65 protein-coding genes, 1 other RNA gene and 2 pseudogenes (1 of these 68 running past the window's edge) are annotated in these 55,037 nt (G+C 64.6%); 20 read left to right on the forward strand and 48 right to left on the reverse strand.

Going from position 1 to position 55,037, the window contains the following annotated elements; genetic code table 11:
- A pseudogene (locus tag LKE06_RS00005) lies at positions 1-756 on the forward strand (MFS transporter); the annotation flags it as partial.
- 43 nt (positions 757-799) lie between these two features.
- Here the strand turns inward: LKE06_RS00005 and LKE06_RS00010 are convergent.
- From LKE06_RS00010 to LKE06_RS00045, 8 genes are all read right to left on the reverse strand, one after another.
- The gene (locus tag LKE06_RS00010; RefSeq protein WP_227995998.1) at positions 800-1,189 is read right to left on the reverse strand and encodes an MmcQ/YjbR family DNA-binding protein; all 390 of its coding nucleotides are present in this window, start codon (positions 1,187-1,189) and stop codon (positions 800-802) included.
- Between the two features lie 27 nt (positions 1,190-1,216).
- The gene (locus tag LKE06_RS00015; protein ID WP_227996000.1) at positions 1,217-1,918 is read right to left on the reverse strand and encodes a DsbA family protein; all 702 of its coding nucleotides are present in this window, start codon (positions 1,916-1,918) and stop codon (positions 1,217-1,219) included.
- A gap of 91 nt (positions 1,919-2,009) precedes the next feature.
- Positions 2,010-3,371 (reverse strand): MFS transporter, encoded by a 1,362-nt coding sequence (locus LKE06_RS00020; protein ID WP_227996002.1) that lies wholly within the window; start codon positions 3,369-3,371, stop codon positions 2,010-2,012.
- Positions 3,364-5,004 (reverse strand): phosphoglucomutase (alpha-D-glucose-1,6-bisphosphate-dependent), encoded by a 1,641-nt coding sequence (pgm, locus tag LKE06_RS00025; RefSeq protein WP_227996004.1) that lies wholly within the window; start codon positions 5,002-5,004, stop codon positions 3,364-3,366. Before pgm ends, LKE06_RS00020 begins: the two co-directional genes overlap by 8 nt.
- 47 nt (positions 5,005-5,051) lie before the next feature.
- The gene (gene crcB / locus LKE06_RS00030; protein WP_227996006.1) at positions 5,052-5,414 is read right to left on the reverse strand and encodes a fluoride efflux transporter CrcB; all 363 of its coding nucleotides are present in this window, start codon (positions 5,412-5,414) and stop codon (positions 5,052-5,054) included.
- The gene (locus tag LKE06_RS00035; RefSeq protein ID WP_227996008.1) at positions 5,411-5,788 is read right to left on the reverse strand and encodes a DUF190 domain-containing protein; all 378 of its coding nucleotides are present in this window, start codon (positions 5,786-5,788) and stop codon (positions 5,411-5,413) included. The genes crcB (LKE06_RS00030) and LKE06_RS00035 overlap by 4 nt, the downstream gene beginning before the upstream one ends.
- A 25-nt stretch (positions 5,789-5,813) precedes the next feature.
- A complete protein-coding gene (crcB, locus tag LKE06_RS00040) occupies positions 5,814-6,239 on the reverse strand; it encodes a fluoride efflux transporter CrcB (protein ID WP_227996010.1) in 426 nt (141 codons plus the stop codon).
- A 206-nt stretch (positions 6,240-6,445) separates the two neighbouring features.
- The gene (locus LKE06_RS00045; RefSeq protein WP_227996012.1) at positions 6,446-7,945 is read right to left on the reverse strand and encodes an MFS transporter; all 1,500 of its coding nucleotides are present in this window, start codon (positions 7,943-7,945) and stop codon (positions 6,446-6,448) included.
- 112 nt (positions 7,946-8,057) lie between these two features.
- Between LKE06_RS00045 and LKE06_RS00050 the strand changes: the two genes are divergently transcribed.
- The gene (locus LKE06_RS00050; RefSeq protein WP_227996014.1) at positions 8,058-8,738 is read left to right on the forward strand and encodes a TetR/AcrR family transcriptional regulator; all 681 of its coding nucleotides are present in this window, start codon (positions 8,058-8,060) and stop codon (positions 8,736-8,738) included.
- Between the two features lie 56 nt (positions 8,739-8,794).
- Entirely contained in the window at positions 8,795-10,090 is a 1,296-nt protein-coding gene (locus LKE06_RS00055) for a D-arabinono-1,4-lactone oxidase (RefSeq protein WP_227996016.1), read from the forward strand.
- Positions 10,091-10,110: 20 nt separating this feature from the next.
- Here LKE06_RS00055 and LKE06_RS00060 read toward each other — a convergent pair whose 3' ends face one another.
- The 9 genes from LKE06_RS00060 to LKE06_RS00100 form a co-directional block, all read right to left on the reverse strand.
- The gene (locus LKE06_RS00060; RefSeq protein WP_227996018.1) at positions 10,111-10,704 is read right to left on the reverse strand and encodes an Asp23/Gls24 family envelope stress response protein; all 594 of its coding nucleotides are present in this window, start codon (positions 10,702-10,704) and stop codon (positions 10,111-10,113) included.
- Positions 10,701-11,267, reverse strand: coding sequence for a DUF6286 domain-containing protein (locus tag LKE06_RS00065; protein WP_227996020.1), 567 nt, complete (start codon positions 11,265-11,267; stop codon positions 10,701-10,703). Before LKE06_RS00065 ends, LKE06_RS00060 begins: the two co-directional genes overlap by 4 nt.
- Positions 11,264-11,593 (reverse strand): Asp23/Gls24 family envelope stress response protein, encoded by a 330-nt coding sequence (locus LKE06_RS00070; protein WP_227996021.1) that lies wholly within the window; start codon positions 11,591-11,593, stop codon positions 11,264-11,266. The genes LKE06_RS00065 and LKE06_RS00070 overlap by 4 nt, the downstream gene beginning before the upstream one ends.
- Entirely contained in the window at positions 11,590-11,778 is a 189-nt protein-coding gene (locus tag LKE06_RS00075) for a hypothetical protein (RefSeq protein WP_227996023.1), read from the reverse strand. Before LKE06_RS00075 ends, LKE06_RS00070 begins: the two co-directional genes overlap by 4 nt.
- A 28-nt stretch (positions 11,779-11,806) precedes the next feature.
- Positions 11,807-12,310, reverse strand: a complete 504-nt coding sequence (locus LKE06_RS00080; RefSeq protein ID WP_227996025.1) for an Asp23/Gls24 family envelope stress response protein — start codon at positions 12,308-12,310, stop codon at positions 11,807-11,809.
- A gap of 90 nt (positions 12,311-12,400) precedes the next feature.
- Positions 12,401-12,751 (reverse strand): hypothetical protein, encoded by a 351-nt coding sequence (locus tag LKE06_RS00085; RefSeq protein ID WP_227996027.1) that lies wholly within the window; start codon positions 12,749-12,751, stop codon positions 12,401-12,403.
- Positions 12,748-13,128, reverse strand: coding sequence for an Asp23/Gls24 family envelope stress response protein (locus tag LKE06_RS00090; protein ID WP_227996029.1), 381 nt, complete (start codon positions 13,126-13,128; stop codon positions 12,748-12,750). The genes LKE06_RS00085 and LKE06_RS00090 overlap by 4 nt, the downstream gene beginning before the upstream one ends.
- A complete protein-coding gene (locus LKE06_RS00095) occupies positions 13,125-13,721 on the reverse strand; it encodes an anti-sigma factor family protein (protein WP_227996031.1) in 597 nt (198 codons plus the stop codon). Before LKE06_RS00095 ends, LKE06_RS00090 begins: the two co-directional genes overlap by 4 nt.
- Positions 13,712-14,278 (reverse strand): RNA polymerase sigma factor, encoded by a 567-nt coding sequence (locus tag LKE06_RS00100; protein WP_227996033.1) that lies wholly within the window; start codon positions 14,276-14,278, stop codon positions 13,712-13,714. The genes LKE06_RS00095 and LKE06_RS00100 overlap by 10 nt, the downstream gene beginning before the upstream one ends.
- 209 nt (positions 14,279-14,487) lie before the next feature.
- On the opposite strand from LKE06_RS00100, the gene LKE06_RS00105 reads away from it, so the two are divergent.
- From LKE06_RS00105 to LKE06_RS00115, 3 genes are all read left to right on the forward strand, one after another.
- Positions 14,488-14,634, forward strand: coding sequence for a hypothetical protein (locus LKE06_RS00105; RefSeq protein WP_227996035.1), 147 nt, complete (start codon positions 14,488-14,490; stop codon positions 14,632-14,634).
- A gap of 300 nt (positions 14,635-14,934) precedes the next feature.
- A complete protein-coding gene (locus tag LKE06_RS00110; protein WP_227996037.1) occupies positions 14,935-15,348 on the forward strand; it encodes an arsenate reductase ArsC in 414 nt (137 codons plus the stop codon).
- Between the two features lie 67 nt (positions 15,349-15,415).
- Entirely contained in the window at positions 15,416-15,817 is a 402-nt protein-coding gene (locus LKE06_RS00115) for a VOC family protein (RefSeq protein ID WP_227996039.1), read from the forward strand.
- Here LKE06_RS00115 and LKE06_RS32845 read toward each other — a convergent pair.
- Complete coding sequence (locus LKE06_RS32845) at positions 15,807-16,520, reverse strand: helix-turn-helix domain-containing protein (RefSeq protein WP_227996041.1); 714 nt, start codon at positions 16,518-16,520, stop codon at positions 15,807-15,809. The two genes, LKE06_RS00115 and LKE06_RS32845, sit on opposite strands and share 11 nt — an antisense overlap.
- Before the next feature lie 77 nt (positions 16,521-16,597).
- The gene (locus tag LKE06_RS00125; RefSeq protein WP_227996043.1) at positions 16,598-17,104 is read right to left on the reverse strand and encodes a hypothetical protein; all 507 of its coding nucleotides are present in this window, start codon (positions 17,102-17,104) and stop codon (positions 16,598-16,600) included.
- Positions 17,105-17,381: 277 nt separating this feature from the next.
- On the opposite strand from LKE06_RS00125, the gene LKE06_RS00130 reads away from it, so the two are divergent.
- Together LKE06_RS00130 and LKE06_RS00135 are read left to right on the forward strand one after the other, a co-directional pair.
- Positions 17,382-18,149: a dienelactone hydrolase family protein gene (locus tag LKE06_RS00130; protein WP_227996045.1), complete on the forward strand. Its 768-nt coding sequence runs from the start codon at positions 17,382-17,384 to the stop codon at positions 18,147-18,149.
- The gene (locus LKE06_RS00135; RefSeq protein ID WP_227996046.1) at positions 18,140-19,099 is read left to right on the forward strand and encodes a threonine/serine dehydratase; all 960 of its coding nucleotides are present in this window, start codon (positions 18,140-18,142) and stop codon (positions 19,097-19,099) included. The genes LKE06_RS00130 and LKE06_RS00135 overlap by 10 nt, the downstream gene beginning before the upstream one ends.
- A 19-nt stretch (positions 19,100-19,118) precedes the next feature.
- Here LKE06_RS00135 and LKE06_RS00140 read toward each other — a convergent pair whose 3' ends face one another.
- The 4 genes from LKE06_RS00140 to LKE06_RS00155 all read right to left on the reverse strand — a co-directional run bounded on the left by LKE06_RS00140 (position 19,119) and on the right by LKE06_RS00155 (position 22,013).
- The gene (locus LKE06_RS00140) at positions 19,119-19,409 is read right to left on the reverse strand and encodes a hypothetical protein (protein WP_227999203.1); all 291 of its coding nucleotides are present in this window, start codon (positions 19,407-19,409) and stop codon (positions 19,119-19,121) included.
- Positions 19,410-19,582: 173 nt separating this feature from the next.
- Positions 19,583-20,488 (reverse strand): NADP-dependent oxidoreductase, encoded by a 906-nt coding sequence (locus LKE06_RS00145; RefSeq protein WP_227996048.1) that lies wholly within the window; start codon positions 20,486-20,488, stop codon positions 19,583-19,585.
- Between the two features lie 112 nt (positions 20,489-20,600).
- Positions 20,601-21,218 carry a dihydrofolate reductase family protein gene (locus LKE06_RS00150; protein ID WP_227996049.1) on the reverse strand — a complete coding sequence of 206 codons (618 nt, stop codon included), beginning with the start codon at positions 21,216-21,218 and terminating at the stop codon, positions 20,601-20,603.
- Between the two features lie 39 nt (positions 21,219-21,257).
- Positions 21,258-22,013, reverse strand: coding sequence for a COG4705 family protein (locus LKE06_RS00155; protein WP_227999204.1), 756 nt, complete (start codon positions 22,011-22,013; stop codon positions 21,258-21,260).
- Between the two features lie 189 nt (positions 22,014-22,202).
- On the opposite strand from LKE06_RS00155, the gene LKE06_RS00160 reads away from it, so the two are divergent.
- Positions 22,203-23,603 carry a sensor histidine kinase gene (locus tag LKE06_RS00160; RefSeq protein ID WP_227996051.1) on the forward strand — a complete coding sequence of 467 codons (1,401 nt, stop codon included), beginning with the start codon at positions 22,203-22,205 and terminating at the stop codon, positions 23,601-23,603.
- Here LKE06_RS00160 and LKE06_RS00165 read toward each other — a convergent pair.
- A complete protein-coding gene (locus LKE06_RS00165; protein ID WP_227996057.1) occupies positions 23,576-24,241 on the reverse strand; it encodes a response regulator transcription factor in 666 nt (221 codons plus the stop codon). The genes LKE06_RS00160 and LKE06_RS00165 overlap by 28 nt on opposite strands.
- A 74-nt stretch (positions 24,242-24,315) precedes the next feature.
- Between LKE06_RS00165 and LKE06_RS00170 the strand changes: the two genes are divergently transcribed.
- Positions 24,316-25,131, forward strand: a complete 816-nt coding sequence (locus LKE06_RS00170; protein WP_227996059.1) for a phosphatase PAP2 family protein — start codon at positions 24,316-24,318, stop codon at positions 25,129-25,131.
- A 186-nt stretch (positions 25,132-25,317) separates the two neighbouring features.
- A complete protein-coding gene (locus tag LKE06_RS00175) occupies positions 25,318-25,509 on the forward strand; it encodes a hypothetical protein (RefSeq protein ID WP_372477262.1) in 192 nt (63 codons plus the stop codon).
- On the opposite strand, the gene LKE06_RS00180 is transcribed toward LKE06_RS00175, so the two are convergent.
- Both LKE06_RS00180 and LKE06_RS00185 read right to left on the reverse strand, forming a co-directional pair.
- On the reverse strand, positions 25,506-26,414 hold the full coding sequence (locus LKE06_RS00180) for an EamA family transporter (protein WP_227996063.1): 909 nt from the start codon (positions 26,412-26,414) through the stop codon (positions 25,506-25,508). The genes LKE06_RS00175 and LKE06_RS00180 overlap by 4 nt on opposite strands.
- 21 nt (positions 26,415-26,435) lie before the next feature.
- Entirely contained in the window at positions 26,436-27,635 is a 1,200-nt protein-coding gene (locus tag LKE06_RS00185; protein ID WP_227996065.1) for a glycosyltransferase 87 family protein, read from the reverse strand.
- A 234-nt stretch (positions 27,636-27,869) separates the two neighbouring features.
- On the opposite strand from LKE06_RS00185, the gene LKE06_RS00190 reads away from it, so the two are divergent.
- Both LKE06_RS00190 and LKE06_RS00195 read left to right on the forward strand, forming a co-directional pair.
- Entirely contained in the window at positions 27,870-29,000 is a 1,131-nt protein-coding gene (locus tag LKE06_RS00190; RefSeq protein WP_227996067.1) for an AI-2E family transporter, read from the forward strand.
- A gap of 165 nt (positions 29,001-29,165) precedes the next feature.
- Positions 29,166-29,447 carry a hypothetical protein gene (locus tag LKE06_RS00195; RefSeq protein ID WP_227996069.1) on the forward strand — a complete coding sequence of 94 codons (282 nt, stop codon included), beginning with the start codon at positions 29,166-29,168 and terminating at the stop codon, positions 29,445-29,447.
- A gap of 217 nt (positions 29,448-29,664) precedes the next feature.
- Here LKE06_RS00195 and LKE06_RS00200 read toward each other — a convergent pair whose 3' ends face one another.
- The 6 genes from LKE06_RS00200 to LKE06_RS00225 form a co-directional block, all read right to left on the reverse strand.
- A complete protein-coding gene (locus LKE06_RS00200) occupies positions 29,665-31,500 on the reverse strand; it encodes a sugar-binding protein (protein ID WP_227996071.1) in 1,836 nt (611 codons plus the stop codon).
- A 152-nt stretch (positions 31,501-31,652) separates the two neighbouring features.
- Complete coding sequence (locus LKE06_RS00205; protein ID WP_227996073.1) at positions 31,653-32,624, reverse strand: antibiotic biosynthesis monooxygenase; 972 nt, start codon at positions 32,622-32,624, stop codon at positions 31,653-31,655.
- The gene (locus tag LKE06_RS00210; protein WP_227996075.1) at positions 32,599-35,349 is read right to left on the reverse strand and encodes a molybdopterin-dependent oxidoreductase; all 2,751 of its coding nucleotides are present in this window, start codon (positions 35,347-35,349) and stop codon (positions 32,599-32,601) included. The genes LKE06_RS00205 and LKE06_RS00210 overlap by 26 nt, the downstream gene beginning before the upstream one ends.
- Positions 35,346-36,173, reverse strand: coding sequence for an FAD binding domain-containing protein (locus LKE06_RS00215; protein WP_227996078.1), 828 nt, complete (start codon positions 36,171-36,173; stop codon positions 35,346-35,348). Before LKE06_RS00215 ends, LKE06_RS00210 begins: the two co-directional genes overlap by 4 nt.
- Positions 36,174-36,250: 77 nt before the next feature.
- A complete protein-coding gene (locus tag LKE06_RS00220; RefSeq protein WP_227996080.1) occupies positions 36,251-36,613 on the reverse strand; it encodes a cupin domain-containing protein in 363 nt (120 codons plus the stop codon).
- A gap of 414 nt (positions 36,614-37,027) precedes the next feature.
- Positions 37,028-37,417, reverse strand: a complete 390-nt coding sequence (locus LKE06_RS00225; protein ID WP_227996081.1) for a hypothetical protein — start codon at positions 37,415-37,417, stop codon at positions 37,028-37,030.
- A 273-nt stretch (positions 37,418-37,690) separates the two neighbouring features.
- Here LKE06_RS00225 and LKE06_RS00230 point away from each other — a divergent pair, with 273 nt between their 5' ends.
- Positions 37,691-37,912 carry a hypothetical protein gene (locus tag LKE06_RS00230; RefSeq protein ID WP_227996083.1) on the forward strand — a complete coding sequence of 74 codons (222 nt, stop codon included), beginning with the start codon at positions 37,691-37,693 and terminating at the stop codon, positions 37,910-37,912.
- A gap of 384 nt (positions 37,913-38,296) precedes the next feature.
- Here LKE06_RS00230 and gdhA read toward each other — a convergent pair whose 3' ends face one another.
- Positions 38,297-39,646 carry an NADP-specific glutamate dehydrogenase gene (gene gdhA / locus LKE06_RS00235; RefSeq protein WP_227996085.1) on the reverse strand — a complete coding sequence of 450 codons (1,350 nt, stop codon included), beginning with the start codon at positions 39,644-39,646 and terminating at the stop codon, positions 38,297-38,299.
- Positions 39,647-40,244: 598 nt separating this feature from the next.
- Here gdhA and LKE06_RS00240 point away from each other — a divergent pair.
- From LKE06_RS00240 to LKE06_RS00255, 4 genes are read left to right on the forward strand one after another with little or no spacing between them, the layout of a single operon-like run.
- The gene (locus LKE06_RS00240) at positions 40,245-40,583 is read left to right on the forward strand and encodes an ESX-1 secretion-associated protein (protein ID WP_227996086.1); all 339 of its coding nucleotides are present in this window, start codon (positions 40,245-40,247) and stop codon (positions 40,581-40,583) included.
- Positions 40,580-40,876 (forward strand): WXG100 family type VII secretion target, encoded by a 297-nt coding sequence (locus tag LKE06_RS00245; RefSeq protein WP_227996088.1) that lies wholly within the window; start codon positions 40,580-40,582, stop codon positions 40,874-40,876. Before LKE06_RS00240 ends, LKE06_RS00245 begins: the two co-directional genes overlap by 4 nt.
- Before the next feature lie 3 nt (positions 40,877-40,879).
- On the forward strand, positions 40,880-42,289 hold the full coding sequence (locus tag LKE06_RS00250; protein ID WP_227996090.1) for a hypothetical protein: 1,410 nt from the start codon (positions 40,880-40,882) through the stop codon (positions 42,287-42,289).
- A gap of 41 nt (positions 42,290-42,330) precedes the next feature.
- On the forward strand, positions 42,331-42,858 hold the full coding sequence (locus LKE06_RS00255) for a hypothetical protein (protein ID WP_227996092.1): 528 nt from the start codon (positions 42,331-42,333) through the stop codon (positions 42,856-42,858).
- Positions 42,859-43,105: 247 nt separating this feature from the next.
- Here the strand turns inward: LKE06_RS00255 and LKE06_RS00260 are convergent, their stop codons facing one another.
- Positions 43,106-43,261, reverse strand: coding sequence for a hypothetical protein (locus LKE06_RS00260; RefSeq protein WP_227996094.1), 156 nt, complete (start codon positions 43,259-43,261; stop codon positions 43,106-43,108).
- A gap of 185 nt (positions 43,262-43,446) precedes the next feature.
- Here LKE06_RS00260 and LKE06_RS00265 point away from each other — a divergent pair, with 185 nt between their 5' ends.
- Positions 43,447-44,178 carry an SDR family NAD(P)-dependent oxidoreductase gene (locus LKE06_RS00265; protein ID WP_227996096.1) on the forward strand — a complete coding sequence of 244 codons (732 nt, stop codon included), beginning with the start codon at positions 43,447-43,449 and terminating at the stop codon, positions 44,176-44,178.
- A 27-nt stretch (positions 44,179-44,205) separates the two neighbouring features.
- Here the strand turns inward: LKE06_RS00265 and LKE06_RS00270 are convergent.
- The 14 genes and pseudogenes from LKE06_RS00270 to LKE06_RS00330 form a co-directional block, all read right to left on the reverse strand.
- Positions 44,206-44,418: pseudogene (locus LKE06_RS00270) on the reverse strand (helix-turn-helix domain-containing protein); the annotation flags it as partial.
- Positions 44,403-44,786, reverse strand: a complete 384-nt coding sequence (locus tag LKE06_RS00275) for a DUF6879 family protein (RefSeq protein WP_227996098.1) — start codon at positions 44,784-44,786, stop codon at positions 44,403-44,405. The pseudogene LKE06_RS00270 and the gene LKE06_RS00275, both read right to left, overlap by 16 nt.
- Before the next feature lie 39 nt (positions 44,787-44,825).
- Positions 44,826-45,197, reverse strand: a transfer-messenger RNA (tmRNA) gene (gene ssrA / locus LKE06_RS00280).
- Between the two features lie 87 nt (positions 45,198-45,284).
- Entirely contained in the window at positions 45,285-46,148 is an 864-nt protein-coding gene (locus tag LKE06_RS00285) for a DMT family transporter (protein WP_227996100.1), read from the reverse strand.
- Positions 46,145-46,618 (reverse strand): SsrA-binding protein SmpB, encoded by a 474-nt coding sequence (gene smpB, locus LKE06_RS00290; RefSeq protein WP_227996102.1) that lies wholly within the window; start codon positions 46,616-46,618, stop codon positions 46,145-46,147. The genes LKE06_RS00285 and smpB overlap by 4 nt, the downstream gene beginning before the upstream one ends.
- Before the next feature lie 73 nt (positions 46,619-46,691).
- Positions 46,692-46,946, reverse strand: a complete 255-nt coding sequence (locus tag LKE06_RS00295; protein WP_227996104.1) for a WLR motif membrane protein — start codon at positions 46,944-46,946, stop codon at positions 46,692-46,694.
- 73 nt (positions 46,947-47,019) lie between these two features.
- Positions 47,020-48,102 (reverse strand): metallophosphoesterase, encoded by a 1,083-nt coding sequence (locus tag LKE06_RS00300; protein WP_227996106.1) that lies wholly within the window; start codon positions 48,100-48,102, stop codon positions 47,020-47,022.
- 151 nt (positions 48,103-48,253) lie between these two features.
- Positions 48,254-50,134 (reverse strand): DNA helicase RecQ, encoded by a 1,881-nt coding sequence (gene recQ / locus LKE06_RS00305; protein WP_372477263.1) that lies wholly within the window; start codon positions 50,132-50,134, stop codon positions 48,254-48,256.
- Positions 50,135-50,285: 151 nt separating this feature from the next.
- On the reverse strand, positions 50,286-51,191 hold the full coding sequence (gene ftsX / locus LKE06_RS00310) for a permease-like cell division protein FtsX (RefSeq protein ID WP_227996110.1): 906 nt from the start codon (positions 51,189-51,191) through the stop codon (positions 50,286-50,288).
- Positions 51,191-51,880, reverse strand: a complete 690-nt coding sequence (ftsE, locus tag LKE06_RS00315) for a cell division ATP-binding protein FtsE (protein WP_227996111.1) — start codon at positions 51,878-51,880, stop codon at positions 51,191-51,193. Before ftsE ends, ftsX begins: the two co-directional genes overlap by 1 nt.
- A 50-nt stretch (positions 51,881-51,930) precedes the next feature.
- The gene (locus LKE06_RS33500) at positions 51,931-52,059 is read right to left on the reverse strand and encodes an Rv3103c transmembrane domain-containing protein (RefSeq protein ID WP_504786958.1); all 129 of its coding nucleotides are present in this window, start codon (positions 52,057-52,059) and stop codon (positions 51,931-51,933) included.
- A 16-nt stretch (positions 52,060-52,075) separates the two neighbouring features.
- Positions 52,076-52,939: a mechanosensitive ion channel family protein gene (locus LKE06_RS00320; RefSeq protein WP_227996113.1), complete on the reverse strand. Its 864-nt coding sequence runs from the start codon at positions 52,937-52,939 to the stop codon at positions 52,076-52,078.
- Positions 52,940-54,055, reverse strand: a complete 1,116-nt coding sequence (gene prfB / locus LKE06_RS00325) for a peptide chain release factor 2 (protein ID WP_227996115.1) — start codon at positions 54,053-54,055, stop codon at positions 52,940-52,942.
- Between the two features lie 11 nt (positions 54,056-54,066).
- Positions 54,067-54,729, reverse strand: a complete 663-nt coding sequence (locus tag LKE06_RS00330; RefSeq protein WP_227996116.1) for a metal ABC transporter ATP-binding protein — start codon at positions 54,727-54,729, stop codon at positions 54,067-54,069.
- A 97-nt stretch (positions 54,730-54,826) separates the two neighbouring features.
- On the opposite strand from LKE06_RS00330, the gene aztB reads away from it, so the two are divergent.
- Positions 54,827-55,037: the 5' end (the start) of a zinc ABC transporter permease AztB gene (gene aztB / locus LKE06_RS00335; RefSeq protein ID WP_227996118.1), read on the forward strand. 617 nt of this gene lie beyond the right edge of the window; 211 of the gene's 828 nt are visible here — the first part of the coding sequence; it begins with the start codon at positions 54,827-54,829; its stop codon lies beyond the right edge, outside the window.

Consider the following 55,037-nt stretch of genomic DNA (forward strand, 5'->3'; position numbering starts at 1 on the left):
ACCCTGCGCGGTGTCGTAACCCTGGTGTTGTTCGGTTTGCTGCTGGTGGTCAATGCCGCCGGTCCGCTGGTCAATTACGGTCCCCGGTTGCAGGAAATCCAGCACGAATTCGGACCGCAACTGGCGACCATCCAACAGGTCGGCCCGGAAACCCTTGCGGCACTGAAAGCCGACCCCAACGACCCGGACACACAACTCACCGCATTGACGAAGCTCACCGGTGCGACGCCCGCCGAAATACAGACGACCATCGGACTCACTACGAAGTATCCGCAGGAGGTTGCGACCTTGCAGGCCATCGAGCCTGCCACCCTGGCCACACTCGCGGCCGATCCGGGCGACACGAATAACGGGCTCGCGGCGGTCGGGCAGGTGGCGAAGAAGTTCGGCATTCCGCCGGACCAGGCAATCGCCCGTTTGACCGCGGTCCAGCAGATACCGCCTGCCGATCTGGCGGTCGCCGCGAAGGTGGGACCCCAACTCACGCAGGCGACTTCGAAGCTACAGAGCGTCGGAACCATCCCCGCTGCGGATCAGTCCTACCTGGCCGAACACGCCACCGAGGTGCAGCGAGCTCAGGCCGATTCACCCGGCCAATGGAAGCTGTGGTGGTGGATCTGCCTGATCGCCCAGATCGCGTTCATACCGTTCGTCTTCCTGATGGCCGGGCATTGGAGCCCGAAGAAGGCGGCGGCTGCGGCCGCGGAGCATGACCGGCGAGTCGAGCGCGAGCTCGCCACGCTGCCAACCGATTAGGACGGGCCGGATCGGGCGGCGCCGTCGCCCGCCCGATCCGGCGTCAACTGCCGTTGTGGTAGACCTCGGCGAGACGTAGTGGGGCACAGGCCAACCAGCCGTCTTCGATCAGTTCATGCAGGACTTCTGGGGTGGTGGCGTCCAATTCGATGAGGACGGCGGCGTAGCCGTCGAAGTGCGGGATGGTGAATACGCCTGGGCGATCTTCGGCCAGGACAGCCTCTTTGTCGTTGAGGTCGGCCAGGCGGACCGCGATGATCGGTCCTTCGCGCGGTGGTATGTCACCGAATCGCTTGATGTCTGCCTTGCTGAACGGGCGTTCCCACGCAAAGGCTTTGCCTGCCACCGACCAGGTCCGATTGTCGTAGCGCAGGCCCTCGACGACCTCGGGTAGCCGTAAGGCATGCTTGGCCGCATCATCCAGGGTTGCCACACGTACGACGCTAGTCGATTCGAGAGCTCAGCGCGTCAGGTCGGCTACCCATTCCTCATTATTGACGTCGAGCTTCGACTGGCCGTCGAACGCCGAGGGCGTACTCGCACGACCATTGAGCAACTCATTCAGCCTGCCGAGAGCGACCTGAGCGTTCGCCCGGGCCGCATCGACCTTGGCGCCGCCGGAAATGCACTGCTGCACCTGCTCGGACGCGCCGGCTTCCCGCGCCACATCCGCGAGTTCGGCGTTGCTGAGATCAGCGCCGCCTTCGGTGGGCTGCTTGGTGGCGAACACCAGCTCATGGAATTTCGAGTACACCGGGCCCGAACCCGCTTCCGCCACGCATTCGTTCGCCGCGATGGCACGGGTGGAGTAGTCCTTGCTGGGCGACTTGGATTCCAGGAAGTTCACCAGGTGATAGCGAACGGCGAGCTTGCCCTCATCCTGCAACTGCGCGATCTCCTGACCGTGGATGCGCTCCATCGACCCGCATCCTGGGCACAACGGGTCCTCGTACACGTCGACCGTTTTCGCCGCGTCCGGGCGACCGACGAGGATCGCGCCGTCGGGCGCGAGCACCGCGACCACGGACGGATTGCGTACCGGCCCGTACCCGTCGTTGCGTGGTGCGGGCTCGCCTCGCCCCCATCGCATCGCCAGTATCACGATCACGGCGATGAGCACCACCGCCACGGCCCCGAGAGCGTAGGTGGTCTTGTTCGACATCGGCCGCGGAGTGTAGTTCGAACGCGATTGGCTCACCCGAGATACTCTGCCGCAACGCGCCGGGCCGAGTAGTGCCGGGTGCGGGCGGCGATCAGCGGACCCGGGCGTGCCCCGCGTCATCGGACGGACAATCACGGTCATCGGGGCCGCAGGACGTAGCAGCGCGATGCGCGAGCTGGTATTCGCCGTCGTCGCAAGGCGCGGCGCTCACCCCGCCGGTAGCGGTGGCTACTGCTCGGCGTCGCGATGGCTCCGGCATGAGCAGCCACACCAGTGCCGCGACGATGAGCAGCGCTCCGGTGACGGTGAAAGCGATTCCGTAGGAAACCCGTTGCGCCAGAGCACCTATCACAATCGGTCCGATGACCGTGCCGAGATCGGCAGCCATTTGGAAGCCGGCCAGTACCGGCCCGCCGCGCGCGTTCGGCCCGATGATGTCGGCGAGGGCCGCCTGTTGACTGGGGGTCAGCATCCCGGAGCCGACACCAGCCACCGCCGAGCCGACCAGCAGCCAGATCAGATTCGGTGCGAAGCCGAGCCCGATCGTGCCGACCGCGCAGACCAGCGATCCGACGATCAGGAACGGCCTGCGGCCCCAGCGGTCCGAGAGCCTGCCGGACGCGAACAGCACCGCGACATTTCCGGCCGCGAACACCGTCAGCGCGACACCCGCCATTCCCGGCGGCCGATGCAGCACCTCGACAACGAGCAACGGCACCAACGCCATTCGAACGCCGAAAACCGCCGCACCGTTGGCGAAATTCGACCACAGCACCGCACGGTATTCCAGTCGCGCCCAACCCTGCCGGAAGGTCATCACCCGTGCGGCACCGGTCGCTTCCGGCGCGGCCAGATGTGAATTGCGGAGGCTCAGATACACGGCGAAGGTGGCCGCGAGCAGCGCGATCATGTAGATGACGAACGGCGCACGCAATCCGAGCCCGGCCAGGACGCCACCGACCAGCGGCCCGCTCACCGAGCCGATCAGGAAGCTCGTCGACCACAGCCCCGACACTCGGCCACGCTGGGCGGGCGGCGACAATCGGATGACGAGCGCCAGCGAGGAAACGGTGAACATGGTCGATCCGATACCGCCGATCGAGCGCAGAACCAGCAGCTGCCAATAACTTTGGGCCAGCGCGCTCGCGCCCGTCGACACCGCGACGATCAGCAATCCGCTCAAATACACCGAACGCTCACCGAGCCGCTGCACCAGCCGCCCGCTCACCGGTGCGAACAGCAGCCGCATCAACGCGAACGTACTGATGATCGCCGAGGCCGCCGCCACACCGACGCCGAAACTGCGAGCGAATTGCGGCAATACCGGTGCGACCAGCCCGAAGCCGATGGCGATGACGAACGCGGCACCCACAAGCACCCAAATCTCGATGGGCAGCCGGAAGGATCGATCCGTGACGACGGGGCTATCGGATGCGATGGATCTACTACTCACCCGACAGCGCCTGCCCGACCATCTCCTCCGCGGCCGACTGCACCTGCGCCAGATGCTCGGCGCCGTGGAATGACTCCGCATAGATCTTGTATTTGTCCTCGGTCCCTGATGGACGTGCCGCGAACCAGGCGTTCTCGGTGGTTACCTTCAGCCCGCCGAGCGCGGCGCCATTGCCTCTTGCGCGGGTGAGCACAGCGGTAATGGGCTCGCCGCCGATCTCCTCGGTCTGGATCATGTCCGGCGTCAGCTTCGCCAGCCGCTCCTTTTGCGCGGTGGTGGCGGCGGCGTCGATCCGCGCGTAGGCCGGGCTGCCGTAGCGCCGTTCCAACTCCACATACCTGGCCGAGGGACTTTGTCCGGTGACCGCCGCGATCTCGGCGGCTAACAGTGCCAGCAGCAGGCCGTCCTTGTCGGTGGTCCACACTGTGCCGTCCATCCGCAGGAACGACGCGCCCGCACTCTCCTCACCGCCGAAAGCCAGGCTGCCACTGAATAATCCGGGCACGAACCATTTGAACCCGACCGGCACCTCATGCACGTCACGGCCGAGCACGCCGACCACCCGGTCGATCATCGACGACGTCACCACCGTCTTGCCGATCTTGGTCAGCGCGTCCCAGCCCATCCTGTTCGCGACCAGGTATTCGATGGCGACGGCGAGGAAATGGTTCGGGTTCATCAGGCCACCATCGGGGGTGACGATGCCGTGCCGGTCGGCGTCGGCGTCGTTGCCGGTGGAGATGTCGTAGTCGTCCTTGATCGCGATCAGCGACGCCATCGCATAGCGCGAGGACGGATCCATCCGGATCTTGCCGTCACTGTCGAGGGTCATGAACCGCCAGGTCGGATCGACGAACGGGTTGACGACCTCGAGCTCCAGGTCGTAACGCTGTCCGATCTCCTCCCAATAGTCGACGCTCGCACCGCCCATCGGGTCGGCACCGAGCCGAATGCCCGCACCACGAATAGCGTCCAGGTTCAATACATTCGGCAGGTCGGCGATGTAGTGGTCGAGATAGTCGTAGCGTTCGACGCTGGTCTCCAGCGCGTTGCGCAATGTGGTACGCCGGATGTCCGCCAGCCCGCCGCGTAGCAGTTCGTTGGCGCGCGCGGCGATGGCGTCGGTGGCGACGGTGTCGGCCGGCCCGCCGTGTGGCGGGTTGTATTTGAAGCCACCGTCGCGCGGCGGATTGTGCGACGGCGTCACCACGATTCCGTCGGCCTGATGCTTGGTGCCACCGCGATTGTGGCGCAGCACAGCGTGACTCAGTGCCGGCGTCGGGGTGTAGCGGTCACGGGCATCGATGATCGCGGTCACGTCGTTGGCGGCCAGCACCTCCAGGGCTGTGGTCCACGCGGGCTCGGACAGCGCGTGCGTATCCCTGGCCAGATACACCGGACCGGTGATGCCACGGGTGGCGCGATACTCGATGATCGCTTGCGTGATCGCGAGGATGTGGGCCTCGTTGAACGCGGTGTCCAGACTCGATCCCCGATGCCCGGAGGTACCGAAGGCCACCAGCTGGGCCGGATCCTGCGGATCCGGGATACGGCTGTAGTAAGCCGTCACCAGTTGTGCGATGTCCTCCAGGTCGGTGGGTCGCGCGGGGCGCCCGGCTCGATCATGGGCCATGCTCGGGGCTCCCTTCCGGATTGGCTGCGCCCGGCTCGTCATCAAAATCATGTCCACAACCAATGGGTCGCGGACGCAGCGGCGAAGACAGCGATCAGGCAGGCGATAACGCTGATTACGACGTTGCCGACGGCATAAGCGTAGGCGCCGTCGGCAACCAGCCTGATCGTCTCGTACCCGAAGGTGCTGAACGTGGTGAGCGCACCGCAGAAACCCGTTCCCGCAGCGGTAAGCAGCCAACTGTTCGCGCCCGCGCCGACCAGACCGCCGAGCAACGCCGAACCGACAATGTTAACGGTCAACGTCCCCACGGGCAGCAAAGATTCGAAACGTGCTGCGACAGCACGATCTACGAGGTATCGGGCGGGCGCCCCGAGCATCGCGCCGAGCGCGACGAGGACAACGTTCATCGACGCGCCTCCACACCCGACTGCCAGACCTCGACCTCCGACAGGACCACATTCACCGGGGCGAGCGCGTCGGCATTGTGTTCGACGAACTCGCGCAGGCGCGCGGACTCGTCGACGACCATCACCATCACGGGCAGGTGCTCGGCCAGATCCAGAATGCGACTGGTGTGGATACGCGAGGATGCGCCGTAGCCCTCGACTCCGCGCCACACACTGGCACCGGCCAGCCCCGCGTCGCGAGCCCGGCGCACGATCTCGTGGTAGAGGGGGCCGTGGCGCCATTTGTCGTCCTCGTCGAGCAAGACCGTCAATCGCCCCGCCGGCTTCCACTGTCCCGCCGTCGGACTCGCGCCTTCCGATGATGAATGACTCATCACATGGCCCCCTTCCGTCGTGTCGTCATGTCCGCCGTGCCGTTCCGGTCGCCCATCGCGCAACACTCATACCGAGCACGACCGCCAGCAGCGCCGCCACCACCGTGCCCCCCAGATAGCCGAGCGCGGCAACCGTGGCACCCGATTCGAGCAGTCTACGAATCTCGAGGCTATAGGTGGAGAAAGTGGTGAATCCGCCGAGCAGGCCGATACCGAGGAACGGGCGGAGCAGTCTGTGGGCTACCCATACATCGGTAATCAGAACCATCAAAATTCCGATCGCACAGCATCCCATGACGTTGATCGTGAACGTCGACCAGGGGACATGCCCCGGCCGCGGCGGCCACCACACGCCGAGGCCATAACGCAGCAGCGCGCCGATCATCCCGCCGACCGAGATCACCAGCAAAACCATGGGATCGATGGCCGGGGCCTGGGTCTGCTTCCCCATCTGCTGACCTCCTGCCGACCCGAATGCCACCAGCGCAATGCTATCGGTTCTCCCGCGCGGCGCGGTCGTCCGGGACAGCGCTGGGACCAACCGCACCGAACTCGCACGACAGGGCGGCGGGTCGGCGGCAGCAACCGTCTGGCAGCCGCCGGTACGGCACAACGCCCGCGCCGAAAGGACGCGGGCGTTGTGCCGTTCGAGATATCTCAGTGCGCGAGCACCGGTTCACCTTCCGCGGGTGCGGGCACCGTGTTCGGCATCAGCACCGCTATCAATGCGGCACCGGCGACGAAAATCGCGGTGGCCCACCAGAAGCTGGTCGTATAGCTCTCGACCGCGGCCTGTGCGACGGCCAGTGGGTCCGGCTGCCGGGTGGACAGGTAGTCGCTGGCGGCGGTCGCGGCGATAGTGCTCAGCAGAGCCGTGCCGATGGAACCGCCGACCTGCTGGCTGGTGTTGATCATCGCCGAGGCGACACCGGCGTCGTCATGGCCCACGCCTGCCGTCGCACCCTGGAAGGCGGTCGACATCGCACCACCGAGACCGAGGCCGAGCAGGATCAGTGCGGGCAGGATATGGGTGGCGTATCCGCTCCGCAGATCGAGCTGGGTCAGCCATGCCATGCCGACCGCCGCCACCAGGAACCCGGCGCTCACCGCGATCTTGGGCCCGATCCTGGGCAACAGCAGCGAGGGCACCATGGTCGAGGAAACGACCATGCCCGCGACCATCGGCAGGAAGGCCAGGCCCGTCTTGATCGGCGAGTACCCCATGCTCAACTGCATGTAGTAGGTCAGGAACAAGAAGATGGCGAACATTCCGATGCCCATGACGAACACGGTGAGGAACGACGCGCCCCTGGTCCGGTCCAGCACGATCCGCAGTGGGAGCAGCGGGTGCGCGACCCGGGTCTCCAGCACCACGAAGACCGCGAGCAACGCGGCGCCGCCGAACAGGAAGGCCAGGGTGGCCGGGTTGGTCCAACTCGTCGACTCGGCGTGGGAGAAGCCGTAGACGATGCCGAACAGTGCCGCCGTCACAACCACCGTGCCCGGGATATCGAGCTTGGGCCGTTCGGTGACGGTGTGCTTGGCAAGCAACAGCAGCGCGCCGACCAGCGCGACCGCCGCGAAGGCGAGGTTGACGAACATCACCCAGCGCCAGGACGCCCACTCGGTGAGCATGCCGCCCAGCAGCAGCCCGATGGCGCCGCCGGTACCGGCGACCGCACCGAATATTCCGAATGCCTTGGCCCGCTCCTTGGGTTCGGTGAAGGTGACCGTCAGCAGCGACAGCGCCGCCGGTGCCAGCAGCGCGCCGAACACGCCCTGCCCGATTCGAGCGGCGACGAGCATTTCGAAGCTGTTTGCCGCGCCACCGACGGCGGAGGCGCCCGCGAATCCGATCAGGCCGATGATGAAGGTATTACGGCGGCCGAAAAGGTCGCTGAGTCGCCCGCCGAGCAACAGTAGGCTGCCGAAGGCCAGCGCGTAGCCGGTAACCACCCACTGCCGGTCGCCGTCACTGAAGCCGAGATCTTGCTGCGCGGCGGGCAGTGCGATGTTCACTACAGTCGCGTCGAGCACCACCATCAGTTGAGCGACACCGAGGACGGCAAGGACCCACCAACGCAACGCGTGCGATCCCCGCTTGCGGCTATCTATTAATTCGGGGGCGGGTGCCCCACGGTCAGTTGCCGTAGTCATACTGTCCCCTTTGTATTAAGGCTTGATGCGGAGAACCCGCCTCCGCTTACGAAAAGAAGCTACCATGATAACGGAGGCAATGCCTCCGCTTAATCCCGATACTTGTTAGGATATGGGTGTGAATCACGCCACGGCCCTCTCTCCACCTCGGCGCCTGCGGGCGGACGCAGCACGCAATCAGCAACGAATCGTCGCCGCGGCACGCGAACTCTTCGCCGAACACGGTCTCGAAATCACCCTGGATGACGTCGCCGAACGCGCCGGTGTCGGTGTCGGTACCGTCTATCGACGCTTCGCCAATAAAAAAGAATTGATCGCCGAGGCCTTCGAGCAGAACATGACCGAGTTCGTCGAGGCCGCCGACGCCGCACAACGGCATCCAGACCCTTGGCAGGGACTCGTTCAGTTCTTCGAATACGCGTGCAGGCACCTGGCGACCAACCGCGGCTTCAGCGACGTGATGCTCGAGCTCGAGAACGATATGGAGCGTTTCGCCGCGATCCGCGATCGGCTCACGCCCATCGTGGCGGCCGTCATCAACCGCGCCCGCGCCGCGGGCACACTCGCACCCGACGTGCAGGGTACGGACTTCTTCGCCCTGATTCACATGGTCGACGGACTCGCTGAATTCTCCAGGCCGGTGAACCCGGACGCCTGGCAACGCTACATGGCGATAGCGCTCAATGGAGTACGCGCGGATTCCACGCCCCGTCAGCCGCTGACGGTTCCCCCGCTGACCGATGACGAGGTCGAACTCGCCAAGACCTATGCCTGCTCGGGCCGCAGAAGGTAACGCAAAAACCGGGACAAAGGTAGCGCTGGTCAGACACTTACCTTAATGTTGGACATATGACCAACTCGTGGGTGAACTGGGCCGGCGATCAACACTGCGCCCCGGCGACCATCGCCGCCCCGCGCAGCGCCGAGGAAGTGGCCGAAATCCTCGCCCGGTGCGGCGCGTCCGAGCAGACCGTGCGCGTGGCGGGCGCAGGGCATTCATTCACCGACACCGTGCTGACCGACGGCGTGCTCCTGAACCTGGCCGCCATGAATCGCGTCCTCGACGTCGACCGCACCACCGGACGCGTCCGGGTCGAAGCGGGCATCACCCTCAATGCGGCGAGCAACGCGCTGCACCCGCACGGGCTGGCGTTTCCCAACCTCGGCGACATCGACGTGCAGACCGTCGCGGGCGCCACCGCAACCGGCACCCATGGCACCGGTGCCACACTGCAAAACCTTTCGGCCGCACTGCATTCCATCGAACTGATGCTCGCCGACGGCAGCCGGGTGGAACTGAATGCCGAAACCGATCCGGACGGATGGCGTGCGGCACGGATCGGCCTCGGCGCACTCGGCATCGTCACCGCTGCCACCCTGCAACTGGTTCCGTCGTTCGTGCTCGAAGGCATCGAGCGACCGGTCGCGGTGGAAGACGTACTGGCCGACCTGGATTCGTATGTCGACGGCAACGAACACTTCGAGTTCTACATGTTCGCCCACAGCCCGCTGGCCATGACCAAACGCAACAACACCGCCGATCTACCGGAACAACCACGCGCGAAGGCCGTCGACTGGTTCGCCGATATCCTCATGTCCAACTACATGTTCGACGCGCTGTGCCGGGTCGGCAAACGACGGCCCGGCCTGGTGCCGTGGATCCATCGAGGCGCGGCCTACGCCGGCAGCTACCGCAGACAGGTGGACCGCTCCTACCGAGTGTTCGCCTCCCCCCGCCTGATTCGCTTCACCGAGATGGAATACGCCATCCCACGCGAACACTCGGTGGCCGCGATCCGCGAAATCAAGGAACTGTCCAAGCAGTTCGATACACCGATGCCGATCGAGGTGCGCTGGGTCGCCCCGGACGACGCCTTCCTCTCCCCCGCGGGCGGTCGCGACACCTGCTACATCGCGGTGCACCAATACCGCGGCATGGACTACGAACCGTATTTCCGTGCCTGCGAAGCGGTTTTCGACCGCTACAACGGCCGACCACACTGGGGTAAACGCCATTTCCAAACCGCCGAGACGCTGCGGCAGCGCTACCCGGATTGGGATCGTTTCGCCGAAGTCCGCCGCCGCTTCGACCCCAAGGGGCGATTCAGCAACGCATACCTGGACCGCGTGCTCGGTAGCGTCTGATCCTCAGGTGGGCGGTTCACTCAGTGGACGCGCGCGGTTTGTTGTTCTGCCGCCGGGCGCTTTTCGTCGGCGAATCGCAGCTCCATTGTCACCGGAATGACCTCAACTTCCAGCGCCTCCCGCAGCCGCGTAACCGCGTGGCCGAGAATGTGGCGGCGCAACTCCGGTAGGTCGGCATCCAACTCGGCCGTCACCACAAGATGCAGCTCGGGGGTCCAGCGGGCGCCTGCCAGCCAGGCCGACGCCGATCGCACGCCCTCGTAGCTTTCGATATCGACAACGACCGGCGCTGCCGCGGTCGAAGATTCGAGCAGGGTCGCCCCCGCCGACTTTTCGGTGGTGAGCTGCCAGGTCACCGTACGCGGCATCCGGAAAAGCTGGGCAATCAACCAGCGCAGACACAGTAGGCCGATCAGCACCGCGCAGGCCACCGCCGCCCACAGCACCCAGGTCGGCGGTGCGGCGGTGCCGGGGACCAGCGTCCGGCCCTCGTCCACCCACGCCAATCTGCCGTAGTGCGCGGCAATGGCCAGCCCGCCCGCGGCGAGCAGCAGCAGCCCGGTCAACCCGATCACGGTTCGGTTCACGGTGGCCGGGCGATTGATACGGCTCATCGCAGCGAGCCTTTCTTCGAAATTCGCGAGTTCTTCGAAGGTTTCGCGGTATGTAGCGCGGCCCGCACCCGTTGGGCCTGCTCGGGCGCGAGTTCGTGCACACGGCGGGTGACCGCCTCGCACACCTCTTCGGCAAGGCCGGCGGCATCGGTTCGATCGGTACCTGCCGATATCTTGACCGCTTTGCGCCGCAACCGAACCCGCGCCGTGCGCACCCCCTCGACGGAGCTCGCCGTGTGACGCAGCGCCGCGTGTAGACCGGCGCGGGTCAATCCGGCGTGTATTCCCTCCTCGGCCGCCATCGGCAGCACGACCGGACGGCCTGGCACCAGCGCCACCACCAGCAACACCACACCGATAACCATCGCCACCACTCCGGCGGCAAGCACCGGCGCCTCGTTCCAGGTCAGACCGTGCAGCTCGTCGGCAACACGGTCGTAGGAGACGAATTCGTGTACGCCAACCAGTTTTTGAACGAGCGAGACCACCACCGCGACACTCGCCGCCAACAGCACCAGCGCGAGCACGATCGCGGGCACGGCGCGGCGCGGCCTGCGAATCATCGACCGCTCCGGTGGGTGGCGTCCGAGTTCAACGCCGACACCACAATGTCGACCCTGCTCACCGCGAGCTCCGTGAGTTCGGCGGTGCGCTGGACCAGATGCTCGCGACACGCCTCGGACACCCCGGCGATCGGCGATGGATAGTGCACGGGCAGCCGCACATCCAGTGCGGCGTGCGCACCGGTGACATCGGCGTCCACCTGCACGTCCGCGCCGACTCCTGCCACCTCACGAGCCGCCTGCGCCGCTATCCGGCGCACCGCGCGCCTGGCCACCGTGGTCTCACCGCGCGACTCCACCTCGGCGATTTCGACCGCCGTGGTCATCGCTTGCCCTTCTGCTGTGCCGAGCGAATCAATCCGGACAGGTCGAGCTCACCGTCGAGCCACCGCCCGATGAGCAGCCCGAGCGCGGCGAACACCAGCACGATGGTGAAGGCGCCGAATCCGCCGAAGGCGCCGGCGAACCCGAGCGCCAATCCGATGGCCAGACAAATCTGGGTGGCGTTCACGACGGTCTCCTCTGCTCTAAATCGCTTGCTACACCACGCGGCTGGGAACGGCGGTCGACGATTCGTCGTCGTCCTCACCCGGGATGTACACGTCGTTGATGTTGATATTGACCTCGACCACTTCCAGCCCGGTCATCTGCTCGATCGCGGTGATCACATTGCGGCGCACCGCGCGCGCCAATTCGGCGATGGCGACGCCGTATTCGACGACCAGCTCCAAATCGACCGCAGCCTGCGTCTCGCCGATCTCGACCGAAACACCCTGTCCGATACTGGCCGACGCGCCGGGGATGCGGTCGCGGATCGCGCCGAACGCCCGCGCCGCGCCGCCACCCAGATTGTGTACGCCGCGCACTTCACGGGCGGCGAGCCCGGCGACCTTCTGTACTACGATATCGGCGATGGTGGTGGTGCCCTGGGCGGTCACCAGTCCAGTGTCCTTCTTGGCGGGCGCGGCGTCGGTGCGGCCCACAGTCTGCTCACCAGCGGCCGTCTTTTCGTTCACCTGCACGTTGCCGGTGGTCGGGGTCATGGTTCCTCCTGATTTACATTGGGATACAGCGGATATCGAGCCTTCGTCGGTGTCGACACCGGTATCGAGCCGATCGTCACGGTCGAACATTTATGATCCAGGTAGTCCTCCTGACGCGAAGGCCGCCGCATCGAGTTCGGCGACTACCAACCGCAATGATGCTCGGGCCCAGTCAGTTTCGGCGAGCGCTGCCCGAATCGCAGTGGTTGCGTGCGCGAGCAGCGGCGGCAGCGGCAACGCGGATGCCACCAACCGGACCACTACCTCGGAGGCGACGAGATCGATGGCATAGCTCCTGGCATCGCTCGGCCACCAGGCCGAGTTCGCCGGGCCGACCGGTGTCGCGGGGCGCAGCCCGTCGATCGACTCGATCGCATTGATGATCGCCTCGATGATCTCGCCCTGAGCTGATACCCGCATCGCGTTCACTTCCACCGTCATGACGTTCGCTCCGGCTCGATATCGAGGATCACGACAGACACCGCGTCCACTGCCTGCCCCGTCTGCTCGAGCACCGCGCCAGCGACCCGCTGCTGTACCGCCCTGCCCACCTCGGCCGCGTGCGTACCCGCAGCGATGACCACATCGATATCGATATTGAGCACCCCGCTCGTGGTCCTGCGCACGCGAACTCCTTCCGACGGCGCCGGATCCATGTCGGTCCAGCGTTGCCTGCCGGCCCGCACCATTGTGGTGAACAGACCGCGTACTCCTGCCTCGAGGCGCACCACACCGGTGGTGGCCGCCGCGGCCCAGGCGGCCACGGCGGCCACCACCGGCGCTTCGATGACTGTGACCGATGCCGGGGTCTCGGTCATGGCTTGCCCTCCGAGTTGTCTTCGTACACATCGGCAACCGTGAGATCCAGGTTCTGCATGACCAGCCCGACTCGCGCACTCAACGCCGTGGCGACTCGTTCCCGGATGACAGTCAGCGCCTCGCTCACCCGGGTCGCGCCGAACTGGACCGCGACAGCGAGGGTCACCTCGACCAGCCGCTCGCCGTTCGGCCCGGTCCCCACGCCGCGCACCCGGCAACGCCTGGCTCGCACGCCGGGCACCGAGTCCGCCGCATAACGCAGCACAGCCGCGACAGCCTGCTCACTGATTTCGACCGTGCCGGGCAGCGGCGTAGACAGGCTCAGTGTCCGACCGCGCCGAACCTCCGCCCGGACCGCGAACATGATGCGGCCGACCAGGTCCGGTGGCGTCGGTTCGGGTTCATCGATCAGCTCCCTGGTCGCCGCGCGCAGCGCCAGCAGGCTGTCGCGCGCGTCGCGGCAGTGTGGGCAGGTCGCCTCGTGTTCGTCGCCTTGCCCCGCCTCGACCGCGTCGAGGCGTTCCCAGACCTGTTCGAGCGCGCGGCCGCAGGGCAGCGTGTAATCCTGTTCTGTCGTTTCGTTCACTGCCATGGCTTCATCACCTCGGACAATTGGGCTCGCGCCCTGGCTATGCGGCCACGCACCGCAGTGACGCTCACGGCGACGATGGCACCGATCTCCTCGTAGGACAGTCCGTGCACTTCGCGCAGCAGCCAGCACGCCCGCTGCTCGGGCGTCAATTCTTGTAGCGCGATATTCAGCGCCTCCATTTGTGTACTGACCTGAACCGCGTGGTCGGGTCTGATGTCGGCACGCGGCGATTCGGCCGTGTCCAGGTCCAGCTCGACCTTCGGGCGACGCGCACGAATCACGTTCAGACAGCGGTTGGTCGTCATCCGGTACAGCCAGCCGACGAACGCGGCGTCGTCGGCAAGCTGGTGCAGCCTGCGCCACGCGGTGAGGAAGACCTCCTGCACCACATCCTCGGCTTCGACCCGATCGGCGAGCATCTTCGAGGCGAGACGGAACATCTGCCCCTGGTAGCGCTGCACCAACTGCTCGAACGCCCGCACATCGCCGTCACGGACCCGACTGACCAGGGTCGCGTCATCCGGCGGGGTCGCGAGCGCCGACTGTGTCGTGGTCACACCCACCTCCTCCACCGCTCAACGAATGGACACCGGGGATCGGCATTCGTCACGTTTAATTATTGCGTGATCGTTGTCTCAATGGTTGCCACACGCGGATTCACTTACCACCGTGTCAGGCATTGACGAGCGCCGGTAGCGCTCCAGGCGCGGTCTCGACGCGACGATGAAACGAGAGAGTATTACTCTCAATATCTCACTCATAATGAATGAGGCCGAGCTCGGGTGGGCTGATCGGCCGCACCATGCCGCTACTACCGGAACGCCTGCGCTACTTCCCGATCGCCTACGAGGCGCGCCGCCTGGAGCGCGACCGCGCACGGCTGCGCAAGATCATCGACCTGCGTCCCATATGAGGTCGCCGTTTTACGTATGTACCGAACGGCGGCGAGCATCGCGACCTCCGGGTCAACTAGGGTGATTCTCTAAGCGCTGCAACGACTCTCGGGCCTGAGACCGATCGCTGTCCGCCCCGTTTCGCGGTCGGCTGGTAACGAATACCCGCCCACCCCTGGTATACGTATGACTCATACTACGGCGGGCGAATCGGCGCCCCGACCGGCTCGAACCGCCCGCATCGTCAACGTACACCCAGCAAACGCCCGACCCGCGTCCAGCAACGCACAGATTCACCCAGTTGAAAGGTATTCCCGCACATGGCTCACAAGCCCAGCGTGCTGTTGGTCTGCGTACATAATGCGGGCCGGTCGCAGATGGCCGCCGGATTCCTCAGCGCGCTCGCCGGTGACCGCATCGAGGTCAGGTCCGCAGGCAGCACGCCTGCCGAGACCTTGAACCCGGCGGCGGTAACCGCAATGGCCGAGGTGGGGATAGATATTTCCGACCAGGCGCCGAAGCCGCTCACGATCGACGCGGTGGCAATATCCGATGTCGTGGTCACCATGGGATGCGGCGATGCCTGTCCGTTCTTCCCTGGCATCAGCTACCGCGACTGGGTGCTGCCCGATCCCTCAGGCGAGGACATCTCCATCGTGCGCTCGATCCGCGACCGGACTCGCATACTCGTGGAAAACCTCATCGCCGAGCTACTTCCGGCCACCGCGAGCTGAACTGCCGGCTCGGCGGTTGTCCGATTTGTTCAAGACCCATCGCTCCGGCGAGTCTTACGCTGCGGATATGACTCCACAACTCGACTTCATCGGCATCGTGGTCAGCGATATGGCCGCCTCGGTCGGCTTCTACCGGCGCCTCGGATTGGATTTCCCGGAAGGCGCCGAGAACGAACAACATGTCGAAGCCACCATCACGGGCGGTATGCGAGTCGCGTTCGATACCGAAGCGGTGGTCACCTCGTTCCATCCCGATTGGCAGCCGCCGACCTCGGCGGGCCGGACCGCACTCGCCTTCCGCTGCGCCGAACCGGCCGAGGTCGACCGGGTATTCACCGAATTGGTCGACGCCGGCTATCACGGTGAGCTGAAACCATGGGATGCCGTATGGGGACAGCGGTATGCCTCGATCAAGGACCCGGACGGCAATGGCGTCGACCTCTACGCGCCGCTTCCGGCTACCGAGTGAGCAACTCGCGCAACGGCATTCCGGCGAGTTCGCGTACGTCACGAGCGAGGTGGGCCTGGTCGGCGTAGCCGGTGCGGGCGGCGGTATCTGCCAGCGGCGTACCCGCGCGTGCGACCGCGAGCGCCCGCTGCATGCGCAACACCCGCGCCAGCGTCTTGGGCCCATACCCGAAGGCGGTCAGCGACCGGCGGTGCAGTAGGCGGGCGCCGAGACCGACCGCCTCGGCGGTCTCCGCCACCGACCGGCCCGAATCCAGCGCGGCGACGATCTGCCGCAGCATCGGGTCGGAAGGTTCGGTCCCGCTCGCCCGCCGCAGCGCCACCGCCTCGAGCGCGGCGGCCTTGTCGTCTGCCGCGCTGACCTGCTCGGTGAGCAGCCGCACCGTTGCCGAGGGCCAAATGTCCGCGAGATCGATTCGCCGGTCACGTAATTCGTGTGCGGGCACCCCGAGCAACGCGGGCGCGGTGCCCGGAAAGAAACGAATACCCGCGAACCGTGTCCCCGCCGGTGCGGCGGGCTGATGGGCGGTGGTGTCCGGTCCGGCGATCGTCAGCGTGCCGTCGGTCCACAGCAGGTCGATACATCCGTCGGGCAATACCGGCAGACCGAGATCGTCCCGGCCGACGGTGCGCGTCCACACGACCGCACCGTCGAATCGCGACGGCCGCTCGCGGTAACTCCACGCCGCTATAACCTCGACCACAATCCGAGGCTACCGGCCGCCACCGTCATCGCCGGCGGCCCCGGCCTCGCAGCGCCCGACAACCTCCGAGGCGTGACTCACTGTGGGCTCAGGCCGCGCGGCACCACTCGGATTTCCTGCTTGCCGGAAACAGGGGCGGCCGGGTCGGGTGTTTTGCAGCCGACGGTGACTTCGGCGGCGGGCGGTGACGAAAACGTCCAAATGGTGAGCCAATCACTACCCGCGATTGATTCCCGTTTCTTCACGTCCGAGGAACGCAGATCTTCGTTTCTTCCGGTGCTATCGGTTACCGCGCAGCGTACGCTCGATACCGCCGATCCCCACTCGGCGGGCACCTTGATATCCATGACCGCATCGGCCGGTACGACCACCATTTTGGTTTCCCCGAGCGTAATCCGCACCCCACCATCGGATTCCCGGACCTCGCTCGGCGCAGCGGCCGTCGTCTCCGAATTCGCTGCCGGGGCAGTGGTAGCTGGCGAGGCAACTGTCGATGTCACTGCCGCAGTCGATGATTTGCCGTCGGAGCACCCCGACACGGCCGCGACCGCCAGCGCGGGCGCCGCCATCCAGATCAGTTTCACAGGTCAACCTCTCTTCGCGCCCATTCACCAGGCGTCGGTATGGATCAGCGATCGAACAGAGCATGACAACTTCTCAGACGAACGGAGACTACATTGCGTAAAATCGGGCAATTTATCCGCAAATGGAATGCGGGCGAGCGGTTTCGACTGCGCTGATCGTCACCGGCCGATCACCGGCGGGTCGGTCGGACAGCGCGAGCTAAGATCATGCTGGCTCCACGGGCACCATTGGGGCGCTGGAGTCACCGCCCGCCGCCAGAATATTTGGAGGACGCCGATGCCGTTGCCGGTCATTTTCGAGACCCTCGACCTTCCCGCATCCGATGGCGCCGCCGACTCCTATTTCGCTCGCCCCGATGACGGCCGCGCCCATCCCGGCCTGCTGTTGTTCATGGATGCGTACGGACTGCGTCCAGTGTTGCGCGACATCGTGGAAACCATTGCCGCACAGGGATTCACCGTGCTGGCACCGAATATTTTCTATCGGTCCGGCCGGGCGCCGCTGCTGCCGCTGCCCGCCCCGGACAATATGAATGGCCACGCCGAGTTCTTCGCCGCCATCGGTCCGGCGCGACACGCACTGACCGGCGAGAAAGCGCTACAGGACGCGAAGTCCTATCTCGACTGGTTGAGTGCGTCGGAGTTCGTGACATCGGGCGCACTGGCCGTGTCGGGTTACTGCATGGGCGGCCGGCTCGCCTTACGCACAGCAGGCACGTTCGGCGATCGAGTGACGGTCGCGGCGAGTTTCCATGGCGGACGTCTGGCCGAGGCCGAGGACCCGACCAGCCCACATCACGCCGCCGAACACGTCAGCGCGGAACTGTTCATCGCGCACGCCGATCATGACGCGTCTATGCCGCCGGACAAGATCGGCTTGCTCGAGCGCGCTCTCGATGACGCCGGAACGAAATACACCTCGGTGGTCTATCGAAACGCACGGCACGGATTCACGATGCGCGACACCCCGGCATACGACGAGGCCGCCTACCAACGGCACTTGCGTGACCTGTTCGCGCTGCTGGAGCGAGCGCGATGGACCTGACCTATCGCGACATCAAGGCCGCGGCCGGCCGGGTCGCCGGTCAGGTTCGGCCGATCACCCTCGCTCCCGCCGACCCTCCGGATTCCGGCGGCGAGCTGTGGTTCGCGCTCGAATTCCTGCAGCATACCGGCACATTCAAGGCCCGAGGCGCGCAGAATTTCATCCAGGCGCACCGCGAGGACGACACGCTGCCCGAGGCGGGGGTGACGATCGCCTCCGGCGGAAACGCGGGGCTGGCGTGCGCGTGGGCGGCGCGGCAGCAAGGTGTTCGGGCAACGGTGTTCCTGCCGACCACCGCGCCAACGGTAAAGGTCGACAGGTTACGTGGTTACGGCGCACAGGTGCGGCTGGTCGGCGACGAGTACGCCGATGCCCTCGCGGCTTGCGCGGACTATGCCGAAACCAGTGGAGCGTTACCGTCGCACGCCTACGACAATCCGCTCATCGCCGCCGGCGCCGGCACGCTGATGGAGGAGATTCACCGGCAACTGCCGCGCCTGGACACCATTGTCGTCGCGGTCGGTGGCGGTGGACTGTTCGCCGGAATCGCGACGGCCGCAGATTATTACGGTGTCCGCACGGTGGCGGTCGAGCCGGAACGCTGCAGGTCGCTCAACGCCGCGATCGAGGCCGGGCGTGTTGTGGACACGCCAGTGGATTCCATCGCCGCCGATTCCCTCGGTGCCAGGCGCGTCACGCCGCTGGCCTTACACGCCGCGCAGCATTACAACGTGCGGTCAATGCTGGTCTCCGACAATGAGATCATCGCCGCCCGACGCGCGCTGTGGCACGATCGGCGGCTCGCCGTCGAGCACGCGGCGGCCACGGCGCTGGCAGTGTTGACCAATGACGACCAGCGCCCGGACCTGACCTACCGGTTCGAACCGGGCGAAAAGGTATGCGTGGTCCTGTGCGGTGCGAATACCGACCCGTCCGATCTGACGAACTAGATCGGCACCGGGCCGCCTGCTATGTGCCGACCACCGCGTTCATGATGGTGCCCGCGCTGGTCGCCACCACACCGCCGATCATGGCTCCCGCCACCATCTTCGGCGATTGCAGACCGCCGCCGCTCCACTTCTCCCAGGCGAATCGGCCGCCCGCGTACATGATCGCGCCGACACCCGACAGCAGCACGAACCACGTCAGGTAGCGGACCATCTGCATGATCTTGTCCGAGATCGGCGGCGCCTCCGGTGTCGGATTGCCCATCTGCGCGAGGACAGTTCCGTACATGTCATGTGCCGCAGCGAGAATCATGCTCACAGTCGAACCCCTCTTCGGATGCCAATAGCTTCACGCTTGGACGGACAGAGTCCGGCCACCGCCTAGCTAAATGATAGCGGGTCTGAGAAAGATTGCGCAGCAACCGGATTCATCCCGCATACACCGAGCCTCGAATAACTGGCGCAGCACCGCGTGTCACTCGCTCGTCAGTCGATGGTCACGACGACCTTGCCTCGCCCCCGACCCGCTTCGCTTTCCTGCTGGGCGGCGGCGGCCTGCTCCAGGGGGAAGGTGCGGGCGGCACCGGGCAGACGGAATTCGCCACTGACAATGCCCTCGGCGACCCTTTCGGCCAGTTCGACAGGACGCTGGGAGCCCGCGCTGGTGAAGCGGACGTTGAACTCGGCGGCGGCCGGATCGGCGATGGTCACGATGCGGTCGGTGCCGCCGCGCAGCTCGATGGCCGCGGGCAGCACGCCATGGCCCGCCGCGTCGAATACCGCGTCGATACCGTTAGGGGCCACGGCGCGCACTCGGTCAGCGACACCGGCACCGTAGGTGGTCGGGGTGGCGCCCAGGGAGCGCACGGCGTCCTGGTTGGCCTGCGACGCGGTGCCGATCACGGTGACACCGGCGGCGACGGCCAGTTGTACCGCCATCGATCCCACCGCACCCGCGGCACCGTTGACCAGCAGAGTTTCACCGGGCCGCAGCTCCAACTCCCGCAGCACCGTATCCGCGGTCGATACCGCGACCGGCAGAGCTACCGCATCCACCCAGGCCAGTCCGGCCGGTTTACGCGCCACCGCGGTGCATATCGCGAACTCGGCGTAACCGCCTTGTGCCCAACCGAATACCTCGTCACCGGCCGCCACGTCCGAAACCCCGGACCCAACCGCGTCGACGACACCCGCGACCTCGACACCGGGATACTGCGGGAACGACGGAGTACCGAAACTCAGTGCGCCGGAACGGATCTTCCAATCGGCCGGGTTGATACCCGCGGCGCGAACCGCGACACGAACCTCACCCTCACCCGGCTCGGGCGCGGGGATGTCAACGATCTTCAGCACCTCGGGACCACCGAACTCGTTGAACGCAATAGCCTTCATCTGGCCTCCCAGTCTCCGGTTGTCCTCACAGACACCCTAAGCCGACGCCACAACCCGGTCCACCCCACCGGGACCGGGTTGACATCACGACGGGTCTACCGAAGCGCTGCGTTCACTGATCACCTTGCGGCAGATTGACTTTCGCGTTCTCGTAGGTACCACTCATCGCCGAATCGGCAAGTGCGTAAACCAGGTTCAGCACACCGGTTTCAAAGGTCCGCGCGGAGACCAGGCGCAGTGGAAGCGGAGTGTCGGCCGCCTCGAACAGCCGCATCCCCTGGCGGACGGCGATGGGATGGACGAGCAGATGCAGTTCGTCGAGCAGGCCCGCTTCCAGCAACTGCCGGACAATAGAGACCGATCCGCTCATCGCGATATCGGTAGCACCAGGCTCATTCTTCAGCGCCGTCACCGACTCGATGAGATCGCCCTTCAACTGCTCGGAGTTGCGCCAGGTGAACGTCAGATCCTGGTTCGACACCACAATCTTGCGGGCATCGCCGAGCGTCTTGCCCATCTCGGCATCTTCCGCACCCGCCAATTCCCGATCCGGCCAGGCCCCCGCGAAGCTGTCGTAGGTCTTGCGTCCGAGCAGCAGGGTGTCGGCACTGCCGAGTTGCGCGCCGACAGCCGCGCCCATCTCGTCGTTGAAGTACGGAAAGTGCCAGCCCTGCGGGTCCTCGACCACCCCGTCGAGCGAGATGAACAGGCCAGCGGTGATCTTCCTCATGTACGTCTCCTGATGCTTGGTTGGTGCGCTCTGGCGTCATCAGTTCAGACGGGACGTATGCCGGGAATTCATCGCGCCCGCTCGTTCACGCCACCGCGGGCGCCGTCGGTTTCTGCCCTTCGCGTAGGTGTAGACGATCAACACGACCAGGACGGCGAAAAGCACGGCCGAGGAACCGATGGTGCCGAGCCCGAGCCCGCCGGCTTCGCGCGGCTTACTGAAGAAGTCGCCGACGGTGGCACCGAGCGGACGGGTGAGAACGAATGCCATCCAGAACAGCAGTGTCCCCGAGATATCGGTGAAGTAGTGGGCTGCCAGAATCAGCGCCATCACCGCCCCGATGAGCAACGCGCCACCCGCGAACCCGAGCCCGGAGGTGTCGGCGAGGAAATCGCCAAGGGAAGTGCCGAGAGTGTTCGACAGCAGGATGGCCGCCCAGTACAGCAGCTCGCCACGGAAGGTCGCGATCCGCTCGACATCGAAAGTCAGACCGCTACGCCGCCACAGGTAGAACACCACCGCTAGGCAGGCGATCAGCACCAGCGCACCCCTGGTGTATCCGAGGCCGGCCGTCCGGTTCATGAAGTCGGACATGGTGGTGCCCGCGGTGCTCGTCGCCAGAATCACGGTCCAATACAGCGCCGGATGAAACCTACCGACCTTCAACTGGGTCACCAGGCACACCGCGAACAGCCCGATGAACAGCAGCGAGCTCGCGGCGTAACCGATCTGCAGGGTTTGTGCGAGCAGGTCGCCACCCGTCTCACCGAGGGTGGTCGCGGCAATCTTCATCATCCAGAACAGCAGGGTGACCTGCGGTAGCTTCTGGACGATCCGGGTCGGCGCACTCGCGTCGATGTCCTCGGGATCCTCCCCGAGAGTCTGCTCCATGCTTGTCACGCCGGCCAGCCTGGCCGAAGCGGCCTGAAGATTCGCTGAAGGTCCGCGTAACCAGGTCACGGTCGCGTCGAGCAGACTGTGCCTATGATCCGGCCTCGCCTCAACCCCGCACAATGGACGGTGCGCGGGCGTTCGGCCGTGGCCGCCGCGCTGGTGGTGAGCATCGGGCTGGCGCTGGCGAGCGGTCTGGTCCTGCTTGTGCTCTACCGCACCCTCGAACAGTCGGCGCGCGACGACGCCGACGGTCGCTCCGATCAGATAGCCCGTGAACTGCCGTCCGAAGCACCCGGCAATCTCGACCCGTCCCTCACCGCGACGGACGGGCAGATCGGGATCGTTCAGGTTGTGAACGGCGACGGAAATGTCGTCGCCTCTTCCGCGGGCGCACCGAGCACCCCGCTGGATCGACGGACTCTCGCGCCGTCGGAATCGGTCTTTCTCGGGCGGATTCAGCCCGATGACGACAACGATTACTGGGTGTCGGCGCGCGGGGCGAACTCGGCGGCCGGGCCGATGACGGTATTCGTCGGCGGCGACCGTGAGCCGGTCGAACAAGTGATCACGACAGTGGCGGTATTGCTCGCCGTGGGTTGGCCCTTCGTCATCGCGCTGGTCGCGCTGGCAACCTATCGGCTGGTCGGGGCGTCGTTGCGACCGGTCGAGCGGATCCGAGCACAGGTGGCGTCCATGTCGACCGGGCAGCTCGCGGATCGAGTTCCGGTCCCGCCCACCGGCGACGAGATCGCGCATCTGGCGGAGACAATGAACGATATGCTCGCCCGCCTGGAGAGCGGCCATCTCGCGCAACGACGTTTCGTCGGCGACGCCTCGCACGAGCTGCGCAGTCCGTTGACCACGATCATCGCGGCACTCGAATTGGGCGACACCCGACCGGACCTCATCGATACCGCCCTGATCGACGGCACGTTGCTGCCCGAAGCGCGGCGGATGCGGGAACTGCTCGAAGACCTGTTGCTGTTGGCACGGGCCGACGAAAAGGGCCTGGCCGGTCGCACGATCGATGTCGACATCGACGACCTGCTCGATGCGGAAAGGCTCCGGCTGCAAGGAATCCCCGATCGCACCGTGCGGACCTCCATCGCCCCGGTCCGGGTGATCGGCGACCCACAGCAACTGGCGCGGATGCTTCGCAACCTGGTCGACAACGCGGTACGCCACGCGTGCGCGGAGGTCATGCTGGCATGCCGCACCGAGGGGGCAACGGCCATCATCGAGGTGTCCGACGACGGAGTCGGAATCCCGGCATCCGAGCGTGCCCGCGTATTCGAACGATTCGTCCGTCTCGACACCCCGCGTGCGCGCGAGCGCGGCGGCACGGGACTCGGTCTCGCCATCGTGACCGAGATAGTGACGGCCCATCGCGGCACCGTATTCGTCACCGAAACCGATACCGGCGGTGCACTATTCGTCGTGACCCTGCCCGCGGAAAGCCCGGGTCAGTTCGACGTGGACTCGAGGCGATAGCCGACCCCACGCACAGTCTCGATGGCCCCCGAGCCGACCTTACGGCGCAGGTAGCCGATGTAGACCTCGACGATGTTCTCGTCGCCCGCGTAGTTGGCATCCCATACCGCGCGCAGGATCTCGTGCTTGGTGACCGTCATCCCGGCATGGCGCATCAGGAATTCGAGCACGCTGTATTCCCGTGGTGTCAGGGTCAATTCGGTGCCGTCACGGGTCGCGTGATGGCGAGTCGGGTCGAGTTCCAGTTCGCCCGCGGTCAGTTTCACCGGTCGCTCGGGAGCACCACGCCTGATCAGGGCTCGCAATCTGGCGACCAGTACGAGGAAGGAGAACGGCTTGATCAGATAGTCGTCGGCGCCGAGATCGAAAGCGTCCGCAAGATCATATTCACCACCCTTCGCCGACAGCATCAGCACCGGGGTCCAAATACTGTGCGCGCGGAGATCGCGGACGATGTCGTAGCCGTGTTTGCCCGGCAGCATGATGTCCAGGACGATCGCATCGAAGCCGCCGCTGACGGCGGAGTGAAAACCATCGACACCGTCGTGTTCCACCTCGACGACGAACCCCTCCGCGACCAAACCACGCCGCACCGTCTCGGCCAGCCGAGGCTCGTCCTCGATGAGCAGAATTCGCACGCAATCTCCTCGGCAGCGGTGCCGCGTTCACCTTCTCAGCTTTTGTACAGCACCCACCGGCAATACTCGGCGGCATGCATCCCATCGCCATTTTGCACGGTGCCATCGCCGAGGCTGTCACCGAACCCGCGTCCAAGGGCGCCGCGCTCAGCGAGCTATCCGCCGCGGGCGCGGTATTCGCGACCGGGATGGTGCAGAGGGGTCGCAGGCATATCTCGGCGGCGCTGGCAGTTTGCGGGTTGATCTTCGCGTTCGCGGCGCTCACCATCCAGGTACACGACAATGGCTGGTTGACCGGCGCCGATCAGCCCAGTCACGACTGGTTCGTCGCGCATCGGACCCATTGGATGGATATCGCGGCGCTCGTGATCACCGATCTCGGCAGCCCGACCGGAACGGTGATCATCGCGCTGGTGCTCGGCGCGCTGCTGTCGTGGCGAGCCCGGTCCGCGCTGCCGGTCATCGTGATGGTCTCGACCGTCGGTGTCGCGGCGGCGGCGAGCACCACGATGAAGTTGGTGGTCGGTCGGAGCCGTCCGCCGGTCACTACCCAGCAGATTCTCGAAACCGACTATTCGTTTCCCTCGGGCCATGTCACCGCTACCTCGGCAATGCTCGGCATCGCCGTCGCGGTGTTGATGATCGGGCGCAGTACTCGGGTCAGGGCCGTGCTCGTCACCATGGCCGTATTGCTCGTCGCCCTCATCGCGGCAACCAGGCTCTATCTGGGCGTGCACTGGTTGACCGATGTCATCGCCGGAGCCATCCTCGGCACGATCTTCGCAACCATCGGCGCGAGCGTGCTGTACGCGCTGGGTACGCCGGTGGCATGGATCGCCGAGGCTGGGCGCCCCGACACCGGCGACCGGGAATCGTCACGCCGGTGGTGACGTGACCGTTACCTCACATCTCGTCCGTGCCGTTTCGGGCTCGGCCGGGTCTGTACCTGTAGTGCGCCAACAGGGCGTGATCAGGTAGGAGGTTCGAAATTGGTTGCGATCAGCGGAGGGAACCAGGGCGCTCGCCGCGGTAACAGTTTGATAACCCCGACGACTGGGTACCACCCGAATATGACAGTGACGAGAAACCGAACTCACCGCATTGCCGGTGTGGAACGGGGAACCGCACTGCTGGCTTTGGCAACCTGCCTCACCGTTACCGCCGGCATCGCTGCCATTACCCAATCACTAACCCCCGCAATCATTTCCACAGCGGTGATCATCGTCGGCCTGGCGCTGACATTGAAGATCCTGCCCACCAGTCGTTAGCTTTTCCGGGCCATTCTGGTTGCACCGATGGACGCGGCCACCACGCACGAAACTCCCGCCCATTGAACGGGATTCATGATCTGACCGAGCACGATGAGACCGGCCAACGCCGCCGCGGCGGGCTCCAGGCTCATCAGGACGCCGAATACCCGAGGTGGAATGCGCCGCAGTGCTTCGAGTTCCACCGAATACGGCAGCACCGACGAGAGCATCGCGACACCGAATCCTATTGCGAGAACAGAAGGTTCGAGTAGCGCTGACCCCGCGTCGGCAATGCCGACCGGCGCCATCAGCAATCCGCCGAAGGCCATCGCCAGCGCCAAACCGCCACCGCCACTGGTTCGTTCCCCCAAAGCCGCCCCCAGCAGAATGTAAGCGGCCCAGCATGCCGCGGCGCCCAATGCGAATGCCACCCCCGACCACACCACCTGCCCACCGACCTGGGTGAGCAGCACAACGCCCGCGCCCGCCAGCAACGCCCACAGCGGATCGACCCAGCGCAGCGAGCCGGCCAAGGCGACCGCGAGCGGCCCGAGGAATTCGATCGTGACCGCCATCCCGAGCGGAATCCGGTCGATCGCTTCATAGAACAACAGGTTCATCAGCGCGAGAACCCCGCCGTAGCCGAGCACGACCGGCAGCGCGCGCCGCTCGATACGCAGCGAGGACCGCCAGAAGATCAATAACACGATCCCGGCGAAGAACAACCGCAGACCGACCGCCCCCGCGGCCCCGGTCGTAGCAAACAGCTGTTTGGCCAGCGCCGCCCCGACCTGCACGCTGACGATGCCCGCCAACACCAGTGCGGTAGGCGGCACACCGCCCAGCCCGCGATGCACGAGCCCGTCCACGGTCGACAGCCGCCACACTGATTTCGGTGACCGCTCGAGATCGATCGCTACCACGACGTGGCCCCCTCGAGACTGTCAGATGGTTGGGTGAGGCGTGGTGAGGGCGCTTTGTTCCGGTGTCGCCTCGATGGTGGGCGTCCGCGGCGATGACTTGGTCGCGGACCGCCTTGTCGTGATGACGAACAGCACAACCAACAGCACACTCAGCCAGACATAAGTGTCACCGACGAGGTGTTGCCATGGCGTCCAGTCCAGTTCTCGTTGCTTGTCGCCTGGCATCCAGTTCTGTGGGCCGTACATGAAAGCCGCCGTGGTGAGAACGATCGCGACATACCATCCGATCGCCTGACGCCTGGGCAATTGGGACGCGCAGCCGACCATGGCGAGCAGTGCGGGCGCTACCCAGACCCAGTGGTGCGACCAGGAGATCGGGGAGACAAGAAGGGTGAAAACGGCGTTGATCGACAGCGCGAGCGCGGGGACATTCGCCGCGCGCCGCATGGCGACAACCACGAGTGCGAGCAGTGCCGCGCTCAGCACCAGCCACAGCAGGGTGAACAGCGGCTTCTCCACGCCGAACCTGGCGAGCACCGCCTGGATCGACTGGTTGGTATGGAAAGACGAACCGCTGAGCCCGGAGACATTGCCGAGGCCGCCGAACCAGTACTGGACCGATTCGTGGGGCAGCACGGCAAAGCTGAGCGCGGTCGCCGCGGCACCGGTGATCGCCGCGGTGATGGCGGCGCGATAGTCGCGGCGAACCAGGAAGTACAGCACGAACGCCGCCGGGGTCAGCTTGATGGCTGCGGCGACTCCGATGAGCATCCCGCGACGCCATTTCGGCTTCTCGGTGAGGCAGTCGGCGGCGACCAGCACCATGAGCAGCAGATTGACCTGACCGAAGTCCAGCGTCGAACGGATCGGTTCGAGCAGCATAGCCAGCGGCGTTGCGCAGGATGCGGCAAGTAGCGCGAGCCGGTTTCCCGATTCTTCCGGCCACCGACGCCGCGCCACGAGATACAGCGTGACCGCGAGCGCGGCCGTCGAAGAGATGAAGAAGCTGAACGCCGCGGCATCCCAGGGCAGTAGCGCGAAAGGGCTCAACACCAGCGCGGCGAAGGGCGGATAGATGAATGGCAGCCCGATACCGAGGGTGGTCTGTGGGAGCTGTCCATACATATCGGCACCGTCACGCAGCGCCTCGATTCCGAGCCGATACACCTGTAGGTCGATGAACCCCTTGGAGATCCGCTGGAACGGCCAGATCGGATACAACAGGCACAGTGTTGTGAATCCCACTAGGAGTGGTGGCACCAACCAAACCCGTCGCCCGAAGCGACGGTTCCAGGGCCTCGGCCTGTCACGGGTGGTAACACTGCTCATCCGCGGCTACTATACCGACCCGCAGCAAGCAGGCCGAATCAACGGCAATCGGCGTTGCGCCGACCGGTGGCCGACCCGGAAACATTCCCCACTGTTCGAGCCGCGAGCGCATGTAAGACTGGCCGCGTGAGTGAACGCAGTGATGCCAAAACGACCCCGGACCGTGGAGACGTCATCGGTGGCGGACTGCTCTGGCTGGCCAAATGGGCGCTGTGCATCGTCGCGATCGCGGCAGGCGCGTGGGTAATCGGATACGTCGCCGCGAGGCTGTGGGTGGCGGTGTTGCCGGTGCTGCTCGCGATTGTCGTCGCGACGGTGCTGTGGCCGCCGACGCGATGGCTCACTCGGCGCGGCTTGCCGCCCGGCGTCGCGGCGTCGATCACGGTGATCGGGTTCCTCGCACTGCTCGCGGGCGTTATCGCGCTGATTGTCCCGTCGGTGGTGCACCAGGCTCCTGAACTCGCCGACAAGTCGACCGCCGGCGTCAACCAGGTTCGCGACTGGTTGCAGGGGCCACCATTGAATATCGGTGAGGAACAACTGGCATCGGCCGTCGACGCGATCGTGTCGCGCCTACAGTCCAGTACCGAGCGGATCGCCTCCGGCGTATTCAGCGGAGTGGCCACAGCGACATCGGCGATCGTCACGCTGGTCTTGGTGCTCGTGCTGTCGTTCTTCTTCATCAAGGACGGGCCGCGCTTCATGCCCTGGCTGCACGGCGTGCTCGGCACCAACACCGGCCGCCATCTCGAGGAGGTACTGACCCGGGTGTGGGGCACCCTCGGTGGCTTCATCCGCACCCAGGCACTGGTCAGCTTGATCGACGCTGTATGCATCGGCGTCGGCCTGGTAATCCTCGGTGTACCACTGGCTCTCGTGCTGGCCGTGATCACCTTTATCGGTGGTTTCATTCCGATTGTCGGCGCGTTCGTAGCGGGCGCGCTCGCTGTCCTCGTCGCGCTGGTCGGTAAGGGTTTCACCACTGCGCTGATCGTGCTCGGCATCATCATTGCCGTGCAGCAGCTCGAAGGCAATGTGCTGCAACCGGTGCTGCAGAGTCGAAGCATGAAGCTGCACGCCGTCATCGTGCTGCTCGCCATCACCGCGGGCGGCTCTCTTTATGGGATCGTCGGCGCATTCCTCGCGGTGCCGTTCGCGGCGCTTGTCGCGGTGGTGGTCCGCTACCTCGGCGAGCAGATCGACGCGGCCACCACACCGCCTGCGCCAGCCGACGAACCCGAGCCGGCCGCCGAATAAGCTGACGCCCAGTCGTTTCACCGACGGTGGCGGTTATCAGACAATCCCGGCACCTAGCGCATTCGTGCCACAGAACGGCGACGGCCATACATACTATGCGGGAAGATCTGGCTCTCATCTGGACAACTCGATCGGACGATACACCGACACGAAACGAGCGTATCCATGATTCTGACTGCCGTTTTCGACACCGTTTACGCCCAGATCGACAATCCCTCGCCCGAGGCGCCACCGGTCTCGGACAAGATTCTCCAAATGGTCCGCTACCTCACCTGGTTCGTGCTGCTGTCGGGGGTCACAGGCATCACCTACGCGGGTGGCAGGTTCGCTTGGGAGAAGTGGAGCGGCGGAGCCCTCCAATCACCGAAGATGGTCGCCGGCGCCATGCTCGGCGGTGTCGTCGCCACGAGCGCGGGCACCATCATGAACGCTGTTGTAGGCAGCTGAGAGTGCTCGACTCCGACATCGGCCCAACCGTGTAGGACGCCGCGGAAATGCGGAGATGGTCGACCCGACAGAACAACCGTCCGCCCGCCGAGCACCTGCCCCGCCGCGCTCATTCGCGTTGTCACACAAACAACCTGTCCCAATTCACATCTCGACCCGCAACAACCGAAACTCCGAAACTGCGTTCCCAGGTATTCGATGTCGCTTGCATGCGACTTCAGCGGGTGAGACTTGTCCGCGAGCCACCCGCGATCGGCACTCCGATCCGGCTGGCCTGCGCCAGGGAAGCGGGCGAATCGGCGCTTCGTGCGGCCGTCTGCGCGATCACGGGCGGCACCGTGGTCGCCGATGCGTGCTCTGGTACATAGTCGTCGAGCGTCGCGGTGCCCCACACATAGGGGTCGGCCTGCGCGCTGCCGAATGGTGACCAAGCCAGGCGAGTCTGGCCGGTCTTGTCGTCGGTATCGGAGTCATAGACAAGGATGTTCATGGCGAACTCGGCGGGATCAACCGGTGCGGGCAGTGCGGCGAGCGGAATCTTCGCCTCCACCGTGTAGCCCCGGTACGGCTCGGTGACCACTGTGGCCACCCGCATTCCCGGTGCTGTCTCACCCGCAGCGCCCTGACAATTATCGGCGTCACGCTCGAAGGCCGGGCCGCCACGGCTCGCGGTGTAAGGCATGATGCCGGTTTTGAAGGTGGTCGAGGTGTCGTCGGAGTCGCCGCGTGGGTCGATGGCGATCTCGACCGAATCGGTGCGCCAGTGCCGCTTGATGTCGTCGGCCGCCAGTTCGGCGCCCTTCCGATCGTCGCTGACATTCACCAGCACGAACAGGTCATCGTCGTGCCTGCACAGCTTCGCGGTCGCCGTGCAGCCGCCACCACCCTGCCAAACAGCAAGCGGCAGTTGCGGTCCCGGGTACTCCCCCGGCCCTTCGATGCCATTGAGGACCGGCGCGACAGCAACCGCAGGGATTGTGGTGACCGGATTCACCGGGTAGTCCGGCTGAACGCGATTCGCCAACCATGGCAGCCCGACTCGGTCGGCCCAGTCACAAAACTCGGCGTACAACGGCTTCAAATCGGATTGCCGATGCACCGCCACCTCGACGAACCGCCCATCCTCGGCCAGCACGGTGAACCAATCGGAGCCGAGCTGTCGTGGGTCCGAGGGCACCCGCTCAGGCATCGCCGCGAAACCCTGTGTCAGATATAGCCGAGACGCATCGCGTTCGACCTGCGCCCAGGTCGTGTTGTGCGCACGCGAGTGGACACCGGACCACACTCCGATCACCGGCAGCCCGGTGTCGGGATCGGTGCGTCGTTGCTCGGGTGCTTCCGGTCCGAGCAGCGAGTCGAATCCGTAGTTCTGGGCGAGCAGCCTGCTGGGATGCCACGGCGCCAGCCCCTCCTCGGCGATCTGCTCGGGATAAGCCGTCGGGTCACCTGCCAGCCGGAACGCCTCGATCCCGAGCCGCGCCGAGAGCTGGTGCCCGCCATGCTGATTGAACGGTCGAGGATCCATCACGATGATCGTCTGCGGCGTGGTCTGACGCACCAACCGCACCAACCGGGCCATGGTGTCCTGCTCGCCCCAAATGCGGGCGGTCAGCGATGCGGACAGGGTGTACCAGAAGTCCGGCTTGTCGAGGTAGTAGATGTTCTCGATCCCGGCGACGGCGGTCGCCATGCGTTCCTCGGTCTCCCGGATCAGCCCCAGCTCCGGCCCCTCCTCGAGCCCATCGGCATTCCCGCCACCCTCACCACGCGTCACGGTGACGACGCCGGTACTCACGCCCAGATCTTCGCGCCATTGCCCAAAGGTGGACAGGTTGCTCGATTCATCGTCCGGATGCGCACCGATGAACAGCACGTCGTTATGAGCGAGATCCCGCGCAGCATCCGTCGCGTTCCGGCCCACGCTGCCGGAGGACCTACCCGCGACCAGCCAGGTTCCGGCGAGTGCCGCGGCAAGAACGGTGCGCCGCCCCAGCTTGCCTCCGAAACCGCCCTGCACCATCCATGCCTCCAGTCGCTCCATAACTTGCCGCACCATTGCAGTCGAATCACAGCACATCGCCTTACAGCCCCCACCAGTGGCGACAACCTCGCCACATTTACCGTGTCTCGAACGAAAGCTATTGCCGCGGTTGCGTACCCAACGAAGGTTCGAATGCCCTACCGAGCCTCGAGACGCACGACGGGTCAGGGCAGCGTCCAGAGCTGGGTCGTCACGACATAGAAGAAGACGACCCAGGCCAGCATGAGAGCGGCAATGCCAACGATGCCAACGACGTTCGTCTTCGCGGTCGCCCCATCGGGCGGTGGCCACAACCACCGCCGCAGCAGCCGGTTCACGTAGTACGGCATGGTGAAGAAACTCATCACGAAGCTGGACAGCAGGTTGCCGATGAGTAGGCCCAGCCAGAGCGGCATTTTCAGCGGGGACAGGGCAAGGGTGAGCAGCACGACGGTCGGGTAGAGGCCGACCCAGATCGCGATAGCGGTCTTGGTATCCGATGGGGCGGCCCTCTCGGTGCCGTTCTCGTCGAAGGCGAACCAGCTGCCGAACGAGTTGTCGATGGTCCGCAATTCGAAGTCGCTGAACTTCTCCCCCTCAGCGAGCAGCTCTCGGCGTCGCTTCGAGGTGAGCCACGTGGCCAGGTGCGCGGCGGTGTCGAAGCGATAGAGCGCGGTCCACTCATCCTGAACGCCCTCGATAGGGCGGAATAGTTCGCTGCCGCGGAAGCCGTCGAACTTGGCCTCCTCCCGACTCAGGTTCGTCTGCCACGCCAGGAAGCCCGCGACGCTGTCGTGATTCACGCGGTGGGTGACGACGACCGTCACCAGCGGATCGGAGGGGCGCGCACCGCCACTGATGACCTGCTGGGTGGCGGGCCCGTCGAAGTATTGTTGTCCCCTGTCCAGGAACTCCTGGCGGGTTGCGCTGTTTATCCAAGCCTGTAAATGAGGGACAGAGTCGAAGCGGTAGATCACAACCCACTCGGGCTGCACAGCGGTGGGTAGGTCGATCTCGGCGCCGAGGAATCCTTCGTAACCAGAAGCCGCGGCATTCAGATCCTCCTGCCAGGTCTGGAATGCTTTCTCGAATCCGACGAGTATCTTCTGGCCGATAATGACCGTCGCGGCGCTATCGGTGAGCTTCTCGACGTCCATCACCCTCTCCTCGCGACTGAACTGGTGGGTGCTCGACGAGCCTGCGGTATATGCGTTCCGGGGTAAGCGGCAGCTCGCGGTATCGGATCCCGGTCGCGTTCTCGAGCGCGTTGGCCAGTGCGGGAGCTACCGGGTTGATGCAGCACTCCGCCATACCTTTCGAGTGCATTGCCCCGACAGAGTCGGTGGAATGAACAGTCAGTACGTCGGTGTGGGGAACATCGGCGTATGTCGGGATGTGGTAGTCGCGCAGGGTCGGGTTGACCATGACGCCGTTCTCGTCGACATGGAAGTTCTCTGTCAGCGCGAATCCGATGCCCTGGGCGACGCCGCCCTCGATCTGGCCCCGTACCTGCTGCGGATTGATGAGGACTCCAGCGTCGGTGGCGTGCACGCTGTAGAGGACGCGGATCTCGCCCGTTACCCGGTGCACGGCGATCCGGAAGCCGTGCGCATTGAATACGACGCTGCGCGGCGACCCGAAAGCCTTGCGCGCCTCCGTCATTCGGATACCGCGTCGGCGCGCCACTTCGACCAGTTCCAACAGCGACAAGCGGCTGCCGCCGCAGACGACCCCGGTGTCCGCCAGCGCGCAGGAAGCGACATCGACCCGCAGGTGCGAGGCCGCCAAAACCAAGATGCGCTCGCGTAAGGCGTCGGCTGCCCGCAGCACCGCGTTCCCGGCGACGAACAGACCTGCGCTGGCGAACGCACCGGTATCGAATCCCGTTCTGTCGGTATCGGATTGCACGAGGCGCACCCGGGACGGCGTGGTGCCGAGCTGGTTGGCGGCGATCTGCACATGCGCGGTCGAGGTGCCCTCACCGAACTCGACGGTGCCGATGGCAAGCTCGTAGACGCCGTCGTCACCGAGGGTCAACCAGGCCTCCGAGAGATGGTCGGTCGGTGGCGCGGTCTCGTGCAGCGAGCTGGCGGTGCCGATGCCGATGAGCCACCCGTCTCCCGGCGGCGACTCAGGGATGTTGTGCCGCAGAGCGTCATCGACGAGATCGATACATTGCGCGAGGCCGTCCTCGCTGAACATGACGTCGTCGGGGCCGTCGTCCATTGCTACGAGTGCGTCACCGGGACGCACAATATTGCGCCGCCGTAGCTCGAGCGGATCCATATCGAGCGCGACCGCCAGCTCGTGCATGGCGGACTCCATCGCGAATACGGGCTGGGTCATACCGTAACCGCGCAGCGCGCCGCTCGGCACGTTGTTGGTGTAGACCGAATATCCGTCGAACTTCTTGTTAGGACAGCGGTAGCACGAGATCGCGGCCCCACTGGCGAACAATGTCTCGCCGCCGTGGTTACCGTATGCGCCCGTATTCGACACATTGCGGACCTGGACCGCAGTGAGCGTACCGTCGGCCCGCGCGCCGAGCTTGACCGTCAGCGTCATCGGATGCCGCGGTGACGCCGTCGTGAATTCCTCTTCGCGGGTGAACTCGAAGCAGACCGGCCGGCCGGTGTCCAATGCGGCAAGCGCGACCAGATCCTCGGTAATGACCTCCTGCTTCCCGCCGAACCCGCCGCCGACCCGCTTGCAGTACACGCGCAGCTGGTCGGGACGGAGATCGAAGAGATAGCCCAGCTTGTCCTTGGCGATCGAAGGGGATTGCGAGCTGGTGCGCACGTGCAGGCGACCGTCGTCGATCCACGCGATCGATCCGTGCGTTTCGAGATGCGCATGCTGCACACGCGGCGAAAAATATATGCCCTCGTGGATCACCTCGGCCTCGGCGAACCCCACCTCGACATCACCCACCTGGCCATGGATCTCGAGCAGGATGTTGTGCTCGGGATCTCGCACGAACGGATCGTCCGAGCCGTGCAACTGCGGTGCGCCGTCGGCCATCGCCGCTTCCGGGTCGAAGACGGCGGGCAGTACCTCATAGTCGACGATCACCTTGCGGCAGCCTTCTTCCGCGGCCCCGACGGTATCGGCCAGCACCGCGACCACCCGTTGACCGGCGAAGCGCATCACGTCGTCCAGGACGTAGGTGTCGCTGGGATCGACGAGGTGATCGGTGTGTATCGCGGTCGTGAAGTGCTTGCGGGGCACATCCTCCCAGGTGTAGACGCGATGCACACCGGGAACCGCGAGCGCGGCGGTCTTGTCGATCGACACGACGCGGGCGTGCGCGTGCGGCGAACGCAACACCTTCAGATGCAGCATGCCGTCGATCGCGGTGTCCATCGTGAACTCGGCGCGGCCCGTCACCACCTCGGTGCCTGCCGGAGCTCCCACGCTGGTGCCGACAGCCCGGCCGGGCAGGGCGACCTCGATCCCGGCGACACCGTTGACCGCGTCTTCGATCGCCCGGTAGCCGGTGCAGCGGCAGAGGTTGCCCTTCAACGCACGCGGCAGGTCTTGCTTTTGGTCGTCGGTGAGCGCCACAGCCGTCATGATCATGCCCGCCGTGCAGAATCCGCACTGGAAGCCGGGAGCGTCGCGGAACTGCCGCTGCATCGGGTGCAGGTCCGCGGGCGAACCGAGACCCTCGATCGTCGTGACCGCACGCCCCTCGGCACGGAACGCGGGTGTGATGCAGCTGTGCACGGAATCGCCGTCCAGCCAGACCGTGCAGGCGCCGCAATCGCCTGCGTCACAACCCTTCTTGATGCCGTGAACGCCGAGCGAGCGCAGGAAGGTGCGCAGGCATTGACCAGGATTCGGCACGTCGTCGAACGTGCGTCCGTTCACCGTGTAGGTCACCACAGACCACCTTCGGCGAGCTCGGCGCGGATCTCCTCGGCGAAGTACCCGGCCAGGTGGCGCCGGTGATCGGGCGTGCCGTTCGGGTCGTTGAACCACAGTTCTTCGGGTATGGCGTCGAGGCGCTGCCGCAGCACCTCGGCGTCGGGCATGCCGTCGAACGCCAAGCGGACCGGACGGGTGGTGCCCGCGGTGACGGTGAGCAGCAGGTCGGCGGTCCCGGGCGACTGGGTGGCAATCATGAACACAGTCGACCGACCCAGCCGCGTCAGGGTGAAGCGCCGGTGCGCGTACCGTTTGCCGAGCGCGGCGGCCGGGATGTCGATACGCCGCAGGATATCGCCGGGGGTGAGGATGTTGCGGTGGTCGCCGGTGACGAAGTCGGCGGCATCGATGGTGCGTTCGGATCCATCGGCGGCCCACACCGTGTAGGTGGCTTCCAGTGCGACGGTGAGCGTGATCATCGGGGCCGCAGGCAGTGACATGCAGATATTGCCGCCGACCGTCGCCGCGTTCCAGACCTTGAACGATGAAAGGAACGCCGAACAGCAGGTGGCGAACAGCGCGCCCGCGCGCCAGTCATTCGGCGGCGCAAACGCGTTCAGCTCTCGGATGGTACATGTCGCGCCGATCTCCAGACCCGCCGCACTCGGTACCAGGCTGTCCCAACCGAGCGAGGTGATGTCGACCAGACGCCGCAGATCGGACTGCTCGGTCGAGAACAACCACGTTCCCCCGGCCAGCCACGCGTCACCGTCGCGCCAAGCCGCACCCGGCCGTTCCGAGGGGCGCCGAACGATATCGATGATGGAATCGAGATCCATAGCGCCACTCCCTCGGAGAAGGTGCCGTGCCACCGAGCACGCATTGCCCGGCATGACATTTCGATTCCTCGGTGGACCTACCGCTTGGCGTAGTCGGCGACGCCCTGCCAGTCGACCATGACACACGGATCGTCGCCAACGACCCACGCGTCATGACCGGGCGGAATGCTCATGAAGTCACCTGGCCCGTATTCCTGCTGCTCGCCGTCATCCATAGCCACCACCAGTCGTCCCGAGACGCAATAGCCCATGTGGGCCGCCTGACAACTGTCGGTCCCGGCGATCGGCTTGACGTGGACCGACCACCGCCAACCGGGTTCGAAGACCGCTCGACCCACCGGGCCGTCGGCGACATTGACGAGATCGAGTTTGCCTTTGCCCTGTTCGAAAAGCCGGGTCTCATCAGGGGAATCGAAGCTCTTACGCACCAAAGCGGACATCACTGGTCTCCTCTGGATCCAATAGCTCGCGTTCGGCAATGGGCGAGAGGCGGGACCTCGCAGTCCCGAAGACATTTGCTGTTTGCGTCATCGCACATCACCACTGTTTGTGGTCGACGAGCTCGGCACGCTATCCGCGCCGCAACACCTGATACGACACCCACCGCACCCGCCGGCGTTGCCCGATATCACGCACACTCGCATATGACGTGCATCGCATAATATTCCCTCGGGCGACCCCGCAGCAAGATAGCCGACGAACCTAGCAACCGAGGCCCGAAACCCTACAGCCGTCGCGGGCCGACATACCCCGAAGCCCGCCGACGCAAAACGACGAAGACCCGGCCCAAAACGGACCGGGCCTGTCGAGTGACGAAGGCGCTCCGCAGCTTTTCAGCACACGTCGGCGCTGGCTCAGAACCCGCTTCCCGATGACGGCATGGGCCACATACCCCAGCCGTAACCCGGGTACGCCGGATAGCTGGGATAGCTGGGGTAACTCGGATACATGGGGTAGAAGGGATAACGCGGCCGGTTCCACGAACCATGACCATTGCGGCCGTGAATCACGTCAACCTGGTCCGACGCCGTGGCCGCGGGTTCGGCGACCACCGGCTCGAGGGCCAACGGCTCGAGGGCCAACGGCTCGAGGGCCAACGGCTCGGCGGCCGCCAGTTCGACGACTGCCGGTTCCGCGAACGCCGGCGCGACGGAAACGGCGACTGGCGTCAGCGCTATCGCGGATACGACTGCAATACGGGCAACTACTGGCCAAACACGTCCAGTTCGGTTTTCTCGACCCATCGAGCTTCCTCATTTCGGTACGAATCGGTCGATCGCCAATCGACGACCAGGCGGGCTCGACGTCAATAGCCTCGGTGGAGCGAGATGTGCCCGCGCCGATCAATATACCGCTATTCAACGGTACGTTCAATAGGTAACGGCACGTTCGATGGGGTCCGACTTCCCGGCCCGACCGCTCGAAGGATCAAGCACCGATCGGTAAGGTCTGGCGGAAGTAAACAGGGGGCGGGCGTTCGCGGCATCATCACCGAAATCCTGAACACCCTCGCCGGAATGCTCGTCGAGAGCGCGGCCATCCTCATCGCGTCGGGGGGTACCGCGGCCCCCGCGGAGATCGCCCACGCGATGCTCGGAATCTCGACGGCCAGCATGAGGATGTCCACCCTGCTGGCGAAGATGGCGGCGGAACTGGTCGGCTTCAGCGCGCTGGCCGATGACGTGGTCAAGACGATCGTCGCCGCCGGCGAAGTCGAATACCAGGCGTCGATGGCATGACGGTCGCCGACTCGTATCCGCTGAATCACCCTGGGACGCATGGCTCACCGGCCATTATGCTCTGACAGTTCGCGTTGAGCCGTGTTAGGCCCACAGAGAAGAAGCAGGTCAGACGGCATCCTTGACCAACCGCCCGGCCTGCTTCTCGGAATTGATCTCGCCACTGGTGACAAGCCCGTCGCACTCGGCCAGTGGTGCCGACAGCCGCCTGTCAGTCGCCCCCAGAGCGGCGAGGCGCGTACTGGACGGCGAGCCATATCGGACCCGGCTGGCATACGCATGGCGCGCTCGTCGCCGGTCTCGAACTCGAGACGCCGCACCTCCGGTGGCGCAGTCGCGCACGGGCGGCTCCTCGTTTCGAGCTACGGGACCCCAGCCCGGGCCTCAGATGACACCAAGTGCGAGCATCGCGTCCGCGACCTGGATGAATCCGGCGATATTCGCGCCGACGACATAGTTGCCAGGGGAACCGTACTCGTCGGCTGTCGCCAGCGACCGATCGTGGACGCCACGCATGATCTCGGCGAGACGTCCCTCGGTGTGCTCGAACGACCACGAATCTCGCGACGCATTCTGCTGCATCTCCAATGCGCTGGTCGCGACGCCGCCGGCGTTCGCCGCCTTACCAGGGGCGAACACGACCCCCGCCTCGGTGAACACCCGCACTGCCTCCGGGGTGCACGGCATATTCGCCCCTTCGGCGACTATCGTGCACCCGTTCTTCGCCAGCACGGCCGCATCATGGCCGTTGAGTTCGTTCTGGGTGGCGCAGGGCAGTGCGATATCGCACGGCACCTCCCACACCGTACTGTCCTCGATGAAACGGGCCGAGGGGCCACGTTCGTCGGCGTAGCAGGAGATCCGTTCCCGGCGCCGCTCCTTGATCTCTTTGAGCAGCTCTAGGTCGATACCTGCCTCATCGACGATATAACCGCTGGAGTCGGAACACGCGATCACCGTGCCACCGAGTTTTTCCACCTTCTCGATCGCATAAATGGCGACATTGCCGGAACCAGAGATGACGACCTTCTTGCCGTCGAAGCTGTCGGCGTTGGCCCGCAGGATCTCGTCGACGAAGAAAACCACGCCGAAACCGGTGGCCTCGGTGCGGACTTGCGATCCGCCCCAGGCAATTCCCTTACCGGTGAGCACACCGGATTCGAAGCGGTTGGTGATGCGCTTGTACTGGCCGAACAGGTAGCCGATCTCCCGACCGCCGACACCGATATCGCCCGCCGGGACATCGGTGTGTTCGCCGATATGCCGGTAGAGCTCGGTCATGAACGCCTGGCAGAAGCGCATCACCTCACCGTCGGACCGACCCTTCGGGTCGAAATCGGATCCACCTTTTCCCCCACCGATCGGCATACCGGTCAGTGAATTCTTGAAGGTTTGTTCGAAACCCAGGAATTTGACGATGCCGAGATTCACGCTCGGATGGAAACGCAGCCCGCCTTTGTACGGCCCGAGCGCGGAGTTGAACTCCACCCGGAATCCCCGGTTGATCTGCACCTGGCCCGCATCGTCGACCCAGGCCACCCGGAAGATGATCTGCCGCTCCGGTTCGCACAGGCGTCGCATCACCGCGGCATCGGTATAGTCGGGGTGTTTGGCCACCACCGGCCCGAGGCTGTCCAGTACTTCGTGTACTGCCTGGTGGAACTCGGTCTCACCGGCATTACGGTGTAAGACCTCGTCGTAGATCTCATGTAGTTTTTCGTGCAGGATGGGCATGAAACGTTCCCTCCATCAATCCAGGGCCGGTCCCGCCCGCGTGGTGCTATCCAGAAGAACCTATCGGTATTTCCGATGCGGTTTGCAATCAGGCCTAGTTGCCTGCATCACATCTGACCGGATTTCGCACCATATGCCCGACTATCGGAAGCGTGAATGAGCCCTTTCGGTGGCCGACGACGGGCGAACGCGAATGCCGGATGGAACTGAGCGTCATGCGATGCTTCGGCGTTCCACGATGCCGCGCCGGTGGCGGTCCGCCTGTATCGACGGCCGACCAAGGTGCCACGCCGTCGACCCCGATGAAGCTCCTCATAGGCGAGATTCGTTGCGGATGAAGGTCACCGATGCGCCCTTGACTGGTCGATCAGTAACGTCGAACAGGCCGCACTCTTTGAGGTACCGCCAGGGTTGGCCCGTTCAGCTGTTCGACGTGTTCGGCCTCGAGGCTGCTCTGCGGGTGCAAACGACGTGGATCAGCGCCATGCCGCCGGTGGAGTCGAATGCGCGCGTTCCCCAGCACGTTTCGTCACAGAGTGCCTGCTCAGACCTGTTCGACATGATAAATGTGCGTCGGTAGCATTCGGTGCCATGAGTGATGGGGGGGAAGCCCGCCTCTGGCGACAGCATCTCGGTTGTGCCCGAGAAGGTGCGTGAGGTCGGCAAGTACGTCTACGAGCTGGCCGAAACACTGCGCACAGCCTTGGATTCCGCTGCCAAGGATGTGGATTCGCTGACCAACGGCAGTTGGACCGGCGCCTCGGCGACCGACTTCGTCGAGGGCTGGACCGATGTCCACGATGGCGGGAGCCAGATCATGTCGGCGTTGACCGACATGGCTGAGAAGCTCGGCGTCACCGCCGATACCTATGAGGCCCGCGACGAAGGTAACGCATCGGTGCTGAACACTTCCTCCTCCAGTTTGGATCTGCCATGACCACCGAATTCTCCGTCGACCTCGATCACCTCGAGGAGATCGTCGCCCGCCTGTCCGGGCTGGCCGGGTTCATCGATGAGCATCTCGACGAGATCGACGACCGGGTCGCGACCCTCGCCGGTACCGGCTGGGAAAGTGTGGCCGCCCAGGCTTATGCCGATGCCCACAGTCAATGGGTCACTGGTGCACGGGAGTTCACCGAAGGTGTTCGGGATATGAGCGATGCCGCGAGGAAGGCCCACGGCCGCTACACCCGCGCGATCGAGACAAATCTCAAGATGCTGGGCGGATAAGTAGTGAAGGTCGATTGGACAACCTATTACGAAGCCGCCAAGAAATGCCACGACCTCGCCAATGATCTTCGCGCCGCGGACAAGCCAGTGCACGACGCGATGAAGGGCGGATGCGCGGGAATGGCAGGTAATGCCCATGGATGTAAGGAGTGGGGTTTAGCCTTCGACAAAGCCGCGTTGGAAACGGCTCAAACATGTACGAACCTGGCCGATGCACTGACGAACTTCGGGTACGTGCTGTATGCGGCGGGCTACAACCTCGGCATCAGCGATCAAGGCAAGACCAGCACCAGACCCGAGCGCCCCACCATTCAACAGGTGTCACAGTACAAGGTGGATTTCCCAACCTCGGTCGGCGACAACGGCAGTGGCATCGAACGCGACGCCAACGGGGTCGAGGCGATCTTCAACGAGGTCGCCAAACAGATCGCCGATGCGATCGGGAAGCTCCCGAACGGCGACGAAGACAAACTAGGCAAAGCGAAGGCGGTCTGGGAAACGTTCGGCAACCACCAGACTGTTCAAGGAGCTGCCTCCACTATCGGCACGATCCTCGGAATGTTCGACGGTGCCGACGACACCAGCAACGCCACCTACCAGAAAGGCATCGAAGGCCTCCGCGGCCACCTCGAGACCATGCGCGGCGGCGCCACCCAACTTGCTGCGGCATCGGTGCCCCTCGCCAAACCCATCGGCGAATACCAGACCAACACCCACGACGTACGCGTCGACTTCGAATCAGCCATCAAGACAGCACTGATCGCACTCACCGCAACCCTCGCTGTCACCGCCGTGACCGCCTGGTTCACCTTCGGCGCCAGCGTCGCCGCAGGTGGAGCCACCGCTGCGGTCATCGGCAGCGAAACCGTCACTGCTGTCAAGACCGCCTACGAACTCAGCAAGCTGTACAGCGCATTCGGCTGGACCGGAGCCTTCGTTGCTGGCGCTGCCGTGACGATCGAAGCCTTCAACGGGGTACCCGACTTCAACTCCATCGGCGCCGCCCTCGCCGGAATCATCTCTATACAAACGCACATCAACGACGATGATGGCACCGACAATGGGGGAAGTGGTAACCAGAAGTCGGGCACAGCGCAGACTACCGAGCAGAAGTCGGCGGCAGTAAAAGATGTGGTCACCGACGAGTCCGGGGCACTGATAGGGACCGAAGATGCGACAGGCGTCCAGATGGTCTCACAGGAGCAGGTGGATAAGGCACGCGCGGAGCTCACGGAGAAGCTGGGACCGCCTCGAGTACAACCGACTCCCAAGGGAGATATCGAGGTATGGGAAATATCCGGTGACCCCAAATCAACAGTAACTTATCGCCCCTTCAGCCAATCGGGTGGCGCCACAATAGATTACAATAATGTCCCTGGAGTTTCGATCAAGCGCTGGCATATACCTAAATAGGCTAAATTTTCGGACCATACTCAATAGATCGGAGTTCGGCTGTGGCGGCCAAATATGTGCTCGAGTACGACCGGACATCGCTCGTCAACTTCCGCGACTTCGAGTTCGATGCGGGAAGCAGTCACTGCTATCAGTGGATCGACGTGAAGAGGTTCAACATCTCGGAACCTGAATCCGACGACCGTGCAATCCTGGCAGCTCTGGTCGACAGCATTCAGTTTCGCGACGACTACATCGGTGGCGGCGTTGACCCGAAAGGCACGCGTCATGGACCATACTGGCGCAATCGAATCGACTCCGACAAATACGATCCGGCTGATACGGCTACAGCCGTCGACTTGCTAAAGCGATGGACGACGCGATGCGGCAATATCCCTCCAGCACTGCAGGATGCCATCGAAAAGCAAGTCCTGGACCCGATCCGGCGGTCGACAAGTCGATATATACTCGGCAAGCTCGATGGGTCTGCCGTCAACGACTACGGGTTTATTCATACCGAATTCCACGAGCTATTCCTCATCGACAGGGTGTCGAATTCGACGCTTCTCGTGGTAGCCGCCGACGACTGACGACCGCGCGCCGACGACGCGTCCGCCAAGTGCTCCGGGAATAGGAAAGTGTGGCCGCGCACTGATGGGTGGCTGCCACGCGATACCGCAGCTGCGGATGTCAAGAATCCTGGTCCGACTCTGACGGTTTGAGGCTGAAGCGCTTGGGCGCGTCACACCTCTTCACGGCGACCCCGGCCTCGGTGAGCTTGACGAGCGAGTTGTGGACAGCGCCGGGCAAGGCGCTCGAGCGCCTTGCCGATCGCGCTCAGGGTGAACTGACGGCCCGCGTGGTCGCGCACGAAATCCTCGAATCCGCCTGGTACAGGCCGATCTCGCCGAGCTGTCCGTCGCGTGCCAGCTGGAAGCGGCGGGAGAACTCACCGGATTCCAGGGCCGCAGCCGGAGTCGTGAGCGATCCCACGATGGCTTCGACGGCCTGTGCCCGGCCTCCCGGCCGAGGTGTCCGTATCTGTCGACAGTGGTGGTGATGCTGCTCCTGGGTCCGGTCGGAATGTCAGGTCCGTTTTCCGCCGGTGCTGTGGGGTCCTTGCACCCCATCCTCGGAGGGAAGTTCGTTCGAGACAGCACATTCGGAGAGGAATTGATGTGGCCGAGGTTGCGGTGGTGACGGGCTCGACTCGTGGCATCGGGTTCGAGACGGCGCTGGCATTGGGATTGTCGGGGTACACGGTCGTCGTGACGGGGCGCTCCGAACAGGCGGCGGTGGCTGCGGCGCGGCTGCTGGGTGAGCGGGGTGTCGACGCGCACGGCCACCGGCTCGATGTCGTCTCGATCGAATCGGTGCAGCGGCTGGCCGATGTCATCGCGCGCGACCATGGGCGGTTGGATGTGCTGGTGAACAATGCGGGTGTCGCCGCCGAATGGGATGCGCCCGGTCCCAGCCGGTATGCGCATCCGGAGTCGGTGCGGCGGACACTCGAGACCAATGTGATCGGGGTGTTCCACACCGTGGAGGCATTGCTGCCGTTGCTTCGGCGCAGCGACTCGGGTCGGATCGTCAATGTGTCCTCGTTCATGGGGTCGCTGACCCTGCAGTCCCGCGCCGATCCGGCCGACATGGTGGTGCCCGCTTATCAAGCCTCCAAAGCGGCACTCAACAGCCTGACCATCACGCTGTCGAAGGTTCTCGCGGACACGAGCATCAAGGTGTTCTCCGTCGATCCGGGATTCGCGCAGACCGACTTCTCGCCCATCAACCGCGCCCAGGCACCGCTGACCGCCGCGCAAGGCGCCGAACCCGTGGTCGAGGCCGCGATGCTGAAGATCGATGCCGCATCCGGCTCGTTCATCGGCCGCGACGGCGTAGTGCCCTGGTAGCTGGCACGGTGATGCCGGAAGGCCTGTGGACTCACAGTAGGCATGGACGTCGGCATCGGACAGACGGACGGAGCTTCCGTATTCGAGTTTCGAAACCTTCAACTCGTGCCAGCCAGCCAGCCAGCCAGCCTGGCTCGCGAGCCGACGGCCAGTCAGCCCCGCCCGACGACGAATCTCCCTCAGACGCTGCCCCAGGGCCTCCTGTGCGTCGCGACTAGCGTGCGTCACTGGTGGGCGCACACGCCGTCGACATAGTTAGCGAACGGAATCACCTTCTGCCACAGACAGTTTCGGACAGACCGGCAGTACGCCACGATTCCGGAGTCGCTCGTCACGGCCATCCCATCAAGCTTGCCGTCCGGGTCGACCAGGTTGAACGCGACACGATCATCGTCGTAGAGCCACCAGTCGTCCACCGGTACATCGTCGGCGAGGTGACGAGGCAAGTATCGGATGTCCTCGCCGGCCTCGACATTGCTGCCCGTGGTGGACAGCAGCCAGCGCTGATAATCCGAATGCGGGACCGTAACCACTTCGTACCCGGCGCACAGTGACACCGCGTGCTGTGGTGTCGCCCACGGCACCGCATTTGCGGGTGGTCGGCGCATGAAAAAGCCCCCTGACCTGTATTCCAAGTCAGAGGGCCTGGGTGGAGCTGCCGGGAATCGAACCCGGGTCCTCCGCCGCGTCTTCAGGGCTTCTCCGTGTGCAGTTCGCTAAGTCTCTGCTTGGATCTCCGGGTCTCGCGAACAAGCTCGGATGACGATCCCAGTCACTGTTTGATGTCCCATCCGACTCCGTGACCGAGCCGGACGGTAATTCCCTCTAGCTGATGCCAGTACCCGGGTCGAGGGACGAACCCGGACTGACAGAGACGACCTGCTACTTAGGCAGCGAGGGCGTACTCGCGCTGATTGGAATCGGCGCTTAATTGGTTGCAACGACGCTTACGGTGGTCTCTTGCCTGCACCGACACGCTTCCCCTAAATCTACGTACGCAGTCGAAACCGTTCAGCCCCGTACGTCCCGACACCTTGCCGGGCTAGTCATATTAACACTCACCGACGAGTGGTTCATTCCATTATTCGCGGCGCGCGCGGTGAGCGTCAGTTGACCGCGATGAACGCGACTGCCGCGAGGGCGAGCACCATCCCGACCTGCTGTAATCGGCCGACGCGTTCGCCGAGCAACACCATCGCCAACAGGACGGTCGCGGCCGGATACAGCGAACCGATAACGCTCACCAGCGACAGCAGCGACCCGTGGAAGGCATACAGCAGGGCCGCGTTGCTGACCACATCGAGGACGCTGATGTAGGCGGCCAGCCGCAGCGGTTCGCCGTGCAGCGTCTTGAACTCACCTACCGTCAGCGCGCTCACCCAGACGACCGCGGTCGCCGCGACCCGCTGAAACAGCAGCGGCCACAACCCCGAACCCGAGTGGGTCGCGTGCAGGAAGACGAATGCGAACCCGTACGCCACTCCCGATCCGACGGTCAGCAACGCGACCTTGCGGGTAAAGCGCAGCTCTCGACCGCCGGTGATCTCCTCGGTGACATCGTCGGGCGATTCGCGGCTGACCAACAGTACGGCGACCAACGCGAAGGCAATGCCGGCGAAGGCCAGTGCGCCGGGACGTTCCCCGATCACCAGCCCGCACAACACCGGAATGCCTGCCACCAGCACTGCCGTCAATGGCGAAACCACGGCCATCGGGCCATTGGCCAGGGCGGCATAGAACCACCACACCGCGACACCATTGGCCACGCCGGCGGCCAAACCCCACACCACCGAGGCAGCGTCCGGATGACCGCCGACGAACGGCAGCGCGACCAGGACGAGCACCACCGACATGGGATAGGAGACGACCACGATCCGCAATGCGGTCACCCGCCGGGATGCGACTCCGCCGAAGAAATCGCTCACCCCATAGCCGAGCGCGGCCACTGCGGCGAGCAGGACGGAGATCATCTCATGCCTTTGATCCGCCGCCCTAGCTCACGGGTGACCTCGCGCTCGGCGGTGCGCTTGGCCAGATCCTGCCGCTTGTCGTAGTCCTGTTTCCCCTTGGCCAGCGCAAGCTCGACCTTCACCTTGCCGTCGGAGAAGTACATCGACAACGGCACCAGCGTCTGGTTGCCCTCGCGTGATTTGCCGACGAGCCGCTCGATCTCGCGCTTGTGCAGCAACAGTTTGCGCACCCGCCGCGGCGAGTGATTGGTCCAGGTGCCGTGGCTGAACTCGGGGATATGCAGCCCGCGCAGCCACACCTCACCGTTGTCGACAGTCGCGAAGGCGTCGACCAGCGAGGCTTTGCCCTCGCGCAGGCTCTTGACTTCGGTACCGACCAGCGCGATCCCGGCCTCGTAGATGTCCAAGATCGTGTAGTTGTGCCGCGCCCGGCGGTTGGTCGCGATGACCTTGCGCCCTTGTTCCTTCATAACGACAACCTTAAAGTGACGCCGCAACGGGATTATTCCCAGGTCGCAAGGCGGTAGCTCGGGCAGCGGTGGACTAGCCGTGCGCTCGGAGCACGGTATACAGCACCAGCGCGGCAACGAACGCGCCGAGCAGCATGATCGTGGAGAGTCGCGGCAGCGTGGGGTAACGGCGCGGCCGTGGTGAGCGGCGGCGCAGCCACACCGGTTCGACCGAGGGGTCGATGCCGCTGGGCCGATAGGGCGGCGTGTCCCCCGCGTCGCTGAAAGGGGGGTCGCCGGAGAAGTCGGCTCCGTCTCCGTCGTCGGCGGAGCCATCACCCGATGCCATAGCCAGCACGGTAGCCGTCGAATCGGCGGTGCGCCGCAATTACCGCCCAGCGCAACACAGTTGGAACCGGCGATCAGCCGAGGCGGCGGGTGAAAGCCTCACTCGCGCCACCTGTCGCGGGATCGACCGTGTACGCCCGCAGGTCGACCGTGCTCGCGGTGAGCTCCATAACCATGAATCCGAGCTCGTGATAGTTCTCGTACAGCGCGGCGTTCCCGGAGCCGCCGGGATTCAATCTGGGTTCGGCACCAACGGTTTTGGCGGCGGCGCCCGAAATGATCTGGCGCGTACCCTTCGATTCCGGTGTCGGTTCCAGCACCTGTAGCGAATGATCGTGCCCGGACAGGATGAAGTGGCACTTACCGACCACGTGATCGTCGAAGAACCGCTTGGCGTGCACGCCGTTGAGTGGCTCGATCGGCAACCCCTCGTAGCGTCCTGCGTCGCCGTGCGGGCCATTGTTGAGGTAGGGGTGATGTGTGCAGGCGACCTTCCATGGCGCCGGTGATTGCGCGATGGACTGGTCCAACCAGGCACGCTGTTCGTTCATGAACTGGCCGTCGACAGACCAGTAAGGGTCGAAGAGCGGCGGAATATAGGAAGCGAGCGGATTGATGTCGAGCACGAAGAACTCGACGACGGGACGCTGTTCGGGAATTCGCACCGAGTAGTACCGGCTCGGCATCCACCAGCGCGGCGAATGCGCGTGATACTCGACCTCGTTGTTGCCACGCAGCAACCAGCCGCCGTCCCCGCCGTAGATCGAGCTGTTGTCGTGGTTGCCCAGCACCATCAGCCACGGGAAATCCAGTCCGGCATTGGGGTTTTCGAATTTGTCCGCGAACTGGACGTCGATACCGCTGTTCGGGCCGGATTCGTAGATATTGTCGCCGAGGCCGAGAGCGAGCGAAAACGGCTGGCGGCCATGGGCATCGCGCATTGCGTCGGCGACGGCCCACTGGGCCCGGGTGCCGGTGCCCGCGTCCCCGGTGACGAGGACCCGAACGCTGCGATCGGCCGGGAAGTCGAACTTGGTGACATCCGGCGCGACCGGCACTGCGTTGGCGGGCGACAAGCCCATCAACGGCACGCCCGCGGCTATGGTCGCCGCGCCTGCCAGGAAGCCACGCCGCCCGATCGTGCTGTCATCTGTCATGCGTTGTCCTCCGTAGTAGTGCGCGCCCGATCGGTAGCCGTTCGTCACCCGGGTAACGATCGCAGCCGCGCGACATAACCTGAACAATTGGCAACCGGCCGACTACATGCCGAGAGCTCCGCCTATCAGTTCGACCGGAACGTGCCGAATCTCACTCTGCGGTCAGTGCTTCCAACACTTGCTCTCCATACTTGGCCAGCTTGTTTTCCCCGACCCCGCTGACCGCACCGAGCTCGGACAGGCTCACCGGCTTGCGCCCGGCGATCTCGCGCAGGGTGGCGTCGTGGAAGACGACGTAAGCGGGTACGCCCTGTTCCTTGGCGGTCGCGCCGCGCCATTCGCGCAGCTTCTCGAACAGGCCGACATCGGCGGGAGCCAGATCGACCTGCGCCTTGGCGGACTTCGCGGACTTGGTGGTGCGCGCCGCACGCGAGGGCGCGGCACGCTCCGGCTCGCGGCGCATCATGACCTTGCGCCCCTCGAACAGCACCCCGTCGCTGGCCTCGGTAAGCGTGAGCACGCCGTAGTCGCCGTGCACCGCCAACAGGCTCTGGGCGAGCAGCTGCCGCACCACGCCACGCCATTCGGTGTCACGCAGGTCGGTGCCGACACCGAAAACCTTCAGTTCGTGGTGATCGTGTTGCAATACCTTGGGGTTCTTCTTGCCGATCAGAATGTCGACGATGTGACCGGCACCGAAGCTCTGGCCGCGTTCACGTTTGAGTCGCAGCACTGTCGAGAGCACCTTCTGCGCGGGCACGGTGCCGTCCCAGGATTCCGGCGGCGTCAGGCAGGTATCGCAGTTGCCGCACGGTGCACCCGGCTGCCCGAAATAGCCGAGCAACTGCGTGCGCCGGCACTCTACGGTCTCGCACAGCGCCAGCATCGCATCCAGATGCAGCTGTAGCTGGCGGCGGTGGGCGGCGTCACCGTCCGAGGAGTCGATCATTTTGCGTTGCTGCACAACGTCATTGAGCCCGTACACCATCCAGGCCGTCGACGGCAGGCCGTCGCGGCCCGCGCGCCCGGTTTCCTGGTAGTAGCCCTCGACCGATTTCGGCAGATCGAGATGGGCGACGAACCGAACGTCCGGCTTGTCGATGCCCATGCCGAAGGCGATGGTCGCGACCACCACGAGTCCGTCTTCGCGCAGGAATCGCGACTGGTTGGTGGCGCGGGTGCGTGCGTCGAGTCCGGCGTGATACGGCACGGCGGTGACGCCGTTCTCGGTGAGGAAGGCCGCGGTCTTCTCCACCGAGTTACGCGACAGGCAGTAGACGATGCCGGCGTCGCCGGCGTGCTCGGTGCTGATGAAATCCAGTAGTTGGCGATCAGGCCGGTTCTTCGGCTCGATTCTGTACTGGATATTGGGCCGGTCGAAGCTGGCCACGAAGCGCTTGGCGGAACCGAGGTCAAGACGCTGGATGATCTCGTCGCGAGTCTTGTCGGTCGCGGTCGCGGTGAGCGCGATGCGCGGCACCCGCGGCCATCGCTCGTGCAGCATCGACAGGCTCAGGTAGTCGGGCCGGAAGTCATGGCCCCACTGCGAGACGCAGTGCGCCTCATCGATGGCGAACAATGCGACCTTGCCGCGATCGAGCAGATCAGCCGTCGATTCCAACCTCAGCCGTTCCGGCGCCAGATACAGCAGGTCCAGCTCACCGGAGACGAACTGGGCCTCAACGGTGCGCCGTTCGTCCGGGAACTGGGTGGAGTTGAGGAACCCGGCCCGCACGCCAAGCGCGCTGAGCGCGTCCACCTGGTCCTGCATCAATGCGATCAGTGGTGACACCACGACTCCGACACCGGGACGCACCAGCGCGGGAACCTGGTAGCACAGCGACTTTCCGCCGCCGGTCGGCATCAGGACGAGCGCGTCCCCACCGCCGACCACCTGCTCGACGATCTCCCGCTGATCGCCGCGGAAGCTGTCGTAACCGAATACACGACGTAGAACCTCTTGCGCCGCACCGGAATCGGTGCCGAGGTCGCCGTCGGTTCGTATAGCCGCGAGAGTATCGGGGGATTCCACCCGGCCCATCCTACGAGCGTCGGCCGAGAGGTAAACCCCTACATCGGGGCGGGACGGCCGGTTATCCACAGGCGGATAACAAATCCAGGCAAAGACCGGGACCCAGCGGCGACGGCCGTGCCCGGGTCCCGGTCATGCGATAAGGCGAGAGCTACTCGCGGACGTAGTAGCGCAGCGTGGCGTAGGCGGTGACGGCCGCGAATACGATGCCGATCGGCGCGATGGTCAGCGCGACCATCGCAATATCATCGCCGGTGACATGCGGGAACACATTGCTGTCGAACAGCTGGCCGAGGGCCTTGTCCACCACCATGGGCCGTGCGACGAGCAGGCCGAGGATCGCCAATCCCGATCCGATGACCGCCGCGACGACAGCCTCGAGCAGGAAGGGCAGCTGTGTGTACCAGCGGGTCGCACCGACCAGCCGCATGATCCCCACCTCCTCGCGGCGGGTGAACGCGGCGATCTGCACCATGTTCGCGATCAGCATCAGTGCCGCCAGCGCCATCACCAGCGCCAGTCCGAACGCCGCATTGCGCAGGCCATCGAAGATGCTGACCAGGCGGTCGACGATCTCCTTGTCATTGAGCACGCTCTGCACGCCGGGCCGGGTATGGAACGTCGAGAAGATCCGCTCGTACTGTTCGGCGTTGGTCATCTTCACGCGCAGCGATGCGGGCAGCCTGGTGTCCTTGATCATGTCGATCATTTCGGGCTGGTCCTTGAAGGTAACCTCCGTAGCTTCCTTCATCGCCTCGTCACTGTTGACGAACTGGGTCGAGACCACGCCGTCGGTCTTCTTCAGATCCGACATCAGCGATTGGCACGGTTCCTTGGAACACTCCAGATCGCCCAACGACACGTCATCGGTCAGAAACAGCCGAATCTCGACCCGGTCCATGAAGTAGTTCTCGGTCTTGTCGGCGATCCGGACCGCCAGCAGACCACCACCGAGCATGGTGAGCGACACGGCGGTGGTCAGGATCATCGCGATGGTCATCGTGACGTTGCGGCGCAGGCCCGTGAAGACCTCACCGAAGAGGAAACCGAGCCGCATTATCGACCCACCCCGTAGACGCCGGTCGCGTCATCGCGCACCATCCGGCCCTGGTCGAGCTCGACCACCCGCCTGCGCATCGCGTCGACAATGTGATTGTCGTGCGTCGCCATCACCACCGTGGTGCCGATGCGGTTGATTCGCTCGAGTAGCAGCATGATGTCGCCACTGGTATCGGGATCGAGATTGCCCGTCGGCTCGTCGGCGAGCAGTACCAGCGGCCGATTCACGAATGCCCTCGCGATCGCGACCCGCTGCTGTTCGCCACCGGAGAGTTCGCTGGGCAGGCGATCGGCCTTGCCGCCGAGCCCCACCATTTCGAGCACTTCGGGAACCGTCCTGTCGATGAACTGCCTCCGCTTGCCGATCACCTCGAGCGCGAAGGCGACATTCTGCTGCACGGTCTTCTGCTGCAACAGCCGGAAGTCCTGGAATACGCAGCCGATACGCTGGCGCAACTTTGGTACCCGCCGTCCCGGCAGCCGGTCGACCCGAAAGTCCGCGACCTGGATCTCTCCCGCTGTGGGCGCCTCCTCCTTGAGCAGCAGGCGCATGAAGGTCGACTTCCCGGAACCGGACGGTCCGATGATGAAGACGAACTCGCCCTTGTCCACATCGACGGTGATGTTGTCGAGCGCGGGTCTCGTCGAGGTTTTATACGCCTTGGTGACGTTCCGCATGGTGATCACGGGAAGCCAGTGTAACCAGCAACCGCTGCGCACCCCCGGCAACCGGATGGTCAGCGCCCGGGTGGCGCGGTATTCACTACTGCCGGAACGGTATTCAACACCGGACTAGATTCCGGTGGGACCGGTTTATCGGGCTTGACGAACAGGTACAACACGAACGTGGCGATCCATGTTGCCATGAGGATCGCCGTGGATCTACTGGGTCTCACTGATTCCCTCCCGGCGCAACGCTGCGGCGACTCGCACCCGCAACTCGCGACCGACCTCGAATTGCTTGCCCGGCAAAGTTCGGGCAACCATTCGGATGTTCATTTGATCGACCGTCAGGTCTTCGACGCCCATCACGCTCGGTTCATCGAGCAGCAGGGGCTTCAACCTTCGGTCTTCGTACGCCTTTGTACCGACCGCGTGCAGGATCTCGTTGATCCGGTTGATGTCCGCGGTGGCCGCGACCGGCACGTCAATGGCCGCGCGCGCCCAATCCTTGGATAGATTCGTCACTTTCACGATCTGCCCGTTGGGCACGATGATCACCTCGCCATCCGCGTTACGCAGCGTGGTGATCCGCAGCGTTACGTCCTCGACGGTACCCTCCGCCATCTCCGAGGAGCCAGTCACCGCGATGCGAACTACATCACCAAATCCGTACTGACGCTCCGTGATCAGGAAAAATCCGGCCAAAATATCCTGCACGATGCGCTGCGCGCCGAAGCCTAGCGCGGCACCGAGGACCGCGGCGGGCGCGACGAGTCCGGTCACCGCGAAACCGAGCCGCCGCAGCACCTCCACACCGACCAGCACGTAGACAATAGTCAGCACCACCCAGGTGACCACCTGCGCCAGCGCGTGCCGATGCTTCGCCGCCTCGGTGCGCACCAGTGCGTCGCTGCTCTGGAAGCCCGCGTCGATCTTGCGCGTGACCCGATCCCGGATAAAGGTCGCGAACCTGCTGAATAGCATCGCGCCCAGGATCAGTAGGACAATTTCCAAGCCTTCTGAACGTAGCCAGGTGGTGAAATCAGCGGACGAGGCGAACGCCCCTACCCCCGCGACATTCATTTAGCTCGCCTGCTCTCGCATTCGCCAGCGGATTCCGGATTCGATGAAACCATCGATGTCACCGTCGAGCACGGCGGACGGATTATTGACCTCGTAGTTGGTTCGCAGATCCTTGACCATCTGATACGGGTGCAGCACATAGGAGCGCATCTGGTTACCCCAGGAGGCCCCCTCGTTCGTCTTCAGCGCGTCCATTTCGGCGCGCTCTTCCTGCCGCTTGCGTTCCAGCAGCTTCGCCTGCAGCACGCGCATCGCCGAGATCTTGTTCTGTAGTTGAGATTTCTCGTTCTGACAGGTGACGACGATGCCGGTGGGGACATGTGTCAGGCGCACCGCGGAGTCGGTGGTGTTGACACTCTGCCCGCCGGGGCCCGACGAGCGGTAGACGTCCACTCGAATCTCACCCTCGGGGATTTCGATGTGGTCGGTAGTCTCGACCACCGGCAACACCTCGACCTCGGCGAAGGAGGTCTGGCGGCGACCCTGATTGTCGAACGGGCTGATCCGGACCAGGCGGTGGGTACCCATCTCGACCGAGAGGGTGCCGTAGGCGTAAGGCGACTTCACCGCGAAGGTGGCGCTCTTGATACCTGCCTCTTCGGCGTAGGAGGTGTCGTAGACCTCGACGGCATACTTGTGTCGATCGGCCCAGCGGATGTACATACGCATCAGCATTTCGGCCCAGTCCGCGGCATCGACGCCGCCGGCACCGGATCGGATATTGACCAGCGCGTCACGCTTGTCGTACTCACCCGACAGCAGCGTACGAACCTCCATGGCCTCCACGTCGGCATGCAGGGCGGCCCGCTCACCATCGGCATCCGCGAGCGCGGCCACCTGAGCGTCGCCCTCTTCGCCCTCGGCCAATTCATACAGCACGGGCAGATCGTCGAGTCGCTGCCGCAATTCCTCCACGCGGCGCAGTTCGCTCTGTGCGTGCGACAACTCGCTGGTCACCTGCTGCGCGTGGTCCTGGTCGTTCCACAGGTCCGGGTCAGCGGCCTGATGCTCGAGTTCGTCGATACGACGGCGCAACTCCTCGACGTCGAGGACCGACTCGACCGTCTTGAGGGTGGTGTCGAGTTCGGCGAGATCAGCGGAGACGTCAGGATGCACGATGGACGAGCCTACATTCTTTTGTTTAGTGGCGACTTGACCAGGCGGCCCTCGGACAGCTCCAGCACCCGATCACTGTTGACCGTGTCCTGTGCACGATGCGTGGCCTGAATGATCGTTGTCCCGGCATTCGTCTGCTCGCGCAGCAGTTCGTCGACAACCCGCTGCCCTTCGGCATCGAGCGCAGCTGTGGGTTCGTCGAGCAGAAGCAGGTCGCTCTGTTGCACGAGGGCTTGCGCTAAGAGAGTCCGCTGCCGCTGACCTCCGGACAGATCGCGCAGTTGCTTCCCGGCAAGGTGGCCGATCTCGAGTCTTTCGATCGACTCGTCCACGATGCGGCGATCTGCCCCGGTCAGGCGGTGTAGCAGGCGCTGTGGCCCGAAGCGCCCGAGGGTCACACATTCGCGCACCGTGAGTGGGAGCTCGTCAGCGTTCATCGAACGTTGGAAGGCGATCGCCGGCCGGGCGCTACTTCGGCAGGTGAGCGAACCGGTGTCCGGCGCGAGAACGCCGGCAATCAATGCCAGCAGCGTGCTCTTACCGGACCCGTTGCCCCCGACGAGAGAAACGAGTGTTCCGCTCGTGATGGTGAACGAGACCTCACTCAGAGCGCGGCGAGCGCCATACCGGTATGACACCTGATCCGCTTCAACGATGGTGCCGTGATCACCCACGCGCGTTCACTCTCCCTGCTCACTTTCCTCCAACTCGACCGGTCCTGAAGGACACCCTATAACGATAACGATTCTCATTATCGCTAAGCTGCCGGTCATGCTTCTGGAGTCGCTCGATCCGTTCACGGTCCCGTTCGTTGTGCGGGCGATGGTGGGAGGAGTCCTTCTCGCCGCGATCAGTGCGCTGGTGGGTGTGTGGGTGATCGTGCGTGGAATGACGTTCCTCGGTGAAGCCATGAGTCACGGGATGCTTCCCGGAGTAGCGATCGCGTCTGTCCTTGGCGGGAGTCTTGTGGTGGGAGCAGGAC

The organism is Nocardia australiensis, assembly GCF_020733705.1.
Lineage (GTDB): Bacteria > Actinomycetota > Actinomycetes > Mycobacteriales > Mycobacteriaceae > Nocardia > Nocardia australiensis.

What these genes read in the sequence shown, in the direction of transcription:
- LKE06_RS00115 (WP_227996039.1), top strand. Translation starts at nt 15,416, where the DNA reads ATGACTCCACAACTCGACTTCATCGGCATCGTGGTCAGCGATATGGCC.
- smpB (WP_227996102.1), bottom strand. Translation starts at nt 46,618, where the DNA reads ATGAAGGAACAAGGGCGCAAGGTCATCGCGACCAACCGCCGGGCGCGG.
- crcB (WP_227996010.1), bottom strand. Translation starts at nt 6,239, where the DNA reads ATGGGGAAGCAGACCCAGGCCCCGGCCATCGATCCCATGGTTTTGCTG.
- LKE06_RS00035 (WP_227996008.1), bottom strand. Translation starts at nt 5,788, where the DNA reads ATGAGTCATTCATCATCGGAAGGCGCGAGTCCGACGGCGGGACAGTGG.
- ftsX (WP_227996110.1), bottom strand. Translation starts at nt 51,191, where the DNA reads ATGCGGCTCGGTTTCCTCTTCGGTGAGGTCTTCACGGGCCTGCGCCGC.
- LKE06_RS00215 (WP_227996078.1), bottom strand. Translation starts at nt 36,173, where the DNA reads ATGGATCTCGATTCCATCATCGATATCGTTCGGCGCCCCTCGGAACGG.
- LKE06_RS00220 (WP_227996080.1), bottom strand. Translation starts at nt 36,613, where the DNA reads ATGTCCGCTTTGGTGCGTAAGAGCTTCGATTCCCCTGATGAGACCCGG.
- LKE06_RS00155 (WP_227999204.1), bottom strand. Translation starts at nt 22,013, where the DNA reads ATGATGAAGATTGCCGCGACCACCCTCGGTGAGACGGGTGGCGACCTG.
- LKE06_RS00195 (WP_227996069.1), top strand. Translation starts at nt 29,166, where the DNA reads ATGATTCTGACTGCCGTTTTCGACACCGTTTACGCCCAGATCGACAAT.
- LKE06_RS00095 (WP_227996031.1), bottom strand. Translation starts at nt 13,721, where the DNA reads ATGGCAGTGAACGAAACGACAGAACAGGATTACACGCTGCCCTGCGGC.
- LKE06_RS00070 (WP_227996021.1), bottom strand. Translation starts at nt 11,593, where the DNA reads ATGACCACGGCGGTCGAAATCGCCGAGGTGGAGTCGCGCGGTGAGACC.
- LKE06_RS00050 (WP_227996014.1), top strand. Translation starts at nt 8,058, where the DNA reads ATGGGTGTGAATCACGCCACGGCCCTCTCTCCACCTCGGCGCCTGCGG.
- LKE06_RS00110 (WP_227996037.1), top strand. Translation starts at nt 14,935, where the DNA reads ATGGCTCACAAGCCCAGCGTGCTGTTGGTCTGCGTACATAATGCGGGC.
- LKE06_RS00145 (WP_227996048.1), bottom strand. Translation starts at nt 20,488, where the DNA reads ATGAAGGCTATTGCGTTCAACGAGTTCGGTGGTCCCGAGGTGCTGAAG.
- LKE06_RS00045 (WP_227996012.1), bottom strand. Translation starts at nt 7,945, where the DNA reads ATGACTACGGCAACTGACCGTGGGGCACCCGCCCCCGAATTAATAGAT.
- LKE06_RS00055 (WP_227996016.1), top strand. Translation starts at nt 8,795, where the DNA reads ATGACCAACTCGTGGGTGAACTGGGCCGGCGATCAACACTGCGCCCCG.
- LKE06_RS00160 (WP_227996051.1), top strand. Translation starts at nt 22,203, where the DNA reads ATGATCCGGCCTCGCCTCAACCCCGCACAATGGACGGTGCGCGGGCGT.
- LKE06_RS00230 (WP_227996083.1), top strand. Translation starts at nt 37,691, where the DNA reads ATGCTCGTCGAGAGCGCGGCCATCCTCATCGCGTCGGGGGGTACCGCG.
- LKE06_RS00135 (WP_227996046.1), top strand. Translation starts at nt 18,140, where the DNA reads ATGGACCTGACCTATCGCGACATCAAGGCCGCGGCCGGCCGGGTCGCC.
- LKE06_RS00170 (WP_227996059.1), top strand. Translation starts at nt 24,316, where the DNA reads ATGCATCCCATCGCCATTTTGCACGGTGCCATCGCCGAGGCTGTCACC.
- LKE06_RS00275 (WP_227996098.1), bottom strand. Translation starts at nt 44,786, where the DNA reads ATGCGCCGACCACCCGCAAATGCGGTGCCGTGGGCGACACCACAGCAC.
- LKE06_RS00105 (WP_227996035.1), top strand. Translation starts at nt 14,488, where the DNA reads ATGAGGCCGAGCTCGGGTGGGCTGATCGGCCGCACCATGCCGCTACTA.
- LKE06_RS00065 (WP_227996020.1), bottom strand. Translation starts at nt 11,267, where the DNA reads ATGATTCGCAGGCCGCGCCGCGCCGTGCCCGCGATCGTGCTCGCGCTG.
- LKE06_RS00140 (WP_227999203.1), bottom strand. Translation starts at nt 19,409, where the DNA reads ATGATTCTCGCTGCGGCACATGACATGTACGGAACTGTCCTCGCGCAG.
- crcB (WP_227996006.1), bottom strand. Translation starts at nt 5,414, where the DNA reads ATGAACGTTGTCCTCGTCGCGCTCGGCGCGATGCTCGGGGCGCCCGCC.
- LKE06_RS00320 (WP_227996113.1), bottom strand. Translation starts at nt 52,939, where the DNA reads ATGAATGTCGCGGGGGTAGGGGCGTTCGCCTCGTCCGCTGATTTCACC.
- LKE06_RS00150 (WP_227996049.1), bottom strand. Translation starts at nt 21,218, where the DNA reads ATGAGGAAGATCACCGCTGGCCTGTTCATCTCGCTCGACGGGGTGGTC.
- LKE06_RS00080 (WP_227996025.1), bottom strand. Translation starts at nt 12,310, where the DNA reads ATGACCCCGACCACCGGCAACGTGCAGGTGAACGAAAAGACGGCCGCT.
- LKE06_RS00245 (WP_227996088.1), top strand. Translation starts at nt 40,580, where the DNA reads ATGACCACCGAATTCTCCGTCGACCTCGATCACCTCGAGGAGATCGTC.
- LKE06_RS00060 (WP_227996018.1), bottom strand. Translation starts at nt 10,704, where the DNA reads ATGAGCCGTATCAATCGCCCGGCCACCGTGAACCGAACCGTGATCGGG.
- gdhA (WP_227996085.1), bottom strand. Translation starts at nt 39,646, where the DNA reads ATGCCCATCCTGCACGAAAAACTACATGAGATCTACGACGAGGTCTTA.
- LKE06_RS33500 (WP_504786958.1), bottom strand. Translation starts at nt 52,059, where the DNA reads ATGGCAACATGGATCGCCACGTTCGTGTTGTACCTGTTCGTCAAGCCC.
- pgm (WP_227996004.1), bottom strand. Translation starts at nt 5,004, where the DNA reads ATGGCCCATGATCGAGCCGGGCGCCCCGCGCGACCCACCGACCTGGAG.
- LKE06_RS00130 (WP_227996045.1), top strand. Translation starts at nt 17,382, where the DNA reads ATGCCGTTGCCGGTCATTTTCGAGACCCTCGACCTTCCCGCATCCGAT.
- LKE06_RS00090 (WP_227996029.1), bottom strand. Translation starts at nt 13,128, where the DNA reads ATGACCGAGACCCCGGCATCGGTCACAGTCATCGAAGCGCCGGTGGTG.
- LKE06_RS00085 (WP_227996027.1), bottom strand. Translation starts at nt 12,751, where the DNA reads ATGACGGTGGAAGTGAACGCGATGCGGGTATCAGCTCAGGGCGAGATC.
- LKE06_RS00015 (WP_227996000.1), bottom strand. Translation starts at nt 1,918, where the DNA reads ATGTCGAACAAGACCACCTACGCTCTCGGGGCCGTGGCGGTGGTGCTC.
- LKE06_RS00240 (WP_227996086.1), top strand. Translation starts at nt 40,245, where the DNA reads ATGGGGGGGAAGCCCGCCTCTGGCGACAGCATCTCGGTTGTGCCCGAG.
- LKE06_RS00295 (WP_227996104.1), bottom strand. Translation starts at nt 46,946, where the DNA reads ATGGCATCGGGTGATGGCTCCGCCGACGACGGAGACGGAGCCGACTTC.
- LKE06_RS00205 (WP_227996073.1), bottom strand. Translation starts at nt 32,624, where the DNA reads ATGGACGTCGAGAAGCTCACCGATAGCGCCGCGACGGTCATTATCGGC.
- LKE06_RS00300 (WP_227996106.1), bottom strand. Translation starts at nt 48,102, where the DNA reads ATGACAGATGACAGCACGATCGGGCGGCGTGGCTTCCTGGCAGGCGCG.
- LKE06_RS00285 (WP_227996100.1), bottom strand. Translation starts at nt 46,148, where the DNA reads ATGATCTCCGTCCTGCTCGCCGCAGTGGCCGCGCTCGGCTATGGGGTG.
- LKE06_RS00225 (WP_227996081.1), bottom strand. Translation starts at nt 37,417, where the DNA reads ATGGGTCGAGAAAACCGAACTGGACGTGTTTGGCCAGTAGTTGCCCGT.